The organism is Anaerorhabdus sp., assembly GCF_036657415.1.
Classification (GTDB): domain Bacteria; phylum Bacillota_I; class Bacilli_A; order Erysipelotrichales; family Erysipelotrichaceae; genus Anaerorhabdus.
Genome location: NZ_JAVXGL010000006.1, coordinates 1 through 46,016 on the forward strand (window position 1 = coordinate 1; position 46,016 = coordinate 46,016).

General features: G+C 31.1%; 47 protein-coding genes, 1 tRNA gene and 1 pseudogene. 37 read left to right on the plus strand and 12 right to left on the minus strand.

Annotated features, from left to right (window positions below; all coding sequences use genetic code 11):
• The 3 genes from RSB60_RS01615 to RSB60_RS01625 form a co-directional block, all read right to left on the minus strand.
• The coding region (locus RSB60_RS01615) for an EAL domain-containing protein (RefSeq protein WP_332614168.1) at positions 1 to 1,706 on the minus strand (1,706 nt) is incomplete at its 3' end.
• 137 nt (positions 1,707 to 1,843) lie between these two features.
• Positions 1,844 to 2,500 carry a diguanylate cyclase domain-containing protein gene (locus tag RSB60_RS01620; protein WP_332614170.1) on the minus strand — a complete coding sequence of 219 codons (657 nt, stop codon included), beginning with the start codon at positions 2,498 to 2,500 and terminating at the stop codon, positions 1,844 to 1,846.
• A 68-nt stretch (positions 2,501 to 2,568) separates the two neighbouring features.
• Entirely contained in the window at positions 2,569 to 3,183 is a 615-nt protein-coding gene (locus RSB60_RS01625) for a TetR/AcrR family transcriptional regulator (protein ID WP_323380486.1), read from the minus strand.
• An 887-nt stretch (positions 3,184 to 4,070) separates the two neighbouring features.
• On the opposite strand from RSB60_RS01625, the gene RSB60_RS01630 reads away from it, so the two are divergent.
• The 5 genes from RSB60_RS01630 to RSB60_RS01650 all read left to right on the plus strand — a co-directional run bounded on the left by RSB60_RS01630 (position 4,071) and on the right by RSB60_RS01650 (position 10,752).
• Positions 4,071 to 5,474 carry a glutamate decarboxylase gene (locus RSB60_RS01630; RefSeq protein WP_323380485.1) on the plus strand — a complete coding sequence of 468 codons (1,404 nt, stop codon included), beginning with the start codon at positions 4,071 to 4,073 and terminating at the stop codon, positions 5,472 to 5,474.
• A 35-nt stretch (positions 5,475 to 5,509) separates the two neighbouring features.
• Complete coding sequence (locus RSB60_RS01635; RefSeq protein WP_332614172.1) at positions 5,510 to 6,979, plus strand: amino acid permease; 1,470 nt, start codon at positions 5,510 to 5,512, stop codon at positions 6,977 to 6,979.
• Between the two features lie 179 nt (positions 6,980 to 7,158).
• Entirely contained in the window at positions 7,159 to 9,387 is a 2,229-nt protein-coding gene (locus RSB60_RS01640; RefSeq protein WP_332614174.1) for an EAL domain-containing protein, read from the plus strand.
• Positions 9,384 to 9,917, plus strand: coding sequence for a GNAT family N-acetyltransferase (locus RSB60_RS01645; protein ID WP_332614175.1), 534 nt, complete (start codon positions 9,384 to 9,386; stop codon positions 9,915 to 9,917). The genes RSB60_RS01640 and RSB60_RS01645 overlap by 4 nt, the downstream gene beginning before the upstream one ends.
• Positions 9,918 to 9,936: 19 nt before the next feature.
• Positions 9,937 to 10,752, plus strand: coding sequence for a VanW family protein (locus RSB60_RS01650; RefSeq protein ID WP_332614177.1), 816 nt, complete (start codon positions 9,937 to 9,939; stop codon positions 10,750 to 10,752).
• 9 nt (positions 10,753 to 10,761) lie between these two features.
• Here the strand turns inward: RSB60_RS01650 and RSB60_RS01655 are convergent, their stop codons facing one another.
• Together RSB60_RS01655 and RSB60_RS01660 are read right to left on the minus strand one after the other, a co-directional pair.
• Positions 10,762 to 11,373 (minus strand): YczE/YyaS/YitT family protein, encoded by a 612-nt coding sequence (locus RSB60_RS01655; RefSeq protein ID WP_323380480.1) that lies wholly within the window; start codon positions 11,371 to 11,373, stop codon positions 10,762 to 10,764.
• Between the two features lie 68 nt (positions 11,374 to 11,441).
• Complete coding sequence (locus RSB60_RS01660) at positions 11,442 to 12,314, minus strand: DegV family protein (protein ID WP_332614179.1); 873 nt, start codon at positions 12,312 to 12,314, stop codon at positions 11,442 to 11,444.
• Between the two features lie 116 nt (positions 12,315 to 12,430).
• On the opposite strand from RSB60_RS01660, the gene RSB60_RS01665 reads away from it, so the two are divergent.
• The 8 genes and pseudogenes from RSB60_RS01665 (at position 12,431) to RSB60_RS01700 (ending at position 17,939) form a co-directional block, all read left to right on the plus strand.
• Positions 12,431 to 12,505 (plus strand) — tRNA-Arg (locus RSB60_RS01665).
• 295 nt (positions 12,506 to 12,800) lie between these two features.
• Entirely contained in the window at positions 12,801 to 13,256 is a 456-nt protein-coding gene (locus RSB60_RS01670) for a hypothetical protein (protein WP_332614181.1), read from the plus strand.
• Positions 13,257 to 13,321: 65 nt separating this feature from the next.
• A complete protein-coding gene (locus RSB60_RS01675) occupies positions 13,322 to 14,020 on the plus strand; it encodes a hypothetical protein (RefSeq protein ID WP_332614183.1) in 699 nt (232 codons plus the stop codon).
• A 187-nt stretch (positions 14,021 to 14,207) separates the two neighbouring features.
• Positions 14,208 to 14,393, plus strand: a complete 186-nt coding sequence (locus tag RSB60_RS01680; RefSeq protein WP_332614185.1) for a hypothetical protein — start codon at positions 14,208 to 14,210, stop codon at positions 14,391 to 14,393.
• A gap of 15 nt (positions 14,394 to 14,408) precedes the next feature.
• Positions 14,409 to 14,639 (plus strand): annotated as a pseudogene (rhuM, locus tag RSB60_RS01685) (RhuM family protein); the annotation flags it as partial.
• 135 nt (positions 14,640 to 14,774) lie between these two features.
• Positions 14,775 to 15,158, plus strand: coding sequence for a type II toxin-antitoxin system death-on-curing family toxin (locus tag RSB60_RS01690; RefSeq protein ID WP_332614214.1), 384 nt, complete (start codon positions 14,775 to 14,777; stop codon positions 15,156 to 15,158).
• 197 nt (positions 15,159 to 15,355) lie between these two features.
• Positions 15,356 to 16,255 carry a hypothetical protein gene (locus tag RSB60_RS01695; protein ID WP_332614187.1) on the plus strand — a complete coding sequence of 300 codons (900 nt, stop codon included), beginning with the start codon at positions 15,356 to 15,358 and terminating at the stop codon, positions 16,253 to 16,255.
• 67 nt (positions 16,256 to 16,322) lie between these two features.
• Positions 16,323 to 17,939, plus strand: coding sequence for a bifunctional metallophosphatase/5'-nucleotidase (locus RSB60_RS01700; RefSeq protein ID WP_332491605.1), 1,617 nt, complete (start codon positions 16,323 to 16,325; stop codon positions 17,937 to 17,939).
• An 81-nt stretch (positions 17,940 to 18,020) separates the two neighbouring features.
• On the opposite strand, the gene RSB60_RS01705 is transcribed toward RSB60_RS01700, so the two are convergent.
• On the minus strand, positions 18,021 to 19,226 hold the full coding sequence (locus RSB60_RS01705) for a PucR family transcriptional regulator (protein WP_332475278.1): 1,206 nt from the start codon (positions 19,224 to 19,226) through the stop codon (positions 18,021 to 18,023).
• 137 nt (positions 19,227 to 19,363) lie between these two features.
• Between RSB60_RS01705 and RSB60_RS01710 the strand changes: the two genes are divergently transcribed.
• From RSB60_RS01710 to RSB60_RS01765, 12 genes are all read left to right on the plus strand, one after another.
• Positions 19,364 to 20,113, plus strand: a complete 750-nt coding sequence (locus RSB60_RS01710; RefSeq protein WP_323380472.1) for an SDR family NAD(P)-dependent oxidoreductase — start codon at positions 19,364 to 19,366, stop codon at positions 20,111 to 20,113.
• Positions 20,114 to 20,122: 9 nt separating this feature from the next.
• Entirely contained in the window at positions 20,123 to 21,088 is a 966-nt protein-coding gene (locus RSB60_RS01715; protein ID WP_332475279.1) for a 2-keto-3-deoxygluconate permease, read from the plus strand.
• A gap of 117 nt (positions 21,089 to 21,205) precedes the next feature.
• Entirely contained in the window at positions 21,206 to 21,943 is a 738-nt protein-coding gene (locus RSB60_RS01720) for a DUF6612 family protein (RefSeq protein WP_332475280.1), read from the plus strand.
• Positions 21,944 to 22,060: 117 nt separating this feature from the next.
• A complete protein-coding gene (bilQ, locus tag RSB60_RS01725; protein ID WP_323380469.1) occupies positions 22,061 to 22,537 on the plus strand; it encodes a bilirubin utilization transcriptional regulator BilQ in 477 nt (158 codons plus the stop codon).
• Positions 22,538 to 22,584: 47 nt separating this feature from the next.
• The gene (locus RSB60_RS01730) at positions 22,585 to 23,202 is read left to right on the plus strand and encodes a hypothetical protein (protein WP_332475281.1); all 618 of its coding nucleotides are present in this window, start codon (positions 22,585 to 22,587) and stop codon (positions 23,200 to 23,202) included.
• Between the two features lie 174 nt (positions 23,203 to 23,376).
• On the plus strand, positions 23,377 to 26,211 hold the full coding sequence (locus RSB60_RS01735; RefSeq protein ID WP_323380467.1) for a PTS sugar transporter subunit IIA: 2,835 nt from the start codon (positions 23,377 to 23,379) through the stop codon (positions 26,209 to 26,211).
• Between the two features lie 47 nt (positions 26,212 to 26,258).
• Complete coding sequence (locus tag RSB60_RS01740; protein ID WP_332614191.1) at positions 26,259 to 26,885, plus strand: bifunctional 4-hydroxy-2-oxoglutarate aldolase/2-dehydro-3-deoxy-phosphogluconate aldolase; 627 nt, start codon at positions 26,259 to 26,261, stop codon at positions 26,883 to 26,885.
• A gap of 2 nt (positions 26,886 to 26,887) precedes the next feature.
• Complete coding sequence (locus tag RSB60_RS01745) at positions 26,888 to 27,346, plus strand: PTS sugar transporter subunit IIA (RefSeq protein WP_323380465.1); 459 nt, start codon at positions 26,888 to 26,890, stop codon at positions 27,344 to 27,346.
• Positions 27,347 to 27,357: 11 nt separating this feature from the next.
• Positions 27,358 to 27,636 (plus strand): PTS sugar transporter subunit IIB, encoded by a 279-nt coding sequence (locus RSB60_RS01750; protein WP_323380464.1) that lies wholly within the window; start codon positions 27,358 to 27,360, stop codon positions 27,634 to 27,636.
• Between the two features lie 21 nt (positions 27,637 to 27,657).
• Positions 27,658 to 29,019, plus strand: coding sequence for a PTS galactitol transporter subunit IIC (locus tag RSB60_RS01755; protein WP_323380463.1), 1,362 nt, complete (start codon positions 27,658 to 27,660; stop codon positions 29,017 to 29,019).
• A gap of 46 nt (positions 29,020 to 29,065) precedes the next feature.
• Positions 29,066 to 30,703 (plus strand): dihydroxy-acid dehydratase, encoded by a 1,638-nt coding sequence (gene ilvD / locus RSB60_RS01760; RefSeq protein ID WP_332614194.1) that lies wholly within the window; start codon positions 29,066 to 29,068, stop codon positions 30,701 to 30,703.
• Positions 30,700 to 31,542 (plus strand): Cof-type HAD-IIB family hydrolase, encoded by an 843-nt coding sequence (locus tag RSB60_RS01765; protein WP_332614197.1) that lies wholly within the window; start codon positions 30,700 to 30,702, stop codon positions 31,540 to 31,542. Before ilvD ends, RSB60_RS01765 begins: the two co-directional genes overlap by 4 nt.
• A gap of 23 nt (positions 31,543 to 31,565) precedes the next feature.
• On the opposite strand, the gene RSB60_RS01770 is transcribed toward RSB60_RS01765, so the two are convergent.
• Both RSB60_RS01770 and RSB60_RS01775 read right to left on the minus strand, forming a co-directional pair.
• Positions 31,566 to 32,141 carry a chromate transporter gene (locus RSB60_RS01770; RefSeq protein ID WP_332491615.1) on the minus strand — a complete coding sequence of 192 codons (576 nt, stop codon included), beginning with the start codon at positions 32,139 to 32,141 and terminating at the stop codon, positions 31,566 to 31,568.
• Entirely contained in the window at positions 32,125 to 32,727 is a 603-nt protein-coding gene (locus RSB60_RS01775; protein WP_323380459.1) for a chromate transporter, read from the minus strand. Before RSB60_RS01775 ends, RSB60_RS01770 begins: the two co-directional genes overlap by 17 nt.
• A gap of 107 nt (positions 32,728 to 32,834) precedes the next feature.
• Here RSB60_RS01775 and RSB60_RS01780 point away from each other — a divergent pair, with 107 nt between their 5' ends.
• Both RSB60_RS01780 and RSB60_RS01785 read left to right on the plus strand, forming a co-directional pair.
• Positions 32,835 to 33,701, plus strand: a complete 867-nt coding sequence (locus tag RSB60_RS01780; RefSeq protein WP_323380458.1) for a LysR family transcriptional regulator — start codon at positions 32,835 to 32,837, stop codon at positions 33,699 to 33,701.
• 115 nt (positions 33,702 to 33,816) lie between these two features.
• Positions 33,817 to 35,196, plus strand: a complete 1,380-nt coding sequence (locus RSB60_RS01785; RefSeq protein ID WP_332614200.1) for a polysaccharide deacetylase family protein — start codon at positions 33,817 to 33,819, stop codon at positions 35,194 to 35,196.
• Between the two features lie 23 nt (positions 35,197 to 35,219).
• Here RSB60_RS01785 and RSB60_RS01790 read toward each other — a convergent pair whose 3' ends face one another.
• Complete coding sequence (locus tag RSB60_RS01790; RefSeq protein WP_332614202.1) at positions 35,220 to 35,939, minus strand: NAD-dependent protein deacylase; 720 nt, start codon at positions 35,937 to 35,939, stop codon at positions 35,220 to 35,222.
• A gap of 42 nt (positions 35,940 to 35,981) precedes the next feature.
• Between RSB60_RS01790 and mutY the strand changes: the two genes are divergently transcribed.
• Positions 35,982 to 36,992: an A/G-specific adenine glycosylase gene (gene mutY / locus RSB60_RS01795; RefSeq protein WP_332475287.1), complete on the plus strand. Its 1,011-nt coding sequence runs from the start codon at positions 35,982 to 35,984 to the stop codon at positions 36,990 to 36,992.
• Here the strand turns inward: mutY and RSB60_RS01800 are convergent.
• A complete protein-coding gene (locus RSB60_RS01800; RefSeq protein WP_323380454.1) occupies positions 36,955 to 37,908 on the minus strand; it encodes a helix-turn-helix transcriptional regulator in 954 nt (317 codons plus the stop codon). The genes mutY and RSB60_RS01800 overlap by 38 nt on opposite strands.
• Before the next feature lie 96 nt (positions 37,909 to 38,004).
• Here RSB60_RS01800 and RSB60_RS01805 point away from each other — a divergent pair, with 96 nt between their 5' ends.
• Positions 38,005 to 38,544: a hypothetical protein gene (locus tag RSB60_RS01805; protein ID WP_332475288.1), complete on the plus strand. Its 540-nt coding sequence runs from the start codon at positions 38,005 to 38,007 to the stop codon at positions 38,542 to 38,544.
• A gap of 21 nt (positions 38,545 to 38,565) precedes the next feature.
• Positions 38,566 to 39,732, plus strand: a complete 1,167-nt coding sequence (locus RSB60_RS01810; protein WP_332475289.1) for a cation diffusion facilitator family transporter — start codon at positions 38,566 to 38,568, stop codon at positions 39,730 to 39,732.
• Positions 39,733 to 39,755: 23 nt separating this feature from the next.
• Here the strand turns inward: RSB60_RS01810 and htpG are convergent, their stop codons facing one another.
• Positions 39,756 to 41,651, minus strand: coding sequence for a molecular chaperone HtpG (gene htpG, locus RSB60_RS01815; RefSeq protein ID WP_332516316.1), 1,896 nt, complete (start codon positions 41,649 to 41,651; stop codon positions 39,756 to 39,758).
• A 189-nt stretch (positions 41,652 to 41,840) separates the two neighbouring features.
• Here htpG and RSB60_RS01820 point away from each other — a divergent pair, with 189 nt between their 5' ends.
• Genes RSB60_RS01820 through RSB60_RS01830 form a run of 3 tightly spaced genes read left to right on the plus strand, consistent with a single transcriptional unit; the run spans position 41,841 to position 43,038 of the window.
• The gene (locus tag RSB60_RS01820) at positions 41,841 to 42,230 is read left to right on the plus strand and encodes a helix-turn-helix domain-containing protein (RefSeq protein WP_323380450.1); all 390 of its coding nucleotides are present in this window, start codon (positions 41,841 to 41,843) and stop codon (positions 42,228 to 42,230) included.
• 38 nt (positions 42,231 to 42,268) lie between these two features.
• On the plus strand, positions 42,269 to 42,700 hold the full coding sequence (locus RSB60_RS01825) for a DUF523 domain-containing protein (RefSeq protein WP_332614206.1): 432 nt from the start codon (positions 42,269 to 42,271) through the stop codon (positions 42,698 to 42,700).
• Positions 42,697 to 43,038 carry an iron chaperone gene (locus RSB60_RS01830; RefSeq protein WP_332614208.1) on the plus strand — a complete coding sequence of 114 codons (342 nt, stop codon included), beginning with the start codon at positions 42,697 to 42,699 and terminating at the stop codon, positions 43,036 to 43,038. Before RSB60_RS01825 ends, RSB60_RS01830 begins: the two co-directional genes overlap by 4 nt.
• A gap of 19 nt (positions 43,039 to 43,057) precedes the next feature.
• On the opposite strand, the gene RSB60_RS01835 is transcribed toward RSB60_RS01830, so the two are convergent.
• Positions 43,058 to 43,837, minus strand: a complete 780-nt coding sequence (locus RSB60_RS01835; RefSeq protein ID WP_332614210.1) for a putative RNA methyltransferase — start codon at positions 43,835 to 43,837, stop codon at positions 43,058 to 43,060.
• A 101-nt stretch (positions 43,838 to 43,938) separates the two neighbouring features.
• Here RSB60_RS01835 and RSB60_RS01840 point away from each other — a divergent pair, with 101 nt between their 5' ends.
• The 4 genes from RSB60_RS01840 to RSB60_RS01855 form a co-directional block, all read left to right on the plus strand.
• Complete coding sequence (locus tag RSB60_RS01840) at positions 43,939 to 44,601, plus strand: putative ABC transporter permease (protein WP_332491630.1); 663 nt, start codon at positions 43,939 to 43,941, stop codon at positions 44,599 to 44,601.
• The gene (locus RSB60_RS01845) at positions 44,601 to 44,990 is read left to right on the plus strand and encodes a hypothetical protein (protein WP_323380445.1); all 390 of its coding nucleotides are present in this window, start codon (positions 44,601 to 44,603) and stop codon (positions 44,988 to 44,990) included. The genes RSB60_RS01840 and RSB60_RS01845 overlap by 1 nt, the downstream gene beginning before the upstream one ends.
• A gap of 49 nt (positions 44,991 to 45,039) precedes the next feature.
• On the plus strand, positions 45,040 to 45,480 hold the full coding sequence (locus RSB60_RS01850) for a peptidylprolyl isomerase (RefSeq protein WP_323380444.1): 441 nt from the start codon (positions 45,040 to 45,042) through the stop codon (positions 45,478 to 45,480).
• A 3-nt stretch (positions 45,481 to 45,483) separates the two neighbouring features.
• On the plus strand, positions 45,484 to 46,016 hold a 533-nt coding region (locus tag RSB60_RS01855), incomplete at its 3' end, for a YitT family protein (RefSeq protein ID WP_332614213.1).

Here is a 46,016-nt window from a genome sequence, read left to right on the forward strand (position 1 = left end):
CAAACACCTACTGAACAAGATACCTTTGTAGATTCATTAGCTGAGAATGTTTGACAGATTTTGAGAAGTTTCTTTTCTAGTTCAAATTGTTCAAGCTTGTAAGGAATGAACAATGCGAATTCATCTCCTCCTAAGCGACTAATAATATTAGTTTCAGGGAATATTTCTATTAAAAGTTCAGCGACAAAACAAAGTATTTTATCACCAGAAATATGTCCTAAAGAGTCATTGATATTTTTAAAGTGATCAATATCTAATATGATAAATATTCCTTCAGGTTGTTTATTATGAGAAAAAAACTTGTGTACTCTTGCTTCGAATTCAGTACGATTAAGAAGATTAGTAAGTGTATCTTTCTCAGCACGTTCTTTCATATCAAGAATTGCGGTTTTAAATTCTTTCTGTTTTACAAACTTTGATACTTTCTTTTCGCAAATAGCATTTCTTACTCTATTTGGAAGAGAAATTGAAGAATAAGGACTTACGATACAATCAGATACTCCTTTTGATATGCATTTTGTAATCAAATGACTGGAGTGATGTATAGTTAAAACAGGGATATCATATAAATTACATTGATAAACTATTTTCGAAATCAGATTTAGAGTGGTATTTTCCAAAACATTTACGATTACTGAAGAAATAGTAGAATCATGACTAGATATATAATCAATCATTTCATCGGCAGTAGTAAAGGATAGTGTCGTATATAATTTTTTGAAAACTTGTTTGAGCGTATTAAATTCTAGATTTGTTTCGTCTAAAATTAAAATAGAATCATGTTTATTATAAACTAAAGTATTTTTTTTATTTGTAGTCTGCTTGACTAAATTCTTATTGTTTAGTGATGAAGAAATGAATTCGGTAAAATCAGGAATTGACAATGGTTTTGAAAAATAGTAGCCTTGACCTCTTTCACAGCCAAGTGATCTTAATAGATTGACTTGTTCGATAGTTTCAATTCCTTCAGCAATAATATGCATATTAAGCCATCTTGCTAAACTAATAATAAAGCTAATTATATCTCTTCGATTTTTAGTGAAATGATTTCCTTGAATGAAACGTATATCAAGTTTTAAAACATCAATTGGAAGTTCAGAAAGCATATTAAGTGAAGAATATCCACTTCCAAAATCATCCATGGCAATGATAAAACCTAGCTTTTTAAGTTTCTTTAAAGTAATTATTAAATCTTGTTCATTTTCAATATATGCTGTTTCAGTTATTTCTAAGTAAAGAAATTGTGGAAGTACATTATATTTATTTACTATATTCATGAGGATTTGATCAATATTTGGATTGTAAATATCGGCACGTGACATGTTGACTGAAATAGGGATAGGTTTTATACCATTGTCTATCCATTCTCTAATTGTTTTACATACTTTTTCCCATATAAAGACATCGAGTTTTGTAATAAATCCGTTCTTTTCTAATAAGGGAATAAATTCAGTAGGAGATATAATACCTTTCTTTGGATGAATCCAGCGTACTAATGCTTCGGCACTTGTTAGTTCTCCAGTTACTAAATCATGTTTAGATTGTAGATAAACTTGAAATTCTTCATTAAGTAGAGCATTTTCCATATTTAAAGAAATAAACTGTTCATTAAGAAGTCGTTGCCTAATTTTCTCATTATAGAATACATAAAGAGTGTCATATTTATCTTTGATTGATTCAAGTGCAAGATACGCACGGTCACACATAATATTGACGGGAATTGTTCTATCCTGTATTTGATATATGCCATATTTTAAAATATTATTTAAATTATGATTAAAATCTTTAATATATTTTGTAGAGGACTCGAAATGAACTTTAAGATATTTTGCTGGACGGGGAATTAATAAAGCAAAAATATCTTTGTTGATTCTGCAACATATCCCCTATTCTTGGTGTCGCGTCTTAACATATCAGCGACAAAACATAAAAGTGAATTTCCTTCGTTGATACCATAAAATTCATTTACTAATTTAAAGCGCATGATGTCACAACAAATAATATCAAATTCAATAGAAGGATTCTCTTTAATTATTTTTTCGGCATATTTATAAAAATATTCTTTTGTGTACAGTTTAGTTAATGAATCATAGGTTATCATATGTGAGAATTCGTTGCTTTCACATATCGTAATTGTATTGAGTAATTTAAGTTTAAAAATTTCTGGTTTATATGGCTTAATGATGTAGTTTTGAACACCAAGTTCTAAAACTCTTTTTTCTAGATGCGTATCTGTAGTAGTGCTAGTAACTAGTACAGGTATCTTTGATAATTGATTATTTTTATTCATTGTGCAAAGAAAATCATATTTTTGATCTAGTTGAATATTGATATCTAAAATGATTGCGGAAAAATCATCATATTGTTTATCTACTATTTCTTGTAAATTTTGGATATCAGTAGCGATAAAGATTAAAAAATCCTTATCTAAGATATCTAGCAATATCTTTTTATCCTGAACATTTTCTTCTAGAACTAAGATTTTCTTTTTAAAAGTCATAAAATTCTCCTTATATTAAATATTAACTTTATATCTGTCATACAAATGACAGATTGTTGTAAAAAAAATTATTTTTTAAGATAAAAAATAAAAATTTCTAATCCTTGTTCAAAGCATTGCGTGGAAAGTTCATCAAAAACAGCATCTTCTCCTGTAAAACTTGCGACACTTTGAATAAAACCTTTAAATTTTCTAATCATTGTTTCTACGATTAAATCAACGTTTATATCGGGTCTAATAGTGCCATCATTAATTCCTTTTGTAAGGATTTGAGTTAATAACTTTTTAATAGCAGCTGTTGTACTCTCTAAAGGGCTCCTTGTATGCCATAAATATAATTGATATTCGGTGCCTAATATTACAAGATTAGGATCATCATTTAAAACCATAAATATTTTTCTAAAATAAGCAGCACATTGCTCAAGTCCACTTAAATTTTGAAAATCAGAAGATTGGATGTAAAGTAATAAAGATTCATAACTAGGTTTCATGTATTCAGAAATTGATTGTATAATTAGATCATTTTTATCTATAAAATAGCGATGAAGACTTCTTAAAGATAAATTTGCTTCTTCTGCAATTTCTTTAAGTGCAGTTTTCTCGATACTCTTTTCTTTGAAACATTTAAGTGAAGCTTGGATGACCTTTTGTCTATTTTCTTCTCGTTGTTTTTCTTTATTCATAACGTACCCCAATGTTTATTAGAATATTGATAATTAATCTCATATGGTAAAGTATATCATTTTTGAAAGAGAAAATATACGTTGAAATTAACTGAAAAACTCATAAATAAACTAATTTTAGCAAATCAATTTTAAAAAATATATTTATAGTGTACTTCATTTTTATAAAAATAATAGATGATTTAATACGTCAGTTTATTTTAAAAAACTTGGATTATAAATAATAATTAAACAAATAAATTTGTGATAAAAAGATAATTATATAGTTACTATTTATAATTTTTAAAATTAGTTATATAAGGTTATATTGATCAAAAAGCGACTAATTCACATAATTCAAAAATGTTAAAAACGGCTTATTTAAAGGCTTATTTTGATTGATGCAAAATTAAAAATCACATTTCTTGCAGGTGAAAAAACATAGTGTTAACATGAAATCAACGATAGAGATAGGTGTTAACGCAAGATAACAATTAAAGTTATCGCATCTACTACTATGGTTAAATAGATGAAATGTGTTTCAAAGCTTTTACAAGCAAGGTACAAACTAGTATTGAAAAATGCATTCATCGAGAAAGCGGAAATTTATTTCCAAACATCGACTAGGAAAATCTAGGACTGATTTTATATCTATGAGAATATAAGTAAAAACTTATACCTATAATTCCCGTATTGTCCAAACTTCTAGATTCTATCCAACGACCTATTCTTTCCCCGATGAACCTCAAGAAGTAAGTAAAAACAAATAATTTAAAATAACTGATGGAGTTTTAAAAGATGTTTTTATTGCGCTCATTTTGAGAAAAGTAATTTTGATTACTGGTTTCTCCTTAAAAACACATGCAAGAATCTGTTTTTATTCCAAAAAATGGTAAAAGGAGGAAATTATGTTACATTTCAAAAAACCTATTAAGGATGAAAATTACGGAACTCCTAATTTAGCTGTATTCTCAGCTGATAACAAGCTCCCAAAAAACAAATTAAACAAAGATTCAATTCCATCAGAAGTTGCTTATCGATTAATCAAAGATGAATTAATTGATGAAGGTAATGCAAGACAAAATCTTGCGACTTTCTGTCAAACCTACATGGAACCAGAAGCTACTAAGCTTATGTCTGAATGTCTTGCGATTAATGCAATTGATAAATCAGAATATCCAAAGATGACAGAAGTGGAAAACTATTGTGTAAATATTATCGCGGACCTATGGCATGCACCAGATGAAACTAAAGTACTAGGTACTTCAACAGTTGGATCATCAGAAGCATGTATGCTTGGTGGTATGGCAATGAAATTCAAATGGCGTAAAGAAGCTGAAGCAGCAGGAATTGATGTTAAAGCTAAAAAGCCAAATCTTGTTATTTCTTCAGGATTCCAAGTATGCTGGGAAAAATTCTGTGTATATTGGGATATTGAAATGCGTTTAGTACCATTAGATGAACAACATATGAGTTTAAATATGGAAACAGTAATGAACTACGTAGATGATTACACTATTGGTATTGTTGGAATTTTAGGAATTACTTATACAGGTAAATTTGATGATATTAAGACTCTCGATAAACTTGTAGAAGAATATAACAAAACTGCAAAAGTTAAAATTGGTATCCACGTTGATGGTGCTTCAGGAGCAATGTTCGCTCCATTTGTACACCCAGAAATCAAATGGGATTTCCAATTAAAGAATGTACGTTCTATTAGTACTTCAGGACACAAATATGGATTAGTATATCCAGGTGTTGGTTGGGTATTATGGAGAGACCAAGAATTTTTACCAAAAGAATTAATATTCTATGTTAACTACCTTGGTGGTGAACAACCAACAATGGCAATTAACTTCTCACGTTCAGGAAGTCAAATTATTGGTCAATATTACATCTTCATGCGTTATGGATTTGAAGGATTAAAATTAGTTCAAACTCATACTCATGATTTAGCAGTAAGTATTACAAAAGAAATTGAAAATATGGGTATCTTCGAAATTTACAACGATGGAGATAACATTCCTGTTATTTGCTACCGCTTAAAGAACCCTGAAAATCATAAATGGACATTATATGAACTTGCTGATCGTTTAGCTATGAAAGGATGGCAAGTACCTGCATATACATTGCCAGAAAACCTTCAAACAACTGTCATTCAACGTTATGTAATTCGTGCAGATTTCTCAGCTGCATTACGTGATGCTTTAGTACAAGATATGAAGATGGCTATTGATTATCTTGAAAAGAATACACACGAAGATACAGCAGGAAAAACAAAATTAGGTAAACAAGGATTTACTCATTAAATAGTAATATTTAAGAATTAATAAAGGAGATTAATATGAGTAACAAAAATACGAATTCAAAGAAACACTTGACCCTTTTTGGTTTCTTTGCAATTACTGCCACAATGGTAATGACAGTTTATGAATATCCAACATTTGCATCATCTGGATTTTCATTAGTCTTCTATCTCATTGTAGGTGGATTATTCTGGTTCCTTCCAGTTGCACTATGTGCGGCTGAAATGGCTACAGTAAAAGGATGGGACACAGGAGGTGTTTATTCCTGGTCTGGTAATATATTAGGTGAAAAGTGGGGTTTCGCCAACATCTTCTTCCAATGGTTTCAAATTACTGTTGGATTTGTAACAATGATTTATTTCATACTAAGTGCATTATCTTATGTATTTAGTTGGGAACCATTAAATAGTAACCCAGTAGTAAGATTCTTCGGAGTATTAATTATTTTCTGGGCATTAACATTCTCACAATTTAAAGGTACTAAATTAACAGCTAAGATTTCAAAACTTGGTTTCATTATTGGTATTCTTATTCCAGCAGTTATCTTATTCGGATTAACTATTGCATTCTTCTTAACAGGTGGTAAGAGTATCATGTCTTTAGATTTTAAAGCACTTATTCCAGATTTCACTAAAATAAATACGTTAGTTGTATTCGTTTCATTCATTCTAGCTTATGCCGGTATTGAAGCATCAGCTACCCATGCAAATGAAATGACAAATGTAAAACGCGATTATCCACTAGCTATTCTAGGACTTGTAGTATTAGCTATTATCCTAAATACAATTGGTGGTATCTCAATTGGAGCAGTAGTTCCAGCAGATAAATTAGGACTATCAACAGGTGTTCTTCAAGGTTTCAGCGGTTTACTCGCTCACTTTGGAAAAGGACTTGATTGGATTGTAAGAGTTATCGCAGTACTTATCGCAGGTGGTGTTATTGCCGAAGTATCAGCTTGGGTAGTTGGACCATCATGGGGTATGCAAGTAGCAGGTAAGATGGGATTAATGCCTAAATCATTATCTGAAACTAATAAAGAAGGCGTTCCTACAAAATTCTTGTTACTACAAGGAATTATCGTAACAGTTTGGACAGCAATCTTAACATTCGGTGGTGGAGGAAATAACAACTTATCCTTCTTCACAGCAATCTCTCTAACAGTTGTTCTTTATATAATAGCGTATGTAATTTTCTTCATCGCTTATATTGTGATGGTATTAAAACATGATGATCTACCTCGTGCATTCCAAATTTCAAAGAGTAAAGTTATACGTTTAATCGTAGGATTCTCAGGACTTATTCTTTCATTAATTGCATTTGGTATCTCATTCATTCCTCCTTCACAATTATCAGGACCTGGGGTTTCTACTACATATTTGACAATTCTAAGTGTAAGTTTCATCGTAGTATTATTTATCCCGTTTATTATCTATCATTTTATGAGAAAGAAAAACCCACTTCCTGCTGGCCAAAAAATGCCAGATATGAGTGAATACGACAAGGAATAAAAACAATTTGCGACCCCATAGAAACTATGGGGTTTTAATTTGCCCAAATTTATATAATTTGAGAAAATAATATTTTTGCAAAAAGAATTATACATTTTTGAAATATACGATATATAATATCAATAGATATACCATAATAAATAGAAAAGTAATATAATTACTTCTATAAGGGTGGACTTATGAAAAAGAAAACGATTTTTGTTATTTCTTTGACAGTTATTTTAGTAACCTTTTTACTTGCGGTTTTTGTGCAGTTTAATAATCAACTTAAAGACCAACTCAATTCACATATAAAAGATCATTTAGAAGAAATTGTAAAACCAAATGTAGTTTCTTTTAATATGCAAATAAAAGAACAAATAAAACGTGTTAATGCTATTTCAAGAGTTTTAGGTGAAGATGGATATGAAATTGGTAGTCAAGAACAAATCGATTTCTTGAAGGTAGTAATTGATGATAATATTTATGAAGATTACATTATTGCCTTACCTGATGGAGTAGCAATCTCATGTACGGATAATTCGATAGAGAATGTTTCGGATAAAACGTATTTTGAGAAATCGCTACAAGGTGAATCTTATGTCACTTTACCAGAACATTATGAAAACATAATTGATCCAGTAATTATGCTTTCTGCTCCAATCACAAGAAATGATACGGTAGTAGGAGTACTAATATGTAAGTACCCAAGTACAGAATTAGATTCAATTTTTAATACAAAACTTCTTTATAATTTAGGTGAAATTTATGTTGTGGATAAAGATGGCGATAAAATAATTGGACATTCAGAATATACGGGTGATACAACAAATTTATTTGAATTTTTATCGCAAGAATGTGCTACCGATAAAAGCGATTCATTTGATAAATGGATACTTAATAATGAAACAAAAACTGCGATGATTGTAATGAATAAAACTAAGAAAGCGATTTTCTTAACATATACCAAATTAGACTATGGAGACTGGTATATGGTTGCGATGGTAGATGAAAAGGAAGCATATAAATCATTTGATAATATATTTAATGAACAACAAAAATATATTGGTATGATAAGTGGTGGTGTCATTGTATATTTGATTATTTTATTAGCACTCACTTTTAGCGATGTGAGAAATGTTGATAGATTAACTGGTGGGTTGACGCTAAGGATGTTTAAATATAAAGCAGTAAAAGAGCTAAAAAAGAATTCTTCTAAAGCTTATGTATTTGTGAAAATTGATATCCGTAACTTTAAATTGATTAATCGAATTTATAGTTATGATTATGGTGATCAGGTTATAAAAAATATTGCCAAGTCATTGGAAGTTACAGCTAAAAAAGAAAATGGTATTTTTTGTCGAGTAGCAATTGATGAATTCATTATACTCTTACCATTCAAGAGTAGAGAATATTTAGATGAAGAGAGAAATCACTTTATCGAATTATTTAGTGTGTTTATGGGGGAAGAATTTAATAAAGTTATAACTTTCCCAACAGGACAATTCATTGTTTATAAAGATGATCCTGAACGTCTAGATATAGATGGCATCATTGAGAAAGTGAATTTTGCTCACCGTGAAGCTAAGAAACGAAGTGGTGACATTATTATTGATTATGTGGAAGATTTAGAGAATAAAGAGATTTTAGCGAAGTCTATAGAAGACAGAATGAATTCCGCAATGGAAAATGATGAATTTAAATTATATCTACAACCTAAAGTGGATATATTAAATCATAATGTAGTTAGTGGTGCCGAAGCTTTAATTAGATGGGAATATGATGGAAATTCTTTTATGTATCCCAATGATTTTATACCAATATTAGAATCTAATGGATATATCGTTAAGACAGATATGTTAATGTTTGAAAAGTCAGTTAAATTTTTAAGAAATATGATAGATAATAATTTAAAACCAATACGAATTTCTGTTAATTTTTCAAGAATTCATTTAGCGAATAAACACTTTGTAGAAGAGCTATGTAAGATTGCGGATAAATATGCAGTACCGCATGAATATTTAGAAGTTGAACTTACAGAATCTGTATTGTCTGATAATGTAATGAAAATCCAAGAACTAATTAGTGAGCTCCATAGAAATAAGTTTACATTAGCGATTGATGATTTTGGTAGTGGATATTCAAGTTTATCATTACTAAAGGATATTGAAGTAGATGTTGTTAAGATAGATAAAGAATTCTTTGTACAATCTAAAATTCCTAATCGAAGTAAAATAGTAATTGAAAATATTATTACAATGTCGAATGATTTAAATGCGCTTACAGTTGCGGAAGGAATAGAAATTGGTGAACAAGTAGAAATACTTAGAGACTTGAATTGTGATATGATACAAGGGTATTATTTCTTTAGACCAATGAATGCAGATAAAATTGATTTAGAAATATTTAATAAGGAGTATACTAAGTGAACTGTACCTACAGAAATTTAACTATTAGAAATGCAAATGCAAAGGATTGTTCTTTATTAGCTACTTGGTGGAATGATGGTAGTGTAATGGCTCATGCTGGTTTTCCTTACGGACTTAATACGAATTGTAATAAAATTGAAAATCAAATTGCAAATGATTCTGACGAAACAAAAAGGCGATTAATTCTTGAAAGAGATAATGAACCAATAGGTGAAATGAGTTTCACTGTTCAACAGAAAACCATTGTTGAGATTGGAATAAAAATATGTGATGTGCATGAACAAAATAAAGGTTTAGGAAAACTGTTTTTATCGATGCTTATTACGGAATTATATAAAAATAAGAAGATAACTAAGATTATTTTGGATACTAATTTAGAGAATAAGCGTGCCCAACATGTATATGAAACACTTGGTTTCAGAAAAATCTCTACAAAATATGATTCATGGACAGATCAATTGGGAAATAAACAATCAGTAGTTGACTATGAACTATTAAGAGATGACTTTATTTCTTTCTTAAAAGACTAAATATTAGAGGGAGAAACATATGAGAAAATTATTTTGTGAAATTTCTCCACTGACTTATAAAATATCTGTGTTAAAATGTCGATTACAAAGAAATGTAAAAGACTTTTTATCATTTCAAACATTCGCAAAAAATAAAAGTTCTGAAGAATTACCAGTTTGCGTTATTAAACACAATTCTCTAATTAGAAGACGATTAGGAAATGTGAATATACAATTACAAGAAAACAAAGCTGTAAATTTAACAATTGCCGCGCCAAAGGTAAATAAGATATTGATTAAACCAAATGAAGTGTTTTCTTTTTGGAAATTAGTTGGGTCAACAGATCAATCCAAGGGTTATAAAGAAGGTCTTACAATTTCTAGTGGTAAAGCAACACAAGGAATTGGTGGAGGAATGTGTCAATTTACAAATTTAATTCATTGGATGATACTGCATTCATCAATGACTATTGTTGAACATCACCATCATGATAGTTATGATTTGTTTCCAGACTTTAATCGTAAAATACCATTTGGGACAGGAACTTCAATTGTTTATAATTATTTAGATTATCGCTTTAAAAATACAACTAATCGAACATATCAATTGATTGTTTATACAACGGATGAATATTTATGTGGAGAATTACGTTGTAGTGAAATACAACCTGAGAAAATACATATTGTTGTAGAGGATGAATTTTTCTCAAAAGAAAATGAAACAGTTTACCGCAATAGTAAAATTTATAGAAATATTATTGATCGTACTACCGGTAAAACAGTTGAGCATAAACTAATTAGGACAAATCATGCAGAAGTGAGATATGATACATCAGCATTAGAAATAAGACAATAAAAAAAGGAGTTATTCGAAGATAACTCCTTTAAAGAATGTTCGTTCAAACAAATGCCTAAAGAATTGAATTCCAGGACCTAAACAGAAGGCAAAGATAATAGAACCAACACCAAGTTGAGCTCCAAGCAAGAATCCTAGAATTAATGCAGAAATATCTTGAATCATTCGACCAGTTGAGTATTTTATTTTAGGGAATTTTTTATTTACAAGATGTGCAAGTGAATCCCAAGGCGCTTGACCGAGATTTCCAGAAAGATACAGACCGCAACCAATACAAACAATAATTATTGCGATAAACATAATCCCAAAGCGTAAAGGCAATGATAATACTGGAAGTGTGTTTATAAAAAATAAAGATGAATATTGAATTACATAACCTACACCAAGCATATTTACAAATGTACCTAAATGAATCGTTTTACGCTCTATCATAAACATGGGAATAAAAAGTAAAGCATTTCCTAATGATATACAGTTACCTAACCCAATGTTTATAATATTATTAATACCACTGAAAAAAGTGGTGCTTGGATCGATACCTAAATCACAATAAACAGTTAACCCAATACCAACCCCAATAATTATATTACCTATAAAAACAAACAAGACTCTTTTTAACATAAATATACCTCGAAAATAATTATATCACGCAATTATATTAAAGATAGAAAAAAGTACCATAAGGTACTTTAACGTCCAGTTGCAAAGAAGAATAAAGCAATTGTTCCAGGGCCTGAGTGTGAACCAATAACAGGACCTATATCACTAATCATAACATCCTTAACATGGGATGATTCAAAGATTTTATTAGCAAGGAACTGGGCATCCTCTAAAGCATCACCGTGAGAAATAAAGATAATTTGATTTGTTGGATCAGTAATTGTAGTAGCTAGTCTATCGGCTAAAGCAGTTAAAGATGCTTTTCTACCATGAGCTTTTGATACATTGACAAGATGACCATCATTGTCAATGTGTAAAACAGGTTTTATTTTTAAAGCGGTTCCGACAAGTGCAACAGCCCCTGATACACGACCACCACGTTTTAAAAATTGTAAATCATCTACAGTAAACCAATGTGCTAATTTAAGAATGTTGTTATTTAACCAAGTAGCATTTTCATCAATAGTCATACCATTTTTTTGATTAAGCAATGCTTGATAAACAAGTAATCCTTGCCCTGCACTTGCAGCAAGAGAATCAATAATAACAATTTTGTTATTAGGATATAAATCTTCTAATTCAGATTTAGCAACTAAACTTGATTGTAAAGTGCCACTCAATCCAGAAGAGAAACCTATATATAGAACATCTTTTCTCTCTTTTAATGTGTTCTCAAATGCTTCTTTAAAGACCATTGGTGTTATTTGAGATGTTGTGGACATATATCCATCTCTTAGTTTTTCATAGAATGTTTTTGCACTCATGTTTTTAAAATCATGTGTGTGTGAAAATGTATTTGAATCAATTGTTACATCCATAGGAAGAATAACAAGGGGATAGTTCAAATAAATATCTTCTGCTAAATCACATGTACAATCAGTAAAAATTTGATATCTAGTCATAATAATTCCTTTCTTGCGAGTTTATAATTATATCATGAATGAGAATTAAATTCTTTTCAATAGATGTGCTTATTAAATTGAAGATTGCTTTTCAATGGCTTATAATAATAAAGTATGCCCCTATAGTTAAATGGATATAACAAGATCCTCCTAAGATCTAGTTACCAGTTCGATTCTGGTTGGGGGTGCCAATTCAGTAGAACGCGATAGATATCATATCGTTTAAGCCTTTAAATAAAGGCTTTTTTAATGCTTTTGAAGATATTTTGAAAAGAGTTAATCCATAGATATCATATAGAAAATAAACAAGAAGCAAGGAAATTACCTAATCACTGCATATTAGTAAGTAGGAGGTAAATGTATTATGGTTTTTGAAGATAGATAGTTGAGTGTTGTTGTCAGACAGATGAAGAAAGTGATGAACATTGCTTTATTTTTTTACCTAATGTAATATATGGATAAATTAGAATTTGAAAGGGAAGAACAATGTTGAAGATAAGTAATTATCAGATGGGGTTTGATGTATGGGGATTAATTTTGTTTTTGATAATTATGTTTCCCAATTTTATATGGTTTGCTATTCCTGCTACTAATGATGTGCTAAGGAACAAATCAATAACTCCAGTTGTAGATATGGTTGCTTCTGTTTTTCAAGTTATAATGGTTGTAGCACTATGTATTATCATAAATAAAAATCGTTATAAACCGATGAAAAAAGTATTGTTTAGAGGAATTGTTATTCTGTTAATATTGTATTACATTGGTTGGTACCTATATTATGCTGGCATAATAAATCAAGTAGTAATTTTGGATTTGATTATTGCACCTTGTTTAGTATTTATATTATTTTCAATATCAAGAAAAAATGTAGTAGCGTTATTATCAGCAAGTATATTTATGTTATGTCATATTCTGTATGGCGTTATAAACTTCATTATCTAACGGTAGAATCCAGTTAAATAATGAAATGAAAAAAATAAAATTTATAAGGATGGAGCAAGTAAAATATGTGCACAAGTTTTGTAAAGAAGACAGATGATAATTGTTATATTGCGATGAACTTTGATAATAATGGTATGAAGTATAGAATAAATACTACTAAAAAAGACTGGTTAATAGTATATGTTGAAATGGGTAAAATGAAATATCCTAGTTTTGGTATTCATAAATCAGGAATTTTTTTTAATAATTTGCTAGTTAATGCTTGTGAAAAAGGAAAATATAGAAGAGGAAAAGGTGTTGTACATTCAACAAAGTTTCTTACAGAAATTATTGATAATAAAATATGTGTTGATACTTTAAAACAATATTTAGAGAATATAGAAATTGTAAATGTACCAAATTTTAGTACACATAATATGATCTGTGATATACAAAGTAATGTATGGATTATAGAACCAGGGAGAGGAAATATTTATTCTTCACTTAAACCAAATGAGTTTCAAGTTATGACTAACTTTTCTCTCGTTGATGCTACGAAAAATAAAGAAACTAATTACTGTAAGCGATTTAACAATGTGAATAAGCTTTTGTCAGAGTTGGTGAATATGAATGTACAGAAAACTTTTGAGATATTAAGAGTTGCAAAGCAAAGTGAAGGTGAATGGATAACAGAAATATCGATGGTTTTTGATAAGACTAATGAAACAGTTTATTATTGTGAAAATCAAAATTTCGAAAATATAAAGGAATTTGTTTTTCAATAATATAAACATTAGTTTTTTCAAATCAATGTTGCAACAAGGGATGAGTCTAAATACGGGAGTTTATTCGCCGTCGGGAGCTCCATGCTAATTGAACGAACCTGTGTCAACCACACAGGTTTTTATGTGCCTATAAAGATTTTAGGAAATTGCACTTCTTTTGCGAATAAATGAGTAGAAGGGAGTACAAATGAAAGAAAATAATAGTGTGTTTTTTGAAGATGGAGTGATATCTGTAGAAGTAACTCTAGAACAAGATACAGTATGGTTAAGTTTGGACCAAATTGCAGACTTATTTGAAAGAGATAGAAGTGTAATAGGAAAACATATTAGAAAAATTTTTGCTGAATGCGAACTAGATAGAAATTCAGTATGAGCAAAATTTGCCCATACTGCTCTAGATGGTAAAAGTTACAATATAGATTTTTATAATTTGGATATGATAATTTCAGTAGGATATCGTGTTAAATCAAAAAGAGGTATACTTTTTAGGCAATGGGCAACTAAAATTCTTAAAGAATATACATTAAAAGGTGTTGTATATAATGATAAACGATTAAAACAATTAGAACGCATGCAAGAAATCCAAGTCGATATGATGGAAGGTGTAAAAGGGTTTGATGCTTCAGAAGTATTAAGTGTACTCAATCTTTATTCGCAAGGATTACAGCTATTGGATGATTATGACCATCAAGTGCTTCTGGAAAAGAAGGATCAAGAAACTGCGTGTATTTATCAGCTGTCTTATGAAGAATGCATGGAAGTCATTGAACAATCTCCATTTGATACTCGAGGAGACCTGTTTGGTAAAGAAAGAGATGAATCATTTCAATCAAGTATAAATCAAGTCTATCAAAGTTATGATGGTGTTGAACTTTATCCAACACTTGAAGATAAAGCAGTTAATTTACTCTACTTTATCACAAAGAATCATAGTTTCTATGATGGAAATAAGAGAATAGCAGCCACTATCTTTATTTATTTCTTAATGAAGAATAGACAACTTATTGTAAATAATAGACAAAGGATTAGCAATACTACTTTGGCAACACTGACAGTACTGATTGCATCATCTAAACCTGAAGAAAGAGACAACATATTGGCGTTTTCAAAAGAACTTATCCAGGTTTCAAGTGATTAGTCTAAATGTATGACTTCAAAACCCATAATTACTCCATTAAAATAATGACCTGTATAAAGCACAGGTTTTAATATGCATTCTAATAATAAGAATAACTTCTAGTAAAAGAAAGAAACAGTGACACATCCATTATGAAAGATAACGCTGTAGCTAATGGTCTATGATATAATACCCCTAATAAAAGGTGGAAATTTAAAATGTTAAATCAGAATATTTTGGAACAGATGTCACTAGTTATGGAAAATCAGTTCATAGCGAATACGAACAAAAATATTTTCTGTAACACAAATCAGCTCTCTTTTCAAAAGAACACCATGATAGCATTATTCAAATTCAGGGAATTTATTTGCCAACTTTCTGAAGAGCAAATAGATTATATGGCACATAAATATCAAAATCAATTTTTGGATGAGTTTTATAAAGTTAATCAATACATTTATTTTAACGAAACTTCACAAGAATATATTCGTACTATTTATCTATCACTATTAAATGAACTAGAAGATCTTGATTTGTCATTGGAAAAAATTGAAGATAGACATTACAAACGTATTACAACATTTATTAAAAATAGTAATCCATCAATAGCTCAAATTAATCATAATGATAATAGAATGGCTCAACAATTTGTCTGTGCACAATATTCAGGTAAATTTTTATGTGATTTATTAAATATTAATACGCAAGAAATAAAAGAACCTGTACTCGATATTGGCTGTGGTAATCATGGAAATCTTGTAACCTATCTACGAAGCAAGAATATCAAAGCGTATGGTATTGATAGAGAAACTTCAGCGTATGGATGTACATCAATAGATTGGTTTGCGTTTAATTATGGAAGTATGAAATGGAATACAATTATTTCTAATCTATCCTTCACAAGTCATTTTCTTTATCATCATCTTGAAAACGAAGAAATAGCGAATCGATATGCTTCCACATATATGAACATACTAGCATCACTGAAAAAGCAGGGGCAATGGATCTATGCACCATCTATTCCATTTTTTGAAGAACTTTTACCAAATCATCTTTATCAAGTAGAGAGAACATCCATTCATAAAGATTTTTCAAAAACAGTTATTACAAAATGCTAAATATAAAAGACAACCAGAACAATTTATTTGTATAATAGTTATAAAGAGATACAGGGGGAGAAATTGAATGAAAAGAATAAGCAAAATTTTATTATCAATTGTATTAATCTTTACATTATCATCATGTACTACAAGTTCTTCAAAAAGAACAAAAGACATCGCTATTCTTTATACAGGAGATGTTCATGTGAATTTTGATAGCGCAATTGGCTATGATGGTCTTGCGGCTTTTAAAAATGAGTTAATTGCAGACAATGTCGATGTTATTTTAGTGGATACAGGTGATGCTATTCAAGGGACACCGATTGGCAAGTTATCATCAGGAAGTATTCCAATAGAAGTTATGAATGAATTAGGATATGATGCAATGACATTAGGAAATCATGAATTTGACTATGGACAAGAAGATTTAAAACTTCTTTCTGAACTTGCGACATTTCCGTTTCTGTCAGTGAATTTTGTTGATGTAGTCACGGAACAACCTGTTTATCAACCTTATAAAATTGTGGAAAGAGATGGCATTAAAATTGGATTTATCGGTATTTCAACACCACGAACAATTACATCAAGTACACCAATTTATTTTCAAAATGAGCAGGGAGAGTTTATTTATTCTTTTATGCAAGATGATAGTGGTGAAAAGTTATGGACAACTGTTCAAAATACAGTAGATGCAGTTCGCAAAGAAGGTGTAGATTATGTTGTCGCAATGGCACATTTAGGAATAGATGAATCTACATCACCATATTTATCAACAACGCTAATTGAAAAAACAAGAGGAATTGATGTAGTTTTGGATGGACATTCGCATAGTGTTGTAGAATGTATGCGTGTTAAAAACATGGATGGAGAACGCATCTTGTTGACTTCGACAGGATCAGGATTAGAAAATATAGGTTACTTATTAATTGATAAAAAAGGTAATATATCGACTGGATTAATCGCTGAAGTTGAAGACAAAGATTCAGAAATGACGACCTTTGTCCAAGCTAGAAAAGATGAGTTTGAAAAAATACTCATGAAGCCAGTAAAGGCAATTGAAAATGATCTAGTTATTGAAGATTCTCTTTCAGGTAATCGAATTATTAGAACAACGGAGACAAATCTGGGAGATTTATGCGCGGATGCATTTAAGGAAGCAACAGGTGCACAAATCGCTATTCAAAATGGTGGAGGTATTCGTAAAAATTTAATGCATGGAGAAATTACTTATGGTGATATATTAAATGTTCTGCCTTATGGTAATCAACTCTGTGTAATTGAAGCAACTGGTCAACAAATTTTGGATGCATTAGAGCTAAGTGTATATGCGATTCCTGCTGAATTTGGAGGATTCTTACAAGTGGCAGGTTTAACATTTGAGTATGATAGTAAAGTTCCTACTCCAGTAGTGCGCGATGAAAATAATATGTTTTTGGCAATAGAAGGGGAACGACGTGTAAAAAATGTTAAAGTAAATGGTGAAACAATTGATCCAACTAAAACCTATACAGTAGGTGGTCCTGAATATACGCTACTTCAAAATGGCGATGGCTACGCAATGTTTAATGGAAACAAAGTAATAGCTAGTCAAATTACGATGGACTATGATGCCGTTGTAAACTATTTCAATAATCAGTACGAGGCTATCAAAGATATGTATATGAATCCATCAGGAACAGAAAGAATAATTAAAATACAATAATTTTAGGTATATAAAAATCTACATGTAATAATGTAGATTTTTAATTGCTTTAGAATGCGACGCTAATAAATTTAGATAAAATTAATTATGATCAAGTATTTGAAGAATTTGGCAAGAAAATAATAATTCATTGGTTAATGATTGATCACTTATTTCCATATCTAATAATTCTTTTATTTTTTGTATGCGATAGTTTACAGTATTGCGATGAATAAATAGTAACTCTGCAGTATCTTTTACACTATGATTACATTCAAGATAAATACGTAACGTTTTAATATATTCAGTCTTTTCATTCTTTTCATGTAGATAAAGAGAATATAATTTTTGATTGCAATAATATGTTAGTTGATTGGGTGTAAAATGACTAAATAAATCATATTGTTTAACTCTTTCATAGAAGATGATATGTGATTGATTGGTTAAAAAATTTCGATAGTTAATTGAGGATTTAGCTTCATTTTCAAAAATCTTATAATCGTATAAATCATGAAATGAATCGCTTACTCCCATTACAAGATTTTTCTTTTTGAGATAAGATTCAAGCTTTGTATTAAATGGATTTGTGCTTATATTCTCAATATCACAGAGAATAATAAGTAATTGGTTATTGATAATTAAATGTCCATTTGGAAAGAAAGAAAGTATTTCATTTTTAAAAGTATCCTCATTGGCATTAAAAGAAGTGAAGTTGTTTAAATCAATACAGGCAACTTGAAACTTTGTTTGGATATTTATATGACAACTAGATATACGATCAATAAAATGAAGTTTATTAATAAAACTTTCATTCGATAATTCAAATAAGATTTCCTCTATTTTTGCAGGACGATTAGAATAATCACGATAGTTGTAGGCTATTTCTTTTGCAAGGAGTTCAGAAACAAACTGATAGAGACTTTCATCAACTTCATCTAAACAATCATTTACATCAGTAACATTAAGATAACCCATGAGTTTATTCTTATAGATGAGTTTGAAAAAACGACGTGTATATTTACTAATTTCAGTGACTGTCACACAATCAATTGATTTTGTAGGATCGGTATGTTGATTCCAATTGTTTAAAGTTGCGCCAAACTCAAGAGTAATGAATCCTCTTTTTGTAGCATTAACCCAGGCAATGTCATTCACCGTAAATGTTTTAGAATAGGCGAGGATGTTGTAAGAATTACCGATGATTACAAGGGCATTATTTAAAACATAAGAGGCAAGATTTACCAAATCAGAAAAATCATCACCTCTAAGAGTTGCTTCTACAAGTAATTCTTTTTTACTTTTAACCATAAAGTATCCTCCTGTGCTTACAGCACAAATTATACACTATTTCTTATGCTAGAGTAACATGTTAATAAATTATCAACTGAATTATAATCAACATGTGAAATAAATAGCATAAAATGCGAAATAGAGGAGGATGGTTTATGTTTGATTTTAATAACAAAGTTGCCATTATTACAGGCGCTGCACAAGGTATTGGTAAAGAAACTGCTCGTGGAGTAATTGAAGGTGGAGGAAAAGTAGTAATTTGTGATATTAACGAAGAAATCGGGAATGCAACTAAAAACGAATTTGGTGATTCAGCCTACTTTTATAAGATTGATTTAGGTGATTCTAAAAATATTCGTCAAGTAATTAAGCAAATACTTACAGATATGGACCATGTTGATGTATTAATCAATGTTGGTGGAGTTATTAGTAAGAATTCATTTGAAAACATTTCTGATGAAGAATGGGAAAGAACAATTCGTATTAACTTAACAGGAACATTTACAACGTGTAGTGAAATATTCCCATATTTTAAAGAACAAGGTAAAGGAAGAATTGTAAATATTTCTTCTGTTGCTGGAAAAATAGGTGGTGGTTTGTTAGGTACTGCAGCCTATGCAAGTAGTAAAGCTGGTGTCAATGGTTTGACAAAAGCTATCGCAAAAGAAGGTGGTAAATACGGTATTAGTTGTAATGCTGTTTGTCCATCATTTACCCATACAAGTATGACAACTAGCTTATCTGAGGATGCTGAAAAGAATGCCAAAGTTATTAGTATGATTCCACTAGGACGTGCTGCAGAACCTTCTGAAATTGCACAAATGATTCTATTCTTTGCTTCTGATGCAGCAAGTTTTGTAAATGGTGAAATTGGGGATTGCGACGGCGGGATCGTTCTTGATTAGGTGGCTACTATGAAAAACTTTAAAATACCTAGAATTCCAGGAGATACAATTGTATATCCAATGATTATTGGAGTTCTCTTGAATTCATTTATTCCCCAACTATTAAATATTGGTGGATTCTTTACAAGTGTTAAGAATGGAACAGGAGCATTAGTCGGTGTATTCTTATTCTTTCTTGGTGCAAGTTTAGACATAAAAAGTACACCCAAAGCGATTAAAAAGGGTGCTGTTATTATCGTTACAAAAATTGCGATGGCAATTATAATTGGACTTGGAATTGCCTTTATTTTTAATGATAACTTATTAGGGCTATCTTCACTTGCGGTTATTGGTGGAATATCAGTTGCGAATAATGCATTGTATTCTGGTATTACTGCACAGTTTGGTGATGATAGCGATAAGGGTGCGGTGGCAGTTACTTCATTAAGTGTTGGGCCTACTGTGACAATGATTGTACTAAGTAGTGCCGGTCTTGCAAGTATTTCAATTGGACCAATTATTGGGTCTATTCTTCCACTTATCTTAGGCTTAATTTTAGGAAATGTATTTCCGTTTATGAAAAAAGCATTAGCAAGTTGTGTAACAGGTAGTATCATTGTTGTTGGGTTTGCACTAGGTGCTAATATGAGTCTTATACAATTATTCCAAGGTGGACTATCAGGAATTCTATTAGGGGTAATTACTTCAGTAGTTGTCGGTGCAATCACGATTATCATGGATAAAGTATCTGGTGGAAGTGGTGTTGCTGGTGCGGCAATATCAAGTACTGCAGCAAGCGCAATTGCTAATCCTGCAGCCTTAGCGGAAATAGATCCAGCTTATCTAGTTATTGCGCCAATTGCAACATCACAAATTGCTGCATCCGTTATTATAACTTCATTTTTAACCCCAGCAATCACTGGATTCATTTATAAAAGAAATCAAAAGAAACTAGAAAAAACAACTATTTCTAGTGAAACAGTAATTGCAAAATAAAAGACACTTAAGAGTAGATGACATAAAAGTTGAATCTACTCTTTTCAATAACTTAGAATAAGAAAAGTAGGTTTAAAACTTAAAATCTTGTATAATATGGCTATCTGGAGGAAAGATATGAATAAATTTATAAAAATTGCTTTAACAGCAATACTAGCATTAACTTTAACGGCATGTGGTGAAAAACCAATGACAAAAGAAGAAGCATTTCAATATTATAGTGATGCTCTTGCAAATGTAACAGAAGTGGATTCATACAATTGTGATGTAGAAATGAATTATTTGATTTCAGATGGTTCAAATGAAATCAAGATGGGTATTGGAATGAATCTTATCATTGAAGGACAAACAACAAATGCTCCAAAAGCAATGATGGCAATGGAAACACAAATGTTTGGGATGGATATCACAGGTGAAATATATTATGCAGATGGATATGTTTATACAAACACAATGGGAGAGAAGACAAAGGTATTGGGTTCAATTGATACATTAGAAGAATTTAAGAATACAGCAATTGATATCAAGAACTTTGAAGATATTAAAGTTACTAAGAAAGATGGTATTACAACATTAGAATTTAAGATGAACAATGATCAACTCAATCAAATGCTTGGAGAAAGCATGGGTGATGTTGTAGGTGATGATTCATTAAAGTATACCGATACTAAAATCATAGTTACAATAAATGCTGACAACATGATTAACGATATGGATGTGAGTGTTGCCGCTACTATGAATGATGGAACAACCGAAGCAAATATTACTGTTCAAATGAAAATTGCTTATACTGAATTCAATTCAGCCAAAGTGATTTTGCCAGCAGATTTAGATTCATATACTTTAATAAGCTAAAAGAATTATTTACCTCGCTGTTTAACTTAAATGTGATAAGCGAGGTTTTATTTAAATTACTTACTGATTTATGCTGATTTAAGCGATATAATAATTATGTAAGTGGAGGAGGAAATTATGGATAAAAACTTAGTTTTCTATATGAATGCACTTCGAACAAGTTTTATGCAATATTATAAAGAGAAAATGGATGAAATAGGATTATCAAAAGGTCTTCATTATTTCATAATTGCGATTGGTTCGACATCAAAGTGTTCGCCTAATGAAGTTGCTCAAAGAACAAAAATGGATGCTGGACATACTACAAGATATGTAAATAAATTGGTAGATGCTGGGTATGTGATTAAGGAACCTAATCCTAATGATGGACGTTCTTGTTATTTAAAGCTTACTGATAAAGGATTGAATGCCTACAAACAATCTAAAAATATATTCAAGGATTGGACAGAAAGTATGATGTCAAATTTAACACAGGATGAAAGTGAACAACTCATGATTCTACTATCTAAATTATTTAATGGAAAAGAAAATCAGTTTAATGAACAAATTGATCTTACCTCATATGAAAATCAAGAACTTAGAAATAAAGAATAAAAATATATAAGTTTGAATTACTTTATAAGACCTAAAGGAGCGAAACAATGTTTAAAAAATATCTTGTTACTATTCTTATCATCTGTCTTATGTTAATCTCCGGTTGCACTAAGCAAATGGAAAGAGGGACATTTACGGATGGTGTATATAAGAATACTTCACTAAATTTAAAAATTAGTTTTCCGACAGAATTTGAGAAAACCAATCAAGACACGATGATTTTTAATAATGGCTGTCAGCCCTTGGAAATGGAAGATTGGAAAGCTGCTGTAAAGTCTTGTGAAGCTAAAGGATTGTCTGGTTACATTTGGGATTTAAGTCTTCAAAATAAATCTGGAAGCATATTAACAGGAATCTTGATTGAGGAAATAAAATCATCAAATACAACTCAGGAATTAATAGAACAACAAATAAGTAAAGCAAAGAGTTGGGCTGGCGAAACAGCCTTTATAACTGCTCCCTATGAATTGAAGATTCAAGGGAAAGCATTTCAAGCATTTTCATATATTGCCCCAAATGCCGATAATCCAACAGAAGAGTATTTTGGAATGAATGCAATCCGTATTGAAGGCAATTATGCAATATTAATCACTATCTCAGTGAAATCTGATAATAAAGAAGATTTTAATAACATGATGAAAATTTATACTACCCAAAATAAATAAGATACTCGTTTATGTAAACAGAAAGTACTGTAAGCATAAACGATTTTTTTTACAATTCAACAATATTGAACTTATATAGCAAATAATATATTATCTCATTATCTTTTGAAACTAATATAAATTTCAGCTATAATGGTGAAGATATCAAAACATTGATGCTGGGGATGAGGGCATATGGCGACAAAAAAAGATATATTAAAGTGCATTGAAAGTGAAGATAAAAAAAATCCGTATACTGATGAAATAATAGCGGATATTTTAGATTCTTCACGTGAAATAGTTACAAAGTTAAGAAAAGAGCTTTCAATTCCTGACTCACGTGAACGAAGAAAAAATGAATTATTTAGAATTCTCCAACTTTTGATTGAACAGAATCCAGATGTTTCTAATCGTTCGCTAACAAAGAAATTGAATGATGAACAATTTATTATAGGGAAATATGCAGTACAAAAGATACGTGAACAAATTGAAGGTGGAAATGTTAATCCAAAAGGAAAAAAGACCTATTTTCAAAATGTTGTTGGTGCAAATGGTTCACTTAAAAATGTTATTCAACAAGCAATTGCATCAGTTAGCTATCCGCCATATGGCTTAGATTGTTGTTTAATTGGTAATTATGGTACAGGACGGGCGATGATTGTTCATGAAATGTTTCAATTTGCGAAAAGTCTAGATCGTGTTAAGGAAATGCAACTCTATGAAATTGATTGCATAGACTATTTGGAACGGCCATTAGAATTATTAGCGTGCTTATTTGGGCAAGGTGATGTTCTGGGCGCTATCGAAAATTATAATTCTGGGTTCATCTATATTAAAAATATTCAATTCTTTCCACCGCAGGGATTAGAAACACTCTACCGATATTTGGATAAGAAAGTTTTCACGCGACTAAATGATAATCAGACACAACGTGAAAGTCATGCATTTATTGTGGGAAGCATTAATGCAAAGAACACATCAACAATTGCCAGAGAAATACTTCGTCATTTTCCAATGACTATTGAAATACCAACATTTATTGAGCGACCTCTTCATGAACGAGTAGATTTAATAAAATCATCTTTTATTCATGAAAGTCAAAAAATGGATTTAGATATAACCGTAAGAAGAGATGTTCAACTCGCTTTAGTTAGTCAAGATTATCCAGAAAATATTAAGCAATTACTCGCCGAAATAAAAGTTGCTTGTGCAAAGGCATTTGTTGAAAGTAAATTAAACAACAAAGCTGATTTAACAATTGAAACACGATTTTTAACAGAGGCCTTTTCTACACCAAAATTGACAAATGATAAGGATACTTCCATTTGGATTCGTGGTGATTTAGTTTTTGTGGCGGGAAATGAAAAAGTATACTCTCGTACGAAATTGAATGAAAATTGGGATCATTATACAAAAATAGAGAAGCGATTTACAGAACTCAAAAATGCTGGTATCGATAATGAAGAAGTTGAAAAACTGTTATCCAAGGAAATAGAATACAGTCTCTCTCAGCAAATAAGAGATGTTCAAAAGAGTAAACTTTCGCGAGAAGAAATATCAATGATTGCCGGTGAAGAAATATTGAATTTATCGCAATCAATTTATGATAAAGCAAAATTAGATTTGCCATATTTAGATCAATCAATAGTTTTTCCATTAGCAGTGCATCTTAAAATGTTAAAAGATAGAAGACAATATTCTAAAAATACTTTAACTTCTGAGTTAAATGAAATTAAACAAAATTGTCCTAAAGAATTCTTAATAGCAAAGAATATACTTGATAATGTGTCGCGTAAATTTAAACTTCCATATCTACAAGATGAAGTAGGTTATCTTGCAATTTATTTTCAAAAATTTCAAAGTAATTATAATGCTGACTCAAAAAAAATTGCGGTTCTTGTTGTTTCGCATGGTCATGTAGCAAGTGCAATGGCTGAAGCTGCAAATGTAATTATGGGTGAAAATCATGCTCATGCATTAGATCTTGAATATGAAGATACGCCACGCATTATGTGTGATAAAGTGATTTCAAAAGTAAAGCAAATTGATGAAGGAAAAGGAACTATTATTTTAGCTGATATGGGTTCATTACTTCAGGTTCGTGCTAAGATTGAGCAAGCGCTAAATATTCATGTAGGTGTTTTAGGTAGAACAGATACATTATTAGTTATTGAATGTATTCGAAAAACTTTATGGACACAAGATAGTTTAGATGAGATTATACGTTCAATTGATTCAAAAGAAACAATGAATACATATGAGAATCAAAATATTCAACATGAACGTCCACCAGCAATTATTACATGCTGTATTACAGGCGAAGGCGCTGCAATTCATCTAGAAAATTATTTGCGTCAACAATTTGAAACTGTCTTTAGAAATATTGTTTGGATTCATGTTGGCTATATTGAGCAAGCATTAATAAAGAATCGATTAGGGGAAATCAGCAAAGATTATGATGTGCTTGCTTGTGTAGGAACACTAAATCCAAATTTAATTGATATTCCATTCTTTACAGCAGAAGAAGTTTATCAAAGTGAAGGATTGAAAAGATTAAAACAATCACTTATGAATAGTACAAACCTTTTTAATCCACTTGAAGAGGTCTTGAATGATAACTGTATTTTAATTGAGAAGAAGTTAAATACAAAAGAAGAAGTACTTGATAAAATTGTTCATCAATTGATAAAAGAGAGTTACGTAACTTCAGATTTCCTTTTGAGTGTTTATAAAAGAGAAGCTTTTTTGCCAACATATTTAAAAGGTGGACTTGCAATTCCTCATGGAGAGACACAATATATTACAAAATCAGTCATTCATATCACAAAATTAGACAAACCAATTTGTTGGGATGGTGAAAATATGGTTGATTTCATATTCATGATTGCCATTGATGAAGACCATAGAATGGCTTTTGAAGAGCTATTTCAAAGGGTTAGAGAGCCTGCATTCATTGATTTGTTGAAGTCAGCAAAGACATCAAAAGAAATTTTGAGTAAATTTTTAGATAATACAGTATTAGACAAATAAAATCCTTCTAACGCCACTATACTAGTAAGCGTAGGAGGATTTTATTTATGATACAAGGACAAAACTTTCCTCAAGTTACAGTTATACTACGTGGTTACAATTATGAAAGCGTACGGTCTGTTGTAAGTGCAATGGTAGGAACTAAACTAAGGTCAGTAGAAATTACAATGAATTCTAAAGACGCAATTGAGACAATCAAAAAAATTGCGAATGAATTTAAAGATGAAATTCTTGTAGGTGCAGGAACTGTATTAACTTATGATCAAGCAATGGAGTGTATACAAGCAGGAGTGCAATTTATTCTATCGCCAGTCGTCTTAAGTAAAGACATTCTTGATTTGTGCAAGGAGCATCAAGTTATTTCTGTTCCAGGTGCATTTAGTCCTTCAGAAATTTGGAAATCGTTTGTTGATGGAGCTGATATTGTAAAAGTTTTTCCTGCCGCTCGATTAGATAAGAAGTATTTTCAAGATATTCAAGCTCCATTGGGTAAACTACCATTAATGATTGTGGGAGGTATTAATGGAGACAATGTACAAGAGTACTTTGATGCAGGAGTAAGTTATGCAGGGATTGGTTCAGGAATTTTCAATAAGCAAGACATTGTTAATTGTGATGAACTTGCATTAAAAAAATCGATTGAAGAATTTGAAACAAAAGTAAAGTGGGGATAAATATGGAAACTAATTTTAATGAAACACAAGTTCTTGTCATTGAAGATACATTAGCTAAAGAAGAAGTATTAGAAAAAATGGCAAATGTGTTAAAAGAAAAGGGATTTGTGAAGGATAGTTATTTATCCGCAATTTTAGAAAGAGAAAAGATATATCCGACAGGGTTAGAAAATGAATCTATTCATGTTGCAATTCCACATTGTGATATTGCAAACGTAAATCATGCAGCACTATGTGTAGGAGTGCTTAAACAACCAATTAAATTTGCGAAAATGGATGATCCTGATACGAATATTGATGTGTCATTAATTATTATGATGGCACTCACTGAACCTCACGGACATATTGAAATGCTACAAAAAATTATCGCATTGATTCAAGATCAAGAATTACTTGAAAAAGTAATCACAGCTACAGAGCCTTCTGTAGTGTATGACTTAACGAAAGACAAACTACTATAGGAGGTAGAAAAATGAAAAGAATTTTAATAGCTTGTGGAAATGGAGTTGCAACATCAACAGTTGTAGCTACAAAAATCAGAGAGAAATGTGCTGATGAAGGATTAGATGTAAACGTAATTCAATGTAAATTACTAGAAGTAGAATCAAAAGTTGAAGATTTCGATTTGCTTGTAACAACTGGAAAATATTCAAATGATTCAATTTCAATTCCTATTGTGGGAGCAATTTCATTATTAACAGGAATTAATGAAGAAGAAACATTAGATAAAATTGTTAGTTATTTAAAATAGAAAATTAAGAGGAGATAGACTATGCAAGGAATATTAGATTTAATCTATGCTGGTTTCCAGACAATATTAAATGCTGGGTCACTAGTAATGCTTCCAATTATCATTACTTTAATTGGACTTGTATTTGGAGTTAAATTTTCAAAGGCATTTAAATCAGGGGTTACTATTGCGATTGGATTTGCAGGTATCAATTTAGTAGTAAATTTATTGAAAAGTAATATTGGTCCTGCTGCACAAGCAATGGTCCAAAACTTTGGTATTAATTTAGATATTATTGATGTAGGTTGGGGTGCAATTGCCTCAGTTACATGGGCATCACCAATTATTGCGATTCTTGTCTTTGAAATTTTATTCATTAATATTGTGATGTTAACATTAAAGTTAACAGATACAATGGATGTGGATATTTGGAATTATCATCATATGGCTATTGTAGGTATTATGACTTACTTTGTTACAAATAATGTATTCTTAGCGATGGGTGCAACAGCAGTAATGGCATTGGTTACATTTAAATTTTCTGATTGGACAGCACCACTCGTTGAAAAATATTTTGGAATTCCAGATGTATCGTTACCAACAGTTTCAGCAGTTTCATCTGTAATTATAGCAGCACCTATGAACTGGCTATTAGATCGTATTCCAGTCATTAATAAAATTGATTTCTCTGTTTCAAGTGCTAAGAAATATTTAGGATTCTTTGGTGAACCAATGATGCTTGGAATTATTCTTGGTGTTGGTATTGGTTTGCTTGCGAAATATGATTTAGCACAATCATTTAACTTAGGTGTTAATATGGCTGCTGTAATGGTATTGATTCCAAAGATGACTTCATTGTTTATGGAAGGTTTAATGCCTATTTCTGAAGCAGCAAAAAAATTCTGTCAAAAAAGATTCAAAGGAAGAAAATTACTTATTGGGTTAGATGCAGCAGTTATTGTTGGTAATGAAAATGTTATCACTACTTCATTAATCTTAACTCCGCTTGTAATTGCATTAGCAGTAATTCTTCCAGGGAATAGAGTACTACCATTTGCGGATTTAGCAGTATTAACATTCCGTGTAGCGCTTGTTGTAGCAATTTGTAAGGGTAACTTATTTAGAAGCATCATTATTGGTTTAGTAACAATGGCAGCAGTTTTATTGGCTGGAACTATTACTTCACCAGTATTAACTGCCCTTGCAACATCTGTTGGTCTACAATTTGACGGTGGTATTGCATCATTTGCAGCAACAAGTTTAACTCAAAGTTTCTTGGTATTTGAAGCATTTGTAACGAATCCATTGATATTTGTACCATTATTATTGGCAGTCTTTGGTGTAGTATGGTTCTTCATAGAAAAGAAAAAGAAAACAACTGTTGTAGAAGAAACTGTAGAATAAGGCAAAGAGGATGAAAGTCCTCTTTATCATTTAGAAAGAGGGAAATATGAAAAGAGCAATTGATAAATTAGAACCATTTCAACGTGCAATATCAAAAGCACATTTAGCATCTGCCGGAGTGTCAATGGATGCTTTGGATAAAAAACCATTAATTGCGATTGCAAATAGTTGGAATGAAGTATGTCCTGGACATGAACCATTAAGAAAACTTGCGGAAGAAGTAAAAAAAGGTGTTTTAGAAGCAGGTGGGGAACCAATTGAATTTAATACGATTGCGATGTGTGATGGAATTGCGCAAGGACATGCAGGAATGCGTTATTGTTTGCCTCATCGTGAAATTATAACAGATTCATGTGAAGCAATGATTCTTGGAGAAGGAGTGTTTGATGGGGTTGTTTTTCTCGCATCATGCGATAAAATTATCCCTGCTATGTTAAATGCTGCTGCCCGCATTAATTTACCTAGTATTATAGTAACCAGTGGTCCTTGTTATGCAGAAATTAAACCGAGTGAATCAAAAGATTTACGCCAAAAATTTCTACGAGGCGAAATTACTGAACGCGATGTTATTGAAGGAACGTTGAAGTATTATACAGGTCCTGGGATATGTCCGTTTTTGGGTACTGCTAATACCATGGGATGTTTGTGTGAAGGACTTGGAATGATGCTTCCTTATGGTGCTTTATATCCAAGTAGTACAAGTATGCGTCGTTTTAGTGCAAGAGACAGTGGAATTCATTTAATGAAGTTAGTTGAAAAAGAAATTACTCCAAGTATGATAATGACTAAAGAAGCAATGGGAAATGCTGTTACTTTACTTAGTGCAATTGGAGGATCTTTAAATGCTTTGATTCATTTACCAGCATTAGCCCACGAACTAGGTTTTACACTTGAATGGGATGATATTGCTAAAGTAACTAGTGCAACACCAGTAATCTGTAATATTGTTCCTAATGGTGATTTAACTTGTGTTGATTTGTATAAAGCGGGTGGAATTCCGGCGGTATTGAAGCAAATTGAATCACGATTAAATCAAGATGTATTGACAGTAACAACAAAAACATTAAGAGAAGAATTGAATAAATCTATTCAAATTGATGAAACAATAATTAGAAAAATGGAAGATGAAAAATCAATTGTAAATGGTATTCAGGTTTTATATGGTAATTTAGCACCTCAGGGTGCACTTGTTAAAACAAGTGCAGTTCCACAAGAACTTCATATTTTTACCGGCTCTGCAAAAGTATTTAATTCTGAAGATGAATGTTATGAGGCATTCAATAAAAAGTTGATTCATCAAGGGGATGCTGTAGTTGTTCGTTATGAAGGTCCAAAAGGTGGACCAGGAATGAAGGAGTTGCATCGTATTACAGAAATTATGAAATCAATTCCTAATAGCGGAATTATTACAGATGGCCGTTTCTCTGGCGCATCTGGAGGATTAAGCATAGGTTATTTATGTCCCGAAGCTGCGGAATGTGGTCCTATTGCACTTGTTCAAGATGGTGACATTATTCATGTGGATTTGAGTAAAAACTTAATTGAACTTCAAATATCTGAAGATGAGTTTATCAAACGCAAAAAAGAATTTGTTTTACTTCATAGAGATGATGATAAAGGATTATTAGGACGGTATGCAAAACTTGTGAGTTCAGCAAAATTAGGAGCAGTCTTGAAACAATGATAAAGACAATAGTTTCTGATTTAGATGGAACATTTTTAACAGATGATAAACAAATTACAAGTAAGAATGAAGCATTGTTAGAAGCATGCAATGAATTAGGTCTTTATTTTATTCCAGCATCAGGGAGATTATTTTCAAGTATTAGTGAGCACATTCTAAAACAAGAATGTGTTCACTATGCAATTTGTGGTAATGGTTCAACGATTTATGATGTGAAGAAAAACGAGGAAATTTATTTTTGTGGAATTGATAAATCTTTAGTACTAAAACTTTATCAAGAATGCCAATATATTGATGCAACCTTTGATATATTTTCAGATAATCATATTTATAGTGAAGCAAATATGATGAATCGTTTAAATGATTTTGGTTTGGATGAATATACATATGAGTATGTAAAAAAAAGTCGTACCTCTATCCATGAAGATTTTAAAATTTTTATTTTGAAACTTAAAAAGATTGATCGATTAAATATGTTTTATAAATCTGAAAAAGATCGCTTAATTTTATTAGAAATTATAAAAAAACATCCTGAGTTATCTGTAAGTACATCTCTAAAAACAAACTTAGAAATTATGAATGTTTTTGCTTCAAAAGGAAATGCTTTACAATGGTTATGCCAAAATAGAGATATTGATGACAAATCTACAATTGCATTTGGTGATGCGAATAATGATATTTCATTATTTCAAGTAGCTAGATATAAAGTGGCTATGTCGAATGCTTGTGTTGAATTAAAAATCATTGCTGACTATGTAACATGTACAAATAATGAGTCAGGGGTAGCTCACTTCTTCGAAGAAAATAAACAGGAGTATGAAATTAAAAAACGCACATAAGATGATTTGTGCGTTTTTGTATATTAGCGAATAAGTGTTGGTAAATAAAGTAGGGTACCAATGATACCTGTACCAAAAATAATGGTGATGGCATTGAATTTGTATTTTCTTAATAAGAAGAAAGCTCCAATAAATAAGATGAATTCAATTGGTCTAAAATTATTTAACTGTATGCCTTGTAAGTTTGTGTTGAACAAACCTAATACTAGTATTGATAAGCCGGCAGAAGCAATCATTGCGACAACAGCAGGACGAAGGGCGGATAATACAAGTTGTACACCACTGAAATTACGATATTTATAATAGAAGTGAGCAAGTAGTAGGCAAATGATAAATGCGGGAATGATACATGCAAGAGTACATATAATAGCACCTATAGGACCAGCTAATTGCGTTCCAACAAAAGTAGCAGAATTAATTGAAATAGGCCCAGGTGTCATTTCGGCAATAGTGATTAAATCAGTGAATTCAGCCATGGTCATAAGCTTATGAACAATGACAATTTGATTTTGGATAAGCGGTATTGCTGCATATCCTCCTCCAACAGAGAACAAACCAACTTGGATAAAACTAAAGAATAATTTAAGCAGCATTGTCATTGATTGCACCTTCTTTCCCTTTATTAAGATACAGCGTGATGACTAAATCTAATAAACCAATAATTAAACAAGTTAGAATAATTACCATTGCACTGATGTTCAATACAACGGCACAAAAGAATGCGGTTATCATTAACCCAATATAAAGCACACGTTTTGTTGCGACTACATTCTTGGCAAGATTGTAAACAACATCAAAGATAACAGCAGCAACACCAGCACGCATGACTTGTAGTGCAGTTGCGATGTAAATATTGGATCTGAATTGTTCATAAAAGACAGCAATAATTGAGATGATAATCATTGGTGGGATAATTGTACCTAGCACTGCAACAAGTGAACCAACGATTCCTCCCATACGATATCCAAGAATTACGGATGCATTGACGGGAATTGGTCCTGGTGATGATTGGGCAATTGCAGTTACATCAAGCATTTCATCTTCTTCTAACCAATTTAGCTTTTCGCAAAATTCTTTTTTCATTAATGACACAATGACAAATCCACCACCAAATGTGCATGCACTCAACATAAATGTTGATTTGAAGAGTTGCCAAAGCATTTTTTTATTGTGTTCTTTTTTCATTTATATTCCCCCTTTAAAATCAAACAATAAAAGCATATCATGGGGTAATTATAATAACAAATTATGATATGTTATAATATATAAGGAAAAATTATAAGAGGTGCATAATGTTAGATCAAAAGATAGAGACGTTTCTTAGTGTTGTTAAATATGGTAGTTATACAGCTGCCGCCAAAGCGTTACATATGACACAACCTGCAGTAACCCAACATATTCATAAATTAGAAGAATTTTATGGGTGTCAGTTGATTGATAGTAAGAGGCGCGCAATTAGACTTACGGAAGAAGGAAAACTTCTTTATCAATATTTGAGTCTTCAACAAGCTAATAGCCAAGAATTTTCATTATTATTGAGAAATACAATTAAACCTTTATGTGTAGGAGCAACATTATCAATTGCTGATTATTATTTACCACAATTATTGGTAAAGGAAGTATTGAATAAAGAAGAACGTTTACGTGTATTAGTTAGTAATACAAGCGAACTAATTAAGAAATTGCATAATGATGAAATTGATTGTGCATTTGTCGAAGGTTTGTTTGATACCTCTTTTGTAGAGACTAAAACATTTTTAGATGCTCAATTTATTCCAGTGGTTGCGAAAAATCATCCATTAGCGAATAAGAAAGTAACACTTAAGGAAATTCATGAGTATCCATTAATTCTAAGGGAACCTTATTCAGGAACGCGCCAAATCTTAGAAGGTTGGCTAAAAGAAAGAAATGATAGTATTTTGTCATTTTCTCAAACAATTGAGTTAGGAAGTTTTATACTTATCAAAGAATGTATCGCACAGTCTCAAGCAATCACATTTGTTTATAAGGGAGTAGTAGAAAAAGAGTTAGAACGTGGTGAATTAGCAACGTTTAGCTTAGAACATTTAGATATTATTCATTCTTTGTTATTTATTTACCGAAAGGGTGATCCGCGTTGTAAACAGTTTGAATCGTTTTTTTATTCACTGATTGAGTAATGATACCTAAAGATTTCTTTAAAAAGAACCTTTATTAAGAAAAACGGGCAAAGTACTTAATACTTTATGTTATCATGTAGGAGGTTAAATATATTTACTTAGATTTGAGGTTGTTATGATTACGAAAAAAACGATAAAAAAGAAAAAAGTTGCAATTATAGTAATTATGTTTGCAATATTATGTGGGATTTCCGCAAGTATTCTGTTAGCTATGAATTATGTACCAGAATATTTGTTGGAAGTAAAAGATCACAAAGAAGAAAATGTTAAACTTGATGCTTTTAAAAAAGTATCGAATCATTTATCTATAATGGTCTACTATCCTAAAATAGATAATGAGCTGGGAAATACAATCAAAGAAGTGTCAGAAAAATTATATAATCAAGTGCTAGAAGATGAAGCAGATAGTGAAGCTAAGAAAATCTTAGTTCGTGTCGACTATACATTACTTCCGATTACTGAAGAGTTAATAAATTATCGCTTTGAGATTACAAAACTAGTAGATGGTATAGAATCTACTGAGACTGAATCGCTTTGGATTAATAAGAATGATGGAAATCTTATCGATACTTCATTAATTTATGATGATATCGCACTACGGCTTATGACCCAAAGTTTGAGAACTCAATGTAAACAAGATGTAGATTTGCAAGATGTTGCTTATACTAAAGAATTTCTAGAAAAAACAGATAAAAATGGGCAATTGTTTACTAATTTTACATTAGATGGTAATACACTTGTTTATAAAATTGAAAATCTTGCCCCAAAAGTAATTGAATTTCGCTTAGACTTAACGACAATTGCATCGCATATCAATATTTATTTTGGTGTTGATCAAAGTATTCCAGACCCTGTTGTGTATATTCCAAATCGATATGTAGATCCTAATCGTCCAATGGTAGCATTAACCTTTGACGACGGGCCTCATATTACAAATACACCACAAATTTTGGAAGTATTAAGGCGTTATGATAGTGCAGCAACATTCTTTGTGGTGGGCAATCGCATTACAACAAAGGGAAGTGCAGTTATTCTTGATGAAATTGAATCTGGTAGCCAGGTTGCAAGCCATTCTTATAGTCATCCAAATATGGCGAAAATGAAAAATCTTGATGAACAATTCTATTTAACTTCTCAAAAAGTATACGAAGATGTAAGTCAATGGTGTTATCAAGTTACTGCCTTTAGACCACCTTATGGTGCAATAAGTAAGCGGATGCGTGAGACATCACCATATCCATTTATCATGTGGAGTATTGATACACTGGATTGGAAAACAAGAGATGTTCAAAGTACAATAAATGAAACAATGAACAATGCTAAAGATGGTGATATTATACTATTACATGATATTCATGCTGAATCAAAAGATGCAGCTATTCAAATAATACCAATGCTAATTGAAAAGGGATTCCAAGTAGTCACAGTGAATGAAATGATGAGTGCTAAAGGAATTCAGATGGAAAATGGTAAATCATATTCAAGGGCAAGATAAAAAGACCGTAAGGTCTTTTTATCTTATAATTTAATTTGTGAAAAGATATTTCCTAGGGAATCATGAATACATAAATCAGCCTGATTATCAAAAGGGGTAGTTGTTTTATTGAGAAGAACTAGACTATTTCCCTTGAAATAACGAATAAATCCAGCGGCAGGATAAACCGATAATGATGTTCCACAAACAAGTAGTAAATCAGCAGAAGTAATAAGATTTAATGCATCATCAATGACAGCTTCATCAAGCGCCTCTTCATATAAAGTAACATCAGGTTTGATTATTCCACCACAGTTGCAAAGGGGAATGGATTCAGTATTAATAATATCTTTAATTGAATGGGTTTTATGACATATCATACAAGTATTTCGATATACAGAACCATGAAGTTCACATACGTGTTTTGAACCCGCTAATTGATGTAAACCATCAATATTTTGGGTGATTACACCAAGGCATTTACCTTTTGCTTCTAAATCAGCGATAAATTTATGTGCAGTGTTTGGCTTTGCGTCAAGATACAACATATTTTTGCGGTAAAATCTGTAGAAATCATCAGGGTTGTTTATAAAGAAGGTATGGCTTAAAATAGTTTCAGGTGGAATTTTACTAGCTTGTTGATAGAGACCATCAGCACTTCGAAAATCAGGGATATTACTCTCTGTAGAAATTCCAGCACCTGTAAAAAATACAATTTTATGACTAGAGTCGATTAAAGTTTGAAGTTGATTAATTTCATTCATTGTGAGTTCCTCTAGCTTTATTATAGTATGGGAGGACATAAAATGAAAGTTAGCGAAAAAATTGAAGACTGGTACCGTGCGAATTATCGTGATTTACCTTTTAGAAAAACAAGTGATCCTTATGCGATTTGGGTGAGTGAAATCATGGCTCAACAGACACGTATTGATACGATGTTACCGTATTATGAAACATGGATGAATAAGTGGCCTACAATTGAAAAACTTGCTCAAGCTGATTTGCAAGAAGTGTTAAAGGTTTGGCAAGGCTTGGGATATTATAATCGTGCGCGTAAGTTACATCAAGGCGCTATTACAGTGATGGAGAATTATGGTGGTATTATACCTAATGATCCCGATGAAATACAAAGAATAGAAGGTATTGGTGACTATACAGCAGGCGCTATTTTGAGCATAGCTTTTGGGGAAGAAGTACCAGCAGTTGATGGTAATGTTTTTCGCGTTATAACACGATATTTCGCATTAGCTGATGATATTACTAAGATTAGTACACGAAGGAAAGTTACGGAAATATGTAAGACATGGATGAAAGATTCAAATCCATCACATTTCACACAAGGACTTATGGAAATTGGTGCAATGGTATGTACGCCAAAGAAACCGATGTGTAGTTTATGTCCGCTTCAAGATGAATGTATGGCACATGAATTAGGCGTAGAAGAAAACTATCCAGTTAAAAGCAAAATGAAGGCTCCTAGAGAGCTAGAAGTATACACATATGTATTTGTATGTAAAGATGAGATTTGCTTAAGTAGTGATGATAGTGACGGTCTGATGAGAGATTATTACCGATTACCACAATTTGATTCACGCTATAACATTCAAGGCGAAGAATTAAAAAAGAGAAAGCATGTCTTTTCCCATCTTATATGGCATATGAACTGTTTTCTCGTATTTATGAATAAGAAGATTGAATTAGATAAATGTGCTTGGGTTAAAATGAAAGATGTTCATAATTATCCAATGGTAACAGCACATAAAAAGTTATTAAAGGATCTTAGTAAACTTCCTGAACTTCATCAATTAAATGTTTAATGTCTTCTATAAGTGAGGAAGGTGAAATAACTTTCACTTTCTTGCCAAATTGCAATAACCATCCAATAAAGTTGGTTGAAACAGTGCTTGATAAATTAATAGTAAAGGTTGAAGGACTTACTTTCTTTATAAATACATCTTGTCCAAAGGTATCAAAAACAATGTTAGTTAAGGACAAATCAAATTCTAGTGTAATATTTTCTATTTGTCCAAGTGTCATATTAAAATTAGTTGTTTTATATTTAGAAAGATTGAAATTCTTCTTTTCATTAAAATCATCTTGTAAAATAACTTGATCCATTTTATCAACACGATAGTGTGAAAAATTATTATATTTGGTTGAATAACCAATACAATAGTAACGTTGGTTTTCATAAAGAAGTGCATAGGGAATCAAATGATAAGGTGTCGAATCTTTTCGATACTTTTTTTGCTTGTCTATTGTGATATCAAAATACATAAATTGTATTGATGAATTTTTATTGATAGCATTTTGAATGGTATCTAACGAGTAGAAAATATTTTCATTTTTAAATTTATTAGGATTTTGAAAAAGTTGATGTTTGATGCTTTCTTGATCATAATGATTGAGACAGTTTAATAATTTTTTTTGAAGTTCACTTGTTTTCTTCTTTGTAAGAAAATCACTTGAAGCAATTGCATCAACAAGTAATTTGATCTCAATAATATCAAAGTCAGTAGAGGCTAAATAATATCCTTGGGGGCGATTATAAATAATATCAAGTCCCCATGTTTTTAATGTATCTATATCTTCATAAAGTGATTTTCTTTCAGCAACAATTCCTTTTGAATAAAGATAATCTTGTATATCAGGCATTGTGACAGAATTTGTTTCATTTGTATCTTGTTTGAATAAATCAATTAAATATAATAATCTAAGTTTTGTTGTATTCATCATATCACCCCTATAATCATATCATACTGTACTAAAAAAGGGACAGTTATATTTTCCTTGTGTGGTAAAGTATAAACACTTGAAGGAGGAACACTTATGAAATTAAAAAATGCTTATATCTTTATCCTTGCTTGTACGGTATTAGCATGTGATTATGCCATTGCTGGATATCCCACGCCATCTCTATTTTTATCTTGCACTGCCGCTATTCTTTCTCTAGGTGTTCTCAACCCTTCAAGAAAAATAATGGGTAAGTTTATTATCCAAAACATTTGCATCGCGATAATAGAGATTATTATACTCTTCTGCATTGGTCATGCTAGCACATGGTCTTATACCTTCTTAGCAATGAGTATTGTAATCTCTTGCGGATGCTGGAAAGTAGTTTATTTACGAAGTAAAAAATATATTAAAAATTTTATTTTAAATTCAATTCAAGTTATGTGTACCTTACTGATTATTGCGATGATTATGATTCTTTTATTACCACTATTGAGTATAAATATGCGTTTAGAAATATTGCAATTCTTAATTCTTATGTTTTCTCCGCTTTTAGTAACAATATCCTTTACTTATCTTCAAAAAAGTTTAAAATATAACATAAACCTTGAATCTAAAAAGGTGCGTTTACAATAAATTGAAGTTGAGAGGTAAGGCATGATTAACTTTTTGGTTAAGCGATTTGTAAAAAATTATAATGATATTGAAAATGAAAAAGTACGATCTAGTTATGGTACGTTAAGTAGTCTTGTTGGCATTGTGTGTAATGTTTTGTTATTTGCCGTAAAGTTAACTTTAGGCTTTCTAACAAATTCAATTGCGATAACATCAGATGCATTTAATAACTTGTCAGATTCTGCAAGTTGCATTGTTACTTTATTTGGATATAAGTTAGCTGCAAAGCCTGCTGATCGTGATCATCCATTTGGCCATGGAAGAATTGAATATATTGTCAGTTTCATTATTTCTGTGATTATTTTATTGGTTGGGTTTGAATTATTTAAAACATCAGTTGATAAATTGTTGAATCCAGAGCCAATAATTTATAGTACAGTAGTATTAATTTCATTGATTTTATCTATCTTTGTAAAATTATGGATGAGTTTATTTAATAGAACATTAGGTAAGAAAATAAATAATTCGGCAATGATTGCGACAAGTAAGGACAGTTTGAATGATGTCATTGCAACTTCGGCAACAATGATTGCCTTGGTTGGTTCATTGTTCACTACTTTACCACTGGATGGAGCAATGGGTATTCTTGTATCAATCTTTGTATTCATTTCTGGTATTGGAATTATTCGTTCAACAATTGATGAATTAATTGGACAACCTGTTGAAAAAGAACTGGTTGATAAAATAAAAGCGATTATATTAGCAAATCCAAAAATTTTAGGAATTCATGATTTAATTATTCATAATTATGGTCCAGGAAATATGATTGGTAGTGTGCATGTTGAAGTAGATTGTACGCAAGATTTCTTGGTTATCCATGATTTAGTTGATGAAATCGAAAGACGAATAGAAAAAGAATTACATATTATTATGACAATCCATATGGATCCTATTCAAATAGATGATGCTGTTGTCAATTCACATAAAGAATTGATGAAAGAGATAATTGCTTCAATTGATCCCAAACTATCCATGCATGACTTTAGGGTTGTGATTGGACCAACTCATACAAATTTAATTTTTGATTTACAAGTTCCATTTGAATTTTATTTGACAGCCGATGAGATTAAAAATCGCATTGATACGGAGTTAACAAAGAGAGAAGATAATATTTATACTGTAATCACGTTTGAGCATGGTTACTATTAAAAAAAGAGTTCATAATTGAACTCTTATTTATTTGCGTGAATCATCAAATCACAAATTTTATTTGCGTATGCGATTGGATCTTCAATTGGTAATCCCTCAATAAGTAATGCTTGATTATACAATACATCTGCATAGTCTTTAACTTGATCAGGATTTTTTTCATATGCCTTTTGAAGTGTTTTAAAGATTTCGTGATCAGGATTAATTTCTAGAATTTTATTTGCCTTAATACCTTGGCTGTTTGGTGCTTGTGATAAAACTTTTTCCATTTCAAGTGAAATTCCTTCATCAGAAACTAAACATACTGGATGTGATTTTAAACGAGAAGAGATTCGAACTTCTTTAACTTTATCTGTTAATGCATCTTTCATACTTGATAATAATGATTGATTTTCTTTAGCCTTTTCTTCTTTCTCTTTCTTTTCTTCTTCACTATCTAGTCCTAAATCTCCTTGATTGACAGATTTGAATTTTTTATCTTTGTAAGTATTTAAAATATTGATTGCGAATTCATCAACATCATCAATGAAATATAAAACTTCTAGATTTTTTTCTTGAAGTCTTTCCATTTGTGGAAGCTTCTTAATAGCGTCAATTGTTTCACCGCAAGCATAGTAGATTAAGTCTTGACCTTCTTGCATACGTTCTACATATTCTTCTAATGTTACGTATTTATCTTCTTTACTTGATTTAAATAGAATCAAGTTTTGAAGTGTATCTTTATGCATACCATAATCTTGGTAAATACCATATTTTAGTGTTAAACCAAAGTTAGTGAAGAATTTTTCATATTCTTCTCTTTCGCCTTTAAGCATTTCTTCAAGATTATTTTTAATTTTCTTTTCAATACTTTGGGCTAATACTTTCATTTGACGATCTTGTTGAAGTATTTCACGAGAGATGTTTAGATTTAAATCATCACTATCAATTAAACCTTTAACAAATCGGAAGTAATCAGGAAGAAGGTCTTTTGCCTTATCCATGATAAATACGCCTTTACAATAAAGTTGTAACCCTGGTTCATAATCAGCATTGTAGAAATTGTATGGTGTTTTACCAGGAATAAATAATAATGCATTATATGAAATATTACCTTCTACATTGTAATGGATAACTTTTTGTGGATCTTCCCAATCCATAAATTTACTCTTATAGAATTCATTATATTCTTCTGGTTTAATTTTCTTTCTGTTCTTCTTCCATAACGGAACCATTGAGTTAAGTGTTTTATTTTCTACTACTGTTTCAAATTCTTCAGGGTTATCACTCTTTGGTTTTTGTGTTTCTACCATCATTTCAATTGGATAACGTACATAATCTGAGTACTTTGTAACTAGTTGTTGGATTTGATAACTTTCAAGGAAGTCACTGTAATTGTCTTCAGCAGTGTCATCTTTAAGTTCAAGGGTGATTGTAGTTCCTACTTGATCTCTATCAATTGTATTGATTGTGTAGCCATCTTCACCTTCACTTACCCATGAATAAGCAATATCACCATGGATTGATTTAGTTTCAACAGTAATTTTCTTCGCAACCATGAATGCAGAATAGAATCCAACTCCGAATTGACCGATGATGTCAATATTTTTAGTCGCATCGTCAAGTTCCTTTTTGAACTCCAATGATCCACTTTTTGCGATAGTACCTAGATTTGATTCTAGTTCTTTCTCGGTCATACCGATACCAGTATCCGAGATAGTCAATGTTCGATTGGCTTTATCAGCACTAATATCAATTTTTAGGTTCTTTTTATCAATTCGCTTACCATCATCAGTAAGTGATAGGTAATAACGTTTATCCAAAGCATCTGATGCATTTGAGATTAACTCCCTTAAGAATATCTCGCGATTTGTATAAATAGAGTTAATCATTAAGTCAAGAAGTCTTTTGGATTCAGCTTTAAATTGTTTCTTTGCCATAGTATATTTCCTCCTTAGCACTCAATACTTGTGACTGCTAAAATAATATAACACCTATTTAAATAAATTTCAAGAGATTTATAAAAATCCCTTTTTTTTGTCATTTTAGACCGCATATAATCTACAAAAAAGAGAAATTAAAGAAATTAAAATTTATATAGTTTATACTGTACAACCAAGGGGGATGTAATGATTTCATTTGGAACAAGAGTGCAATATTTGCGTAAAAATAAGAATTTTACACAAAAAGAATTGGCAGAAATTTGCGGTGTTAGCGCCAAAGCAATATCACGATATGAAAATGATACAGCAGAACCGGATTTTGAAATGATGAAGAAAATAGCAAGTACATTTGATACTGATATTAACACTTTAATAGGATATGAGAATAAGAATAAAAAGATTCATAAAAATGACCTATTAATATCTAAACGTGAAATGGAGATGATCCTTGCGTATCGAAAATGCTCAAAAGAAAAGCAAAAATCAATCCGTCTATTTATTGAAATAATAAGTGAGGGAGAAAAGAATTATCCAAAATCAAATACAAAGGTATCATTGATTCATGAAAAGGAGTAGCACTCCTTTTTCTATGCTATAATTTTGGTGGTGATAATATGAAAGCAATTAGTGCATGTTTATGTGGTGTATGTTGTAGTTATAATGGAAAAAGTCATGAAAAACATAAATTTAAAGAAATGGTAGAAAATAATGAAGCAATTATGATCTGTCCAGAAGTTTTAGGTGGTCTAAATGTTCCAAGAACACCGGCAGAAAGAATAAATAATCGAATACTGACAGAACTAGGGGAAGATGTGACAGATGCATATCTTAAAGGTGCACAAAAAGCGGTAGAGCTATGCAAGAAATATCAGGTAACGGAAGTCATTTTGAAAGCTAAAAGTCCCTCATGTGGTGTAAATAAGATTTATGATGGTACATTTAGCCATACAGTTATAGAAGGCTATGGTGTTACGGCAGAACTATTATTGAAAGAAGGATTTACAGTGATTAGTGATGAAGACTATCTACAAGAGGACATAGTATGAATGAAGTTGAAAAATACATTGATGAGTTTCCAAAAGAAGTTCAGGAAAAATTAAATGAATTAAGAAAAAATATACTGGAATTGGCGCCAAATGCTCAGGAAAGAATCTGCATGAGAATGCCAACATATGACTTAAATGGTAAATGGCTTGTGCATTTTGCAGCTTTTAAAAAACACATAGGATTTTATCCTCAACCAGAGGGTATTGTTGCATTTCAAGATAAGTTAAAAGGCTATAAAACTACTAAGGGAACAATTCAATTTCCTATAGATGAATCTTTACCGATAGAACTAATTAGAGAAATAATTAAGTATCGTGTAAAAGAACAGACAAAATAAAACACCAAAGTACTGGTGTTTACTGTTTCTTATAAATTGTAATATAGAAATCAATTGTACAATCAAGCTGATGAAGACAATTGATTTTTTCTTTATCTTGTAGCGAAGTCTTGAAATAGTAGGGTGTCATCATGAATAGATTTAGAATATCTTCATTAGAATCACAGTGAATAAGTGAAGTAACGCGATGTGTAAAAATGTGCTTTAAATCTAAATCGATTTGTGGTTTTTCATTTAGATAAACAGTATCATAAATTGTCTTCTTCAATTCAAGCAGATGATTTTCAGCAGGAAATACACCGACAAAATATCCACCAGTAGTTAAAATTCTATTGATTTCATTGGTGGCTATAGGTGCAAATAAGGTAGTTACACAATCTACAGATTCTGTGGCAATTGGACAATCAAAAATAGAGGCGACACAATACTGTGAGCTCTTATCCTGTTTGCTTGCATATTGAATAGCATCTTTTGATAAATCGATTCCAATTTTGTTAGGACAATTAAAATCACGTGTATAATATCCTTCACCACAGGCGAGATCAACTAATGTATTAGGATTAATTTTATCAATTTCTTCGATTAGTTTTTTCTTTAAGGGAAGATAATAATTTTTTGATAAAAATGATGTACGAGCATGAATCATTTCTTTATTGTCACCATGAGATTTACTTTTATTTGTTAAATACAAATTAATATAACCACTCTTGGCTAAATCAAAATGATGGTTGTTTACACAACAAAAAGAATTTTCATTTTTGATTAAACTATTTTTACACAAAGGACAAATTAAATTCATAGAATACCTCTGAATATTATTGTAGCATGGTTCATATTAGAAAGCGTGTTTTTAAACAAAAAAAGTTACTATGATATAATTCTTCTTGAAAGGGTGATAGTATGGGGGTTCGAAAAAAAATATTTGGTGAGGGATATTGTTTTGAAAAAATATTCGCTTTCTTTATGGTTGGCTGTGTTGCAGGTGTAGTTTATGAGACGATTCTAGCGTTCGCAAGACATGGATTATTACAACCACATGTAGGATTAATTTATGGTCCTTTTAATCCAGTATATGGTATTGGATTTTCTTTATTTTATATTTTATTAGGTAAAAATGATTCACAACGAAATTGGTTTCTTACATATATTTATTGTTGTTTGATTGGTGGAGCAACAGAGTATTCAATTAGTTATTTGGAAGAAGTTTTATTACATACACAAGCGTGGGATTATTCTCATTTATTTTTAAATATACAAGGCCGTACAACGGTTCCTTTTATGATGTTTTGGGGATTGGGTGGAATTATACTTTTGAAACTTGTTTATCCATATCTATCCAAATGGATTGAGAAAATACCTTATCAATTTGGTAAAAAAGTGACGACATTTCTACTCGTTTTCATTTTATTTGATAGTGTAATAACATTTTCAGCGGAATTTAGACAAAGTCAAAGGGATAGAGGAATACCAGCGACAAATTTAGTAGCGCAATTACTTGATTACTATTTTCCTAATGATGTATTAGATAAAATATTTCAAAATGTGAAGGCGGTGAATGACTGATGAAAACACTATTTAAAGTATGTAGTTTCATTATGTTAGGCTCTGGTTTAGTGAATATTTTGATTTCTGGAAGTACTTTGATTTTAGAACCTTTGTCTGAATTAAATCGTGCTGTGATAATTATTAGCTTTTTAGTTCCAGGATGCTTAACTTTACTCACAGGACTATTTGGAATAATGAAGAAATCTTATCATGTGTTAATAACTTTTGGAACGCTTGCGATACTTATTCGTTCAATGATCTCTTTCCAAGGTTATAATGGCATAATACCAGTATTTCAGTACAATGATATATTGTTACCTGTAGCCTATACGGTTTTGGTTCTTTTAATAAATCATGATGAAATCGAAACAGATTTAAAAAATGATGAACAAATTAGTAACAAATAATATGGCATTCAATCGATAAAGAAAGTATAATTGTGACGAGGTGAAATTTATGACAAAAATATTAGGTAAAATCACAATGCAAAATGGGGCAGAGCTACCTTTTGAATTGTATCCAGATGAAGCACCAAAAACAGTTGAAAATTTTGTAAAATTGATTGAAGAAGGGTATTACAATGGAAAAACATTCCATCGTGTAATCCCAGGATTTGTTTCTCAAGGTGGCTGTCCTTATGGAACAGGAACAGGAGATTTAGGATATACAATTCCTTGCGAGACTGTGAATAATCCACATAAACATATTCCAGGAGCTTTATCAATGGCTCATCGTGGAAAAGACACAGGATGCTGTCAATTTTTTATTGTTCATGATCCACAACCACATCTAGATGGTGTGCATACAGTATTTGGTTTAGTTACAGGTAATCTTGGGGCAGTAAGAAATATGCAACAAGGGGATGTAATGGAAAAAGTAGAAATCTTCAAAGACTAAGATATGAAGAAGCAATCTCAATTACAAAGGATGTTCATGGTTCTTTTAGGAACATCCTTGTTTTCATTAGCTGTTAACTTCTTTATTATCCCCCATGGTTTGTATAATGGAGGATTTGTAGGAGTAGCCCAATTAATAATTGAATTATTAAATCGCTATACATCAATTAATCTTGCGAGTAATCAAGCTGGAATTATAAATATGTTGATTAATATTCCACTATTTGTGTTTACTTATAAGACATTGAGTAAAAAATTCTTTATGGGTTCATTAATTGGAATGTTGATGATTACAATTACAATGTCAATTATTCCAATACCGCAAGTACCAATACTACAAGATACATTAGCGTCCTGTATTATAGGGGCAATTATAGGTGGATTTGGTATTGGCATAACATTATTAAATGGTGCCAGTGGTGGCGGTTTAGACATCCTTGGTGTTTATGCAGCTCTTCATTGGAAAGGATTCAGTGTAGGCAAATTACAATTAATTATTAATGCTTATAAGAATGATGATTTAGGCGAAGCACAATT

Excerpts from the sequence above, each read along its gene's own strand:
- RSB60_RS01830 (WP_332614208.1), top strand. The coding sequence starts at position 42,697 with ATGAATGAAGTTGAAAAATACATTGATGAGTTTCCAAAAGAAGTTCAG.
- RSB60_RS01635 (WP_332614172.1), top strand. The coding sequence starts at position 5,510 with ATGAGTAACAAAAATACGAATTCAAAGAAACACTTGACCCTTTTTGGT.
- RSB60_RS01730 (WP_332475281.1), top strand. The coding sequence starts at position 22,585 with ATGTTTAAAAAATATCTTGTTACTATTCTTATCATCTGTCTTATGTTA.
- RSB60_RS01770 (WP_332491615.1), bottom strand. The coding sequence starts at position 32,141 with ATGACAATGCTGCTTAAATTATTCTTTAGTTTTATCCAAGTTGGTTTG.
- mutY (WP_332475287.1), top strand. The coding sequence starts at position 35,982 with ATGAAAGTTAGCGAAAAAATTGAAGACTGGTACCGTGCGAATTATCGT.
- RSB60_RS01700 (WP_332491605.1), top strand. The coding sequence starts at position 16,323 with ATGAAAAGAATAAGCAAAATTTTATTATCAATTGTATTAATCTTTACA.
- RSB60_RS01840 (WP_332491630.1), top strand. The coding sequence starts at position 43,939 with ATGGGGGTTCGAAAAAAAATATTTGGTGAGGGATATTGTTTTGAAAAA.
- RSB60_RS01820 (WP_323380450.1), top strand. The coding sequence starts at position 41,841 with ATGATTTCATTTGGAACAAGAGTGCAATATTTGCGTAAAAATAAGAAT.
- RSB60_RS01850 (WP_323380444.1), top strand. The coding sequence starts at position 45,040 with ATGACAAAAATATTAGGTAAAATCACAATGCAAAATGGGGCAGAGCTA.
- RSB60_RS01745 (WP_323380465.1), top strand. The coding sequence starts at position 26,888 with ATGGAAACTAATTTTAATGAAACACAAGTTCTTGTCATTGAAGATACA.
- RSB60_RS01720 (WP_332475280.1), top strand. The coding sequence starts at position 21,206 with ATGAATAAATTTATAAAAATTGCTTTAACAGCAATACTAGCATTAACT.
- RSB60_RS01735 (WP_323380467.1), top strand. The coding sequence starts at position 23,377 with ATGGCGACAAAAAAAGATATATTAAAGTGCATTGAAAGTGAAGATAAA.
- RSB60_RS01800 (WP_323380454.1), bottom strand. The coding sequence starts at position 37,908 with ATGAATACAACAAAACTTAGATTATTATATTTAATTGATTTATTCAAA.
- RSB60_RS01740 (WP_332614191.1), top strand. The coding sequence starts at position 26,259 with ATGATACAAGGACAAAACTTTCCTCAAGTTACAGTTATACTACGTGGT.
- RSB60_RS01845 (WP_323380445.1), top strand. The coding sequence starts at position 44,601 with ATGAAAACACTATTTAAAGTATGTAGTTTCATTATGTTAGGCTCTGGT.
- RSB60_RS01705 (WP_332475278.1), bottom strand. The coding sequence starts at position 19,226 with ATGGTTAAAAGTAAAAAAGAATTACTTGTAGAAGCAACTCTTAGAGGT.
- RSB60_RS01630 (WP_323380485.1), top strand. The coding sequence starts at position 4,071 with ATGTTACATTTCAAAAAACCTATTAAGGATGAAAATTACGGAACTCCT.
- RSB60_RS01660 (WP_332614179.1), bottom strand. The coding sequence starts at position 12,314 with ATGACTAGATATCAAATTTTTACTGATTGTACATGTGATTTAGCAGAA.
- RSB60_RS01675 (WP_332614183.1), top strand. The coding sequence starts at position 13,322 with ATGTGCACAAGTTTTGTAAAGAAGACAGATGATAATTGTTATATTGCG.
- RSB60_RS01695 (WP_332614187.1), top strand. The coding sequence starts at position 15,356 with ATGTTAAATCAGAATATTTTGGAACAGATGTCACTAGTTATGGAAAAT.
- RSB60_RS01775 (WP_323380459.1), bottom strand. The coding sequence starts at position 32,727 with ATGAAAAAAGAACACAATAAAAAAATGCTTTGGCAACTCTTCAAATCA.
- RSB60_RS01710 (WP_323380472.1), top strand. The coding sequence starts at position 19,364 with ATGTTTGATTTTAATAACAAAGTTGCCATTATTACAGGCGCTGCACAA.
- RSB60_RS01835 (WP_332614210.1), bottom strand. The coding sequence starts at position 43,837 with ATGAATTTAATTTGTCCTTTGTGTAAAAATAGTTTAATCAAAAATGAA.
- bilQ (WP_323380469.1), top strand. The coding sequence starts at position 22,061 with ATGGATAAAAACTTAGTTTTCTATATGAATGCACTTCGAACAAGTTTT.
- RSB60_RS01620 (WP_332614170.1), bottom strand. The coding sequence starts at position 2,500 with ATGACTTTTAAAAAGAAAATCTTAGTTCTAGAAGAAAATGTTCAGGAT.
- ilvD (WP_332614194.1), top strand. The coding sequence starts at position 29,066 with ATGAAAAGAGCAATTGATAAATTAGAACCATTTCAACGTGCAATATCA.
- RSB60_RS01810 (WP_332475289.1), top strand. The coding sequence starts at position 38,566 with ATGATTAACTTTTTGGTTAAGCGATTTGTAAAAAATTATAATGATATT.
- RSB60_RS01825 (WP_332614206.1), top strand. The coding sequence starts at position 42,269 with ATGAAAGCAATTAGTGCATGTTTATGTGGTGTATGTTGTAGTTATAAT.
- RSB60_RS01805 (WP_332475288.1), top strand. The coding sequence starts at position 38,005 with ATGAAATTAAAAAATGCTTATATCTTTATCCTTGCTTGTACGGTATTA.
- RSB60_RS01790 (WP_332614202.1), bottom strand. The coding sequence starts at position 35,939 with ATGAATGAAATTAATCAACTTCAAACTTTAATCGACTCTAGTCATAAA.
- RSB60_RS01715 (WP_332475279.1), top strand. The coding sequence starts at position 20,123 with ATGAAAAACTTTAAAATACCTAGAATTCCAGGAGATACAATTGTATAT.
- RSB60_RS01765 (WP_332614197.1), top strand. The coding sequence starts at position 30,700 with ATGATAAAGACAATAGTTTCTGATTTAGATGGAACATTTTTAACAGAT.
- RSB60_RS01655 (WP_323380480.1), bottom strand. The coding sequence starts at position 11,373 with ATGTTAAAAAGAGTCTTGTTTGTTTTTATAGGTAATATAATTATTGGG.
- RSB60_RS01625 (WP_323380486.1), bottom strand. The coding sequence starts at position 3,183 with ATGAATAAAGAAAAACAACGAGAAGAAAATAGACAAAAGGTCATCCAA.
- RSB60_RS01650 (WP_332614177.1), top strand. The coding sequence starts at position 9,937 with ATGAGAAAATTATTTTGTGAAATTTCTCCACTGACTTATAAAATATCT.
- RSB60_RS01690 (WP_332614214.1), top strand. The coding sequence starts at position 14,775 with ATGGAAGTCATTGAACAATCTCCATTTGATACTCGAGGAGACCTGTTT.
- RSB60_RS01670 (WP_332614181.1), top strand. The coding sequence starts at position 12,801 with ATGTTGAAGATAAGTAATTATCAGATGGGGTTTGATGTATGGGGATTA.
- RSB60_RS01680 (WP_332614185.1), top strand. The coding sequence starts at position 14,208 with ATGAAAGAAAATAATAGTGTGTTTTTTGAAGATGGAGTGATATCTGTA.
- htpG (WP_332516316.1), bottom strand. The coding sequence starts at position 41,651 with ATGGCAAAGAAACAATTTAAAGCTGAATCCAAAAGACTTCTTGACTTA.
- RSB60_RS01640 (WP_332614174.1), top strand. The coding sequence starts at position 7,159 with ATGAAAAAGAAAACGATTTTTGTTATTTCTTTGACAGTTATTTTAGTA.
- RSB60_RS01785 (WP_332614200.1), top strand. The coding sequence starts at position 33,817 with ATGATTACGAAAAAAACGATAAAAAAGAAAAAAGTTGCAATTATAGTA.
- RSB60_RS01780 (WP_323380458.1), top strand. The coding sequence starts at position 32,835 with ATGTTAGATCAAAAGATAGAGACGTTTCTTAGTGTTGTTAAATATGGT.
- RSB60_RS01750 (WP_323380464.1), top strand. The coding sequence starts at position 27,358 with ATGAAAAGAATTTTAATAGCTTGTGGAAATGGAGTTGCAACATCAACA.
- RSB60_RS01755 (WP_323380463.1), top strand. The coding sequence starts at position 27,658 with ATGCAAGGAATATTAGATTTAATCTATGCTGGTTTCCAGACAATATTA.